Raw genomic sequence first — 56371 nt, 5'->3', positions numbered from 1 at the left:
GGGCATCCCCGGTGGAGATCCCCGGCGCCGCGCTGGCCGAGCGCGCCGTGGCCCTCGCCGATGAGCCCGACGATCCGACCGGAATCGCGTCGAGCGCCCGTAACCGGTTCGTCGGGATCGTCACCCGCGTGCAGATCGACGGCGTCATGGCGCAGGTCGACATGCAGTGCGGCCCGCACCGCGTGGTCTCGCTCATGTCCGCTGAGGCGGCGAAGGAATTGGCGCTCGAGGCGGGCTCGCTCGCGGTGGCGTCAGTGAAGGCGACGGTCGTGACCGTGGAGGCTCCGCGCGGCTGAAGCACGCGAGCCCGCGTATTCCGCGCGGCCGAGTGCGCGTCACGCCCCCCACAGCCGAGACCACGCGACAGGCTTCAGGGCGGCCGTGCCCTCGCGCGTCAGGCCGCGAAGCGCGGGCCGATGGCGTCGGCGGTGAGGTCCCAGAGCCGCCGCGCGTCGGCCGCGTCGCGGAAGGGCTCCCACAGCGCGACAGGGCGTGCGGGCCCGCCGATGAGCCGCGAGGGTCCGAAGAATGCGCCACGGGACGCGGGAGCGGTCGCGGCGAGCACGGCCGGTTCGGCCGCGGACGGCACGGTGCCGGTGATGTGCAGGCGCGAGAGCAGCCGGATGACACGGCGTGTCCCGAGTTCGCGCGACCGGCCGAGTCCGGGTTGTGCCGCGAGCAGGTTGGTGGGTGAGACGCCGGGGTGCGCCAGCGTGCTGGTGATCTGCCACCCGTGGGCGCGGCTGCGGCGTTCGAGCTCTTGCGCGAACAGCCCGTTGGCGATCTTCGACTGCGTGTAGGAGGCGAGTGCGTTGTAGGGGGTGGCGTCGATGGCGTCCTCGCGCAGGCGTCCCCGCCGGGCGGCGATGCTCGTCTGGTGCACCACGCGCGCGTGGCCCTCGCGCAGAAGGGGGAGCAGCCCGAGGGTGAGGGCCGCGTGGCCCAGGTGGTTCGTGCCCCACTGCAGCTCGAAGCCGTCGGCGGTCTGCTGACGGTTCGGCGGGGTCATGACGCCCGCGTTGTTGACGAGCACGTGAATGGGTCTGCCCTCGCCGCGCAGCTCGGTGGCGAGAGCGTGTACCGAGTCCAGGCTCGCGAGGTCGAGCGTGCGCGTCGAGGCAACGGCATCCGGGACCTCTCGACGGACAGCCTCGAGCGCGCGGCGGCCCTTCTCGGGGGAGCGGACGGGCAACACGACCTCGGCGCCGAGAGAGGCGAGGCGCGTCGCGATGACCGTGCCGATGCCGTCGCTGGCGCCGGTGACGACGGCCAGACGGCCGCGGAGGGGGGAGGAGGTGGGGGACATGGTCGGTCCTTTCGCGTCGATGTCTCGATGCTCCCGCCCTCGCTCGGAGCGGGCCAGTGCCCGCTCAGCCGCTGATCGGGGATCCACCCCTCGGCGCCGCGCGTCGTCCGCACGCGCGGGTTCGTCGCCGTGCGGGGCACGCCCGCGGGGTCGTCGCCGTGCGGGGCACGCCCGCGGGGTCGCCGCGGCGCCGCGTCCCAGCGCCGGCTCGCGGTGGGTGCCGGTCTGGCGCTGCGTCAGAGCGGCGGTTCGAGGTGGGTGCCGGCCGCGGCCCCTCAGCCATAAACGCGATCCGTGCGCGTAAACGCTCCGTCGGCGTGTTTCCGCGCACCGATCGTGTTTATGCGTGAGGCGTGCGACTGCACTGGTCGAGCGGGAGGCGTCAGACCGCGTCGAGCGGGAACTGTCAGCGCGGAGCGGTGGAGGGCGCACCGATGACCGCCAGCAGGCGGAGTTTTTCGGCGCTCTCGCTCCCGGGCTGCGCCGTGTAGACGAGCAGGCGGTGGGAGTGGTCGGGGTCGAGCAGTGTCTGGCACGACAGGTCGAGGTGCCCCACCTCGGGGTGGTGGAACCGTTTGATCTCCGGCGGGCGGGCGCCGACCTCGTGCGCGTCCCACAGTGCGGCGAACTCCGCACTGCACTCGCGCAGGTCGCCCGCGAGCGAGGCCGCACGCGAACCCGGGCCGCGCGCGGCCACCAGCTCCCGCAGTCCCGCCGCGTAGAGGCGTGACAGCGCCGCCACCTCGTCGGACGGATAGGCGGCGCGGGCCGTCGGGTCGGTGAACCAGCGGTATCCGACGCTGCGCGCCGGACCCGTGCGCCGGGTGGCGTCGCCGAGCAGGGCGATGCCCAGACGGCTCTGACGCAGCGTCTCGCCGAGCTCGGTGACGATCTCGGCCGGGGTGTCGTCCAGTCGGTCCAGGACACGCAGCATCGCGGGACTGACGTGCTCCGTCCCCGAGTGGCGGTCGGGCGGTTGATGTCCCGCGAGCCGGAAGAGATGGTCGCGCTCCGCAAGGCTCAAGTGAAGGCCCTGCGCGAGGGAGGTCAGCATCTGCTCCGACGGGGTCGGGCCGGTGCCGCGCTCGAGCCGGGCGTAGTAGTCGGTCGACATGTGGCTGAGCAGCGCGACCTCCTCGCGCCGCAGACCCGCCGTGCGCCGCCGCGCACCGCGTCCGAGGCCGACGTCCTCGGGCTGCAGGGCCTCCCGGCGTCGCTGGAGGAAATCGCCCAGCCCCATCAGGTCGGTCATGTCGTCGCTCGCATCCCCCGTTCCTACCGCGCCGATCGGCGTCGTGCCAGGACTCGCCGGTCCACCTTTCAGGACGTGGTGGTGCGTTGGTCGCTGCGGGGGCGTCTCACCGCGGCACGTGGGGGACGTGTCGCCCGGGTAACCGATCATCGCTCGAGCGGATCGATGGCGCCAGGGGTTCCGCAGATGCGGAATACTGGAGCACGAGCGGCCCGCCGGCGTCGCCGAAAGGATGCCATGTCCCGCTCCGTCCGTCTTCTCGCCCTCCTGGGTGCCGCAGCTGTTCTCGCCGGGTGCGCCAGCGCGGCGCCCGCTCCCACGGCATCCGCATCCACCTCGTCCGACGACCTGTCGGGGACCGTCGAGGTCTACGCCGCGGCGTCGCTGCAGCGGTCGTTCGATGAGATCGCGACGGCGTTCGAGAAGGAGCACCCGGGCGTCATGGTGAGCCCCGTCTACGACGGCTCGAGCACCCTCGCCACGCAGATCGGCGAGGGCGCCCCCGCCGACGTCTTCGCCTCGGCCGATGAGAAGAACATGGCCAAGGTGTCGGCTCAGGCGCCCGATCCCCAGATCTTCGCGGGCAACACCCTCGTGATCGCCGTGCCCCGGGGCAACCCGGGCGGCGTCCAGACCCTCGCCGATCTCGCCGGGGTCACCACCGTGCTCTGCGCGCCCGAGGTGCCGTGCGGCGCCGCCTCGCTCACCCTGCTGTCGAACGCGGGCGTGACCGTGAGCCCCGCGAGCTCCGAGCAGAACGTCACCGCGGTGCTCACCAAGGTGGCTGCCGCCGAGGCCGACGCGGGTCTCGTCTACGCCACCGACGTCGTCGGCCGCGACGACGTCGAGGCCATCGTCCCCGACGGCGCCGACGCGGTCGTCAACCGTTACCCGATCGCGGCGCTCACGGATTCGCAGAACCCCGAGGCGGCATCCGCGTTCGTCGCCTTCGTCCTGTCGCAGGAGGGACAGCGGATCCTCGCTGACGCGGGATTCCAGGCACTGTGAGAGCGGCAGGTTTCGTCCCGCGCTGGCTGATCGTGCCGGCGGTGATCGGGCTGCTCTTCCTGCTGGTGCCGCTGACCGCGCTCATCGTGCGGGTCGAGTGGGCGACGCTGTGGACCGACATCACCTCGGATGCCGCGCTCTCGGCCCTCGGCCTGTCGCTGTCGACGGGGGCCCTGGCCACGGCGCTGTGCGCTGTCGTCGGCGTTCCCCTCGCCCTCCTCATCGCGCGGAGCCCCGCCCGCGTCGCGGCGCTGATGCGGGCCCTCGTCACCGTGCCGCTCGTGCTGCCGCCCATGGTCGGGGGCGTCGCGCTGCTCTACCTGTTCGGGCGCAACGGCTGGTTCGGCCCGCTCGGACTGCCCTTCACCACGCCGGCCGTGGTGCTCGCGCAGGTGTTCGTCGCGCTGCCGTTCCTCGTGCTCGCCGTGGAGGGGGCGCTGCGCAGCACGGGGGTCGAGTTCGAGCGGGCGGCGGCGTCGCTCGGCGCATCGCGCGCGACGATCCTGCGGCGCGTGACGCTGCCGCTGGCCGCGCCCGGGATCGTCGCGGGTGTCGTGCTGTGCTTCGCCCGTGCGATCGGCGAGTTCGGGGCGACCGCGCTGTTCGCCGGCAACCGACCGGGCGTGACCCAGACCATGCCGCTCGCCATCTACACGGCGTTCAACGGCGCGGGCGTCTCGCAGGGCACGGCCGTGGCGCTGTCTCTTCTGCTGCTGGTGACCGCGGTCGCGGTGCTGCTGCTCGTGCGCGGGTGGCGGCCGGGGGTGGGGCGATGACGGATCCGGATGCCGCACAGCGTCGACGGGGAGCCGGAGAGACGCCGCAGTCGACGGAGCCCGGGACGGCCGCCTCGGCCCCTGCCGCGAAGGTGGCCCCCGCGCTCCGCGCCCAGGTCGTCGTGCGTCGCCGCGACTTCGACGTCGCCGTAGAGCTCGACGTCGCGAGGGGCGAGACCGTCGCGGTGATGGGCCGCAGCGGTGCGGGGAAATCGACCCTGCTCGATGCTCTCGCGGGGCTCACGCCGCTCGACGGCGGCGAGATCTCGCTCGACGGGCGGGTGCTCGACCGCGCTCCGCGGCTCCGCACCGCCCCGATGCACCGCGGCATCGTGCTGCTCGGCCAGGATGCCCGGCTCTTCCCGCACTTGACCGCGCGCGAGAACGTCGCCTTCGGTCCGCGGGCGGCCGGTGTCTCGGCATCCGTCGCCCGTTCCTCCGCCGACGAATGGTTGGCGCGGGTGGGGCTGCCGGGCGCGGGCGATCGTCGCCCCACGCAGCTGTCGGGCGGGGAGCAGCAACGCGTCGCGGTCGCGCGCGCGCTCGCCGCGCAGCCGCGGGTCGTCCTGCTCGACGAGCCGCTCGTCGCGCTCGACGCGGTGACGGCGTCGGAGATCCGCGCGATGCTGCGCGAACGCCTCGACGGGGTCACGACGATCGCGGTGACCCACGACGCCGTGGATGCCGCGGCGCTGGCGGACCGCCTGGTGATCGTCGAGCGGGGCGCGGTGACGCAGGAGGGCCCCGTGCGCGAGGTGCTCGCGGCGCCCGCGACCGAGGTGGCCGCGAGGATCGCGGGCCTGGAACGCGTCGTCGGCATCGCCCGGGGCGGAGGGTTCGAGCGGGAGGGTCTGCGGCTTTCGTCGACGGATGCCGCGTCACGCGCGCTCGCCGCCGTCGACGGCGTCCCGTTGGCCGCCGTCTTCCGCGCCGCCGACGCACGGCTGGGGGAGGGGGCAGCGGCGACGGTCTCGCACCTGGAGCCCACCCCGACGGGCGTGCGGATCGTCACCGGGCACGGCGCTGCGGAGGTCGCTCCGGGAGATGCGTCGGGGATCCGTCCGGGCGACACCGTGCTCCTCGGCATCGACCCGGACCGCGTGCGGTTCGTCGCGGTGGCCTGACCGGGCGGCGCCGCCCCACCCCCCCGTTGAGTGTCCAGAACACGCCGACGTCCCTCGAAGCGCTCCGCGTGTTCTGGACACTCAACGCGGTGACGGCAGGGACGCCACCACCCGCCCGCCCGCCAGACGGACCTCGCGATCGACCAGCCCCTCGGGCACGTCGACGTGCGAGACCAGCACCACCGCCCGATCGCGACCGACCGCTCCGAGCAGGTCGAGGAGGAGGGCATCGGATGCCGCGGGGTCCACGCCCGCGGTGGGCTCGTCGAGCACGAGCACGGGGAAGCCGCGCAGCAGCGCGCGGGCGAGGGCGAGGCGCTGCGCCTGCCCACCCGAGACGAGCGCACCGCGGTCGCCGACGGGGGTGTCGAGGCCGCCGCGCTCGCGCGCCCAGGAGTCGAGCCCGACGCGGGCAAGAACGTCCCAGAGGTCGGCGTCGGTCGCCGACTCGCGGGCGAACAGCAGGTTCTGCCGCACCGATTCGTCGAACAGGTGCGGGGCCTGCTCGATGAGTCCGACGGTGCGCCGCAGGTCGTCGCCCGAGAGGTCGCGCACCTCGACGCCGCCGATCGTGTACGACCCCTCGTAGTCGAGGAACCGCGCGAGCACGTGCGCGAGCGTCGTCTTCCCCGCGCCGCTGGGGCCCGTGACGAGCACGCGCTCACCGGGGTCGACGGCGAGGTCGACGTCGACCAGCCGCCCCGTGTCACCGTCGGCGTCGCCCCGTGCGGGCCAGTGGGCCCGGATGCCGCGGAGCTTGATCCCCGGGCCCAGCGCGGGGGCTGCGCCCGTCGAGGTCGGTTCGTCCCGGGGGAGACCCTCGGGGATCCGCTCGGGAACCGTCTCGGCGATCCGCTCGGCGGCGGCCCGCACCTGTCGCCACGACGCCAGGGCGAGCGGTACCGGGCCGAACACTTCGAACACCGCCATCGGCAGCAGCACGACGACCGCCGATCCGGGCCCCGAGAGCGTGCCGCCGGTCAGCGCGGGCGCGGCGACGAGCAAGGCCCCGAGCGACGCGATGCCGGCGAGCACCGACACGGTCCCCGAGGTGAGCCCCTGCGCGCCGCCGCGGCGGACGACCGCCCGGCGGAGGGCTGCGTCGGCGGCGCGGACGCGGGCGGTCGCGGCATCCAGAGCTCCGTACGCGGTGAGCACGTCGAGGTTCCCGAGGAGGTCGTGCACGGCGTCGGCGACCGCGGCGCGCAGCGGCGCGATCGATCGCTCGGCGCGTGATCCGGCCGCCCAGCCCACGGCCACCGCGACGGCGAAGGCCACGACGAGGCACCCGAGCAGCACCAGGGCGGCGGCCCATGAGACGAGCGCCATGAAGACGACGGCGGCGAGGGAGGTGACGGCGGCGACCGACAGAGGCAGCACCACGCGCAGCGGGAGGTTCTGCAGTTCCTCCACGTCGTCGACGACGCTCGAGAGGAGACCGCCTCGGCGTGCACGGGCGAGGCCGTCGGGCGCGAGCGGAACGATCTCGCGCACGAGGTCGGCGCGCACTCCGGCGAGCTGATGCAGGGCCGCGTCGTGACCGGTGAGGCGCTCGAGGTAGCGGAACACCCCGCGCGACAGCGCGAACGCCCGGACGCCCACGACCGCCATCGACAGGTACATCACCAGCGGCTGTTCCGCGGCCCGCGCGATCAGCCACGCGCTCGCCGCGAGCAGGGCGATCGCGCTCGCCGCGGTGCCGAAGCCCGACAGCACCGCGGGCGCGAAGCGCCTCGGCGACGGCATCGCGGATCTCAGGATGCCGCGCACCCGGGCGTTCACACCCGGCCCCCGTCCCTCGCGCGTGAGTCGCCAAGGTTCGTCGCTAGGAGGCCGTCAGAAGCGACGAACCTTGGCGACTCGCGCGCGGGGTGCAGGTCGATCACCCGGGTGGCGATCGCGCGGGCGGAGCGCCGGTGCGACACGAGCAGCACGCCGCGACCGGCGTCGGCCTCGCGGCGGAGCGTCGTCCACAGGTGCGCCTCGGTCACGGCATCCAGGGCACTCGAGGGCTCGTCGAGCACGAGCACCTGTGCGCCCACGACCCGGGCCCGGTACAGCGCGCGGGCGACGGCGACGCGCTGCGCCTCACCGCCCGAGAGCCCGGCACCCCCGGCGCCGAGCAGCGTGCCGGGGTCGAGGTCGGCGGCCCCGGCGTCGGCCAGGGCGATCGCCACCGCACCGGGATCGGCGATCGAGCCCACGGCGACGTTCTCGGCGACCGTGCCGGAGATCAGCCCCGGCCGCTGCCCGGCCCAGGCCACCGACGAGCGCGCGTGCGGCACGGCGACCCCGTCGACGCGGATCTCGCCGTCGTGCGCGGCGTAACCGAGCACAGCGGCGATCAGCGACGATTTCCCCACGCCGCTCGGCCCGCTCACGAGGACGACCTCGCCCGGACCGACCGACAGTGACACTCGTGGCAGCGCGATGCCCTCGCGGTCGACCTTCACCTCGTGCAGGCTCAGCGTCGATCCGGGCGCCGGGTCGGCGGCATCCGGGGTCGGGGCCTTCCGCGCGGCATCCAGCGTGTCGAAGATCTCCTCCGTCGCGGCCACCCCCTCGCTCGCCGCATGGAACTGCACGCCGACCTGACGCAGCGGCAGATACGCCTCGGGCGCCAGCAGCAGCACGAAGAGCCCCACGAGCAGGCTCAGATCGCCCGCCAGCAGGCGGAAGCCGATGGTCACGGCGATGATGGCGACCGAGATGGATGCCAGGAACTCCAGCGCGAACCCCGAGAGGAACGACACGCGCAGCACCGTCATCGTCTCGCGCTTGTAGTCCCGCGTGATCTTCTCGATCGAATCCGCCGCCCGGTGCTGCCGGCCGAACGCCTTCAGGGTGCCGAGGCCCGCGACGGTGTCGGCGAAGCGCGCCGCGAGGCGCCCCAGCGTCCGGTACTGCGTCTGCTGAACCCCGCGCGTGGCGAGACCGATGAGCACCATGAACAGCGGGATCAGCGGGATGGTCAGCGCGACGGTGAGACCCGACAGCGGGTCGGCCAGGGCGATCACGCCGATGAGCAAGGGCATGGTGATTGCCGTGGCGACCAGCTGCGGCAGGTAGCGGCCGAAGTACGCGTCGAGCGCCTCGAGACCGTGCCCCGCGGTCACGGAGAGCGAGGCCGTGTTCCGCCGCGCGAGCCATCCGGGACCGAGTCCGCCGACCGCCGAGACCACCGCCGCGCGCAGCTGCAGCGATGCGGCCGCGGCCCCCCGCGCCGACACGCGCTCCGAGGCCGTGATCAGGAGCCCCCGCACGACGACGAGGGATGCCGCGACCCCGACGTGACCCCACAGCTCCTCGACCGGGCGCCCCTCGATCACTCCGACGAGGGCCGCGGTGAGCGTCCACGCGAATCCGACGATGACACCGGTCTGCGCGAGAACGATCGCCGCGGTGACAACGAGGAAGCCGCGGGAGGCGGTGGCGTAACGGAGGAGCCGCGGGTCGACGGGTTTCAATGCGCCACCAGCGCGGCCTTCTCGATGCGGGCGCGGGTGACCCGCTTGCGGAACACCCAGTACGTCCAGCCCTGGTACGCCAGGATCAGCGGGAGGAAGATCAGCGCCGCCCAGCTCATGATGGTCAGCGTGTAGTCGGTGCTCGAGGCGTTGTCGATCGTGAGGCCCGATCCTTCGGCGAGGGTCGAGGGCATGACGTTCGGGAACAGGGCGAAGAACAGCGCGGCGACGGCGGCGACGACCGTCACCGCGCCCAGTGCGAACGCGGTGCCCTCGCGGTCGCGGCTGTTCGCCACCCACGATCCGATCAGCGTCAGCGCGGCGATCCCCGACAGGCCCACGACCCCGAGGAACAGCGGGGCGTCGGCGGCGTTCGCGACGGTCCACGCCAGGAACAGCGCCGCCACGACGATGGTCACCAGTCCCGCGCGACCCGCGAGTCGGCGCGCGTCGGCCCGCACCTGTCCGTCGGTCTTCAACGCGACGAAGTACAGCCCGTGCAGGAAGAAAAGCGTCAGCGTCGTCAGTCCGCCGAGGATGCCGTAGGGGTTCAGCAGCGTCAGCACGGTGCCGACGTACTCGTGGTCGGCATCCAGGGGCACGCCCTGCACGATGTTCGCGAAAGCGACGCCCCAGAGGAACGCCGGTGCCGCCGAACCGAAGAAGATCATGCGGTCGAACGACCGCTTCCACCGGAGCGAGTCGCGCTGGTGCCGGTACTCGAACGACACACCGCGGGCGATGAGCGCCAGAAGGATCACCAGCAGGGGCAGGTAGAAGCCGCTGAAGAGCGTGGCGTACCACTCGGGGAACGAGGCGAACAGCGCCGCCCCCGCGACGATGACCCACGTCTCGTTCAGGTCCCACACGGGGCCGATCGTGTTGATGATCTGTCGGCGGGCGATGTCGTCCTTGCCGAGGAAGGGGATCGACATTCCCACGCCGAAGTCGAAGCCGTCGAGCACGAAGTAGCCGACGAAGAGGAAGGCGACGATCCAGAACCAGAGGTACGCGAGATCCATGGGGTGCTCCTAGTAGACCGTGGTCGGGGTGTTCTCGACGGAGTCGTCGCGCGCGGCATCCGGGTCGGGGAGGGGGTCGGGGCCCTTCTGGGCGTACTTCTTGATGAGTCCGAACTCCACGACGGCGAGGCTGGCGTATACCAGGGTGAAGGCCACGAGCGAGATGAGCACGCTCCAGCCGGGGACGCTGGGTGAGACGCCGTCTTCGGTGAGCATGAGGCCGAACACGATCCAGGGCTGTCGGCCCATCTCGGTGAACACCCATCCGACAAGGCTCGCGAGCATCGGCAGGGGAGCGGCCCAGATGGCCACGCGCCACATCCACGCCGCGACCGGGCGGGTCGCCTTCTTGCGCGTGACCCACAGGCCCGCGACGCACACCAGCGCCGCGACGCCGCCGAGCGCGATCATCCAGCGGAACGCCCAGTAGGTGACCCACAGCACCGGGGCGAAGTTGCCGTCCACCTGATCGGCGAACTGCGGGAACATCTGCTGGCTGTAGAGGGTGTTGAGGTCGTTGATCCCCTCGACGCACCCGTCGAGAGAGTGCGTCGACAGCAGGCTCAGCAGGAACGGCACCCGGATCGAGAACAGTTCGCTGGTGCCGTCGGGGGTTCCGAGCGTGAAGATCGAGAACGAGGCATCCGCTCCGCAGACGGTGTTGAAGGTCGCCTCGGCCGCGGCCATCTTCATCGGCTGGGTGGCCACCATGACGAGGCTCAGCTGGTCGCCGACGATGGCGACGAGCACGAACGACACCACCGTCGACCAGAGGCCGAAGCGCAGGGTCTTCCGCATCATGTCGGTGTTGCGTCCGCGAGACACGTGCCAGGCCGAGATGGCCACGACGATCATGGCGGCGAACATCCAGCCCGCGAAGATCGTGTGCGGGAAGGCGGCGAGGGCGACGGGGTTGGTGAGGAGGGCCCAGAAGTCGACGAGCTCGGCGCGGTGACCCTCGGCGGACATCTGGTAGCCGACCGGGTTCTGCATGAAGGCGTTGGCGGCGATGATGAAGTACGCCGAGAGGGTGGCGCCGATGGACGCCATCCAGATGCTCGCGAGATGGGCGAGTCGGGGGAGTCTGTCCCACCCGAAGATCCACAGGCCGATGAAGGTCGCCTCGAGGAAGAACGCGAGCAGCCCCTCGAAGGCGAGCGGAGCGCCGAAGACGTCGCCGACGAAACGCGAGTACGCCGACCAGTTCATTCCGAACTGGAACTCCTGCACGATCCCCGTGACCACGCCCATGGCGAAGTTGATCAGGAAGATCTTGCCGAAGAAGCGCGTGATGTGCAGCCAGCGCACGTCTCCCGTGCGGTACCAGACGGTCTGGAACACGGCCACGATCAGCGACATCCCCAGCGTCAGGGGCACGAAGAGGAAGTGGTACAGCGTCGTCAACCCGAACTGCCAGCGGGCGAGGGCGAGGGGGTCGAGCCACTCCATCGGGAGCCTCCGATCGAACCGGATTGTGTGGTCAGACCACATGCTACGCCGGGGCTCTCCGGCGCGTCGGGGGATCCCTCGGCGTCGAACGATATACTCGGCAAGTCATTTCCGACCCGCCAGGAGGCGCCCGTGTCCGTCCGTCAGAGCCTGCTCGCGATCCTCGATCGCGGTGCCTGCTACGGCTCGCAGCTACGCGCCGAGTACGAGCGGCGCACGGGCGCGCGGGTGAACGTAGGGCAGGTGTACACCACGCTCGAGCGCCTCGAGCGCGACGGGCTGGTGACCGGTGCCGGCGTCGACGACGAGGCGCGCGTGCTCTGGGAGCCCACTGAGACGGGACGCACCGAGGTGCGCTCGTGGCTGTCCACCGCCTCGCTTGCAGAGGGTCGCGACGACGTGGCACTGAAGATCGCCCTGGCGGTCACGCTGCCGGGTGCCGACATCGGCGGCATCGTGTCGACCCAGCGCGCTGCCGTGAGCGAGGCGCTCACCCAGGCCGAGGCGGAGGCGGCGGAAACGGATGCCGTGCCCGCGGCGATCGTGCGCGCGGCCCGGCGCGCGCGGCTCGAGGCCGACCTGCGCTGGCTCGACGAGGTCGCGGTGATCACCGCCGGGGCGAGACCGTTCCCGCTGTCGGAGGAGCGCCCCCGCCGCGGCCGGCCCGCGCGATCGGGACGATAGGGCCCCATACAATCTGCACCGGTCGGACGCGCAGACCGGTCCCGGCTCAAGCGCGGCCGCCCGCCGGGACGCTAGGCCCCACCGAGTATGCACCGGTCGGACGCGCAGACCGCCCGGCTGACGCGCGGATGTTCCGGCGGGTTGGGCTGGTTGACGCGCGGGTGAATTCGGGCGCCGGCACCCGCGTCTTTCCGCGTCCGCGGCCAACCCTGGAAGAACGCTATGTGCACGATCAGCGTTGCCTGATCCAGGCGACGTCGACCGCCACGCCGGCGGCTTCCGGGGGTGCCCGTGCTGGCTCTTTCTCGTCTCCCGCTCGTCTCGACCGTTGCGGTGCTCGCGCTCCTCGTGGGAGTCGGGGTGCCGATGGATGCCGCGCGCGCGGCGACCCCGCCGGCGGACGTGTCTGTCGTCACCGCCGCGGATTCCCCTGCCCTTCCCTCCGTCGACGAACCGGGCGTCGAGCCGGATCTTCCCGAGGGATCGTTCGACGTTGCGCCGACGGTCGACGCGGCCGTCGATGCCCTGCCGCACGTGGAGCCGGTCTCGCCGCCGGAGAGGACGGCTGCGGTCGCCGAGTGGGAGAAGCGCTCCGTGCCGATGTCGGGCATGGACGTCGTCGCCGAGTCCGAGGACTCCGCTCAGTACCGCATCCCGTCGGGGGGAACGGTCACGCACCTCACGACCGAGCCCACGCGAGTACGCGACGACGGAGGCGAATGGGTCGATGTGAACACGTCGGTGTCCCGCCTCGGTGATGAGTGGACGGTCGCCGATCACCCCCTGGCGCCAGTGTTCCACGGGGGGAGCGACGAGGCTCCCGCGGTGACGGTGTCGCGCGACGGTCACGACGTGTCTTTCTCGCTCGTCGGCGCCGCGCCGGGGGACGTGGCGGCACCGTTCTGGTGGTGGGACGACTGGGAGCAGCTGACCTACCGCGATGTGTCGGCGGGCGCTGACCTCGAGTACCGCGTCGAGGCGGGCGCGGTCAAGGAGTCCCTCGTGCTGGATGCTGCTCCCTCGAGCCGCACGTCGTGGACGTGGCGTATCGATGCGGGGACGTTGACGCCGGCGCTCGGGGAGGCGGACTCCGTCACGTTCACCGACGAGGACGGTGCAGTGATCCTCATGATTCCGACACCCGTCGCGTTCGATTCGAGTGGAGTCGACGGTGAGTCCTCGGACGCGGAGGTGGCGCTGCGGGTGGGGTTGTGGCGGGCGTCGGACGGTTCGTGGCGCTACAGCCTGCGCGCCGATCGGGCCTGGCTGCACGACCCCGCGCGGGTGTATCCGGTGCGGATCGATCCGACGGTCATGAGGCCGAACGGGAGCACGGCGTACAAGTCGGACGGACCGGTGCGCGCCGGGCTGACCTATGTCGGTAATACGCGGGAGGGCAGCGGCAACCGATACTGGCGGTCTGTCGTGACCTACGACTACGGCTCGATCCCGGGCCGCTTCATCGCGGGTGCGCAGATCGGTGTGGGTTACGACGGCTACGGCACGACCTCGCGGCAGACGGGGTGGGTTCAACATGCCAGCGGGTTCGGCTTCAACGGCACGGGCCCCCACCTCGCGAACTACACCATCGATACGGGGTCGGCCGATACGGAAGGCGAGGGCGTCGCCGCCAGACTCGCGAGCCAACTCCGCACCGGCGACCGACCCGCGTTCCTGATCGGTGGGTGGGAAGGGCCCTCTTATTCCTTCAAGCGCGTCGAGACCGACATGTGGATCAAGTCGTGGGACTACCCCTCGGTCTGGGGTGGCATCCCGTCGAACGGCGCGAGAGGCGTGTCGCTGGCGCCACACTTCGCACTGGGGGCTACCAATCCGGGAGGCCGTTCTCAGCTATACGCGATCGAGGTTGCGACCGACGCGAACATGACGAATCTCGTGGCCAAACGAGACTGGAGTAGCAGCGGTCAGTACGACATGCCCACCGGCATCCTCCGAGCGGCCACCACGTACTACTGGCGAGCCTCGCTGGTCGATGACCTCGACACCCTCTGGGGACAGTCGACCTACCGTCAGTCGCCGGTCTACAGCTTCACCACGAATGTCGTCCCGCTTCCGGATGCCGGCACCGCAGCCCCCGGAACTGCCGTGACCGAGACACCCGCCACCGTCACGACGCTGACGCCGACGCTGCAGGTGGGCGCCGTCGCCGACACCGACGGGACCGGCGGCACGATGACGTACAAGTTCAAGATCGCAACGGGGCAGGATGCCCGGTCGGGGGCGGTCGTCACCTCGGGGTGGATCACATCGGTGAACGGCATGGCGTCGTGGACGGTACCCGCGGGCACCTTGCAAGACGGCGGCGTCTACTCCTGGACGGTCACGACCAATGACGGTCAGGATACGAACACCGAGAACGGCTGGGTGCGGCGCCTGCGCACCGACCTTCGTCTCGGGTCATCGGGACCCTCGCCGTACGACACGGCGGGACCGGTGACCACGAACCTGGCCAACGGCAACGTCAACGTGTCCTTCGCTTCGCCGACGGTGACGACGTTGGGCGGGGCGATGGGGATGTCGTTCACCTACAACTCGCAGGAGGTTGCGGGGGCGAACCGCGGGCTGACCGGGGAGTATTTCGATGCTCGCGTCGCGGGGACGGTTCCCACCTCGCCGAGCGGGTACACGTTCGAGAACAAGACGGCGGCGATGGTGCGCACCGATCCGGCCGTGTCGTTCCAGTGGGGGACGGGCGCGCCTGTCGACGCGCTGCCCGCCGACCACTTCCTCGCCCGTTGGTCGGGGTTTCTGACGTTGCCGCCGAGCCTCGTCGGCAAGCCCCTGCGTTTCGGCGCGACCCACGATGACGGGATCCGCGTCACCTACGACGGTCAGAAACTCGTCGAGAAGTGGCAGGGAGGCGGATGGACGACGGCGGCTGCCTCGACGGTCACCGGCTCGGGAGGGGCGAAGCCGATTCAGATCGAATACTACGAAGAGACCGGCGACGCCTACGTGGCGTTGTGGATCGAGTACATCCCTGACGGCGCCTCCGCCCCCACGTGGGTCAACGTCCAGCCGGACTGGCTCTCGAAGAGGGTCTCCGTCCTCCCGCAGGGATGGGGTGCCTCGGTGCCGCTGTCGGGAACGGCCGCGACCTGGGTCTCGGCCCAGGTGACCGACGCGTCGGTCGTCCTCACCGATACCACCGGCAAGGCGCACACGTACACGAAGGTCGCGACCGGCGGTTACTCGGCGCCGAGCGGCGAGTACGGAGTGCTCTCGCTCGACGGCAACGGCTGGGTGGTCTTCACGGACGAGGACGGCACGGTCTATCACTTCACCAGGGAGGGCCGCGTGGCATCCGCGACCCCTCCGGAGGACGTGCGGAAGGCCGCCGCGCCGCAGAGCATTCTGAATGCGAACGGTGTGACGACCGAGGTCGTCGATCCCGTGTCCCGAAGCGCTGACCAGTACACGCGCAAGGTGGTGTTCGGTTACCAGAACGGGGATCGGTCCTCGTGTCCCGAGCGATCGGGTTCGGGCTACACGAAGGCGCCGGTCGACATGCTGTGCCGCATCTCGTACCCCGACGGCTCGGAGTCGCGGTTGTTCTACAACGTCGACGGGCAGCTGGCGGCGATCCTGGATCCGGGGGATGAGCTCACGTTGTTCGGTTATGACAGCGCCGGCGGTCTGCTGAGCCAGATCCGGGATGCCACGGCGAATGACAGCATCCCGATCCCGGTGGTCGACGGCGGTGACGATCCGGCATCCACGCGCATCGTGTACGAAGGAGCGCGCGCGAAGACGATCACTCTCCCGGCGCCCGATGGCGTGACGCGAACCGAACGTCCGTCCCGGACGTACACGTACCTCGACGGCAAAACCACGGTGGCCATCGCGGGACTCGAAGGGGTATCCCAGACCGTCACCTACGACACCGCATGGCGGTCGACATCGTCCACGAGCGCGCTCGGGGTGACGTCGTCGCAGCAGTGGCATCCGACGAAGGATCTCGTGCTGTCAACGACCGACGCGATGGGGCTGAGGTCTACGCGGGTGTACGACGCCCTCGATCGCCCGATTGAAACGTACGCCGCGGCCCCCGCGGGTTGTTTCACATCCGACCGGCGTCCCGTGCGTGACGCGAGTGTGGCGTTCGCCTGTGGCGTGACACCGGCGAAATCGAGCACGGTGTACGACGAGGGCTTCCGCGGGCTCCAGGTCGCCTACTACAGCAAGACGCGCAAGCTCTCGGGCAAGCCCGAGGCGTACGCCTTGGGCGTGGGCGGAGCTGACGGGGCCTTCGAGAAGGACTGGGGAGGGGGGTCGCCCGTTCCCGGTGTCGTCTCCAGCGACGAGTTCTCCCTCCGCGCCACGGGTCTGATCGAGTTCCCCCAGGCGGGCTCGTAACAGTTGCGCACGATGAGTGACGACGGCACCCGGGTGTGGCTCGACGATGTCCTCCTCATCGATCGGTGGGTCGACCAGGGACCCACTCCGGCCGACAGCTACGTGTTCGAGGCGCGCGCCGGGGAGGTGCGACGCCTTCGCATCGAGTACTACGAGAACCTCGGTGGCGCGCGCGTCGATCTGCAATGGAAGACCCCGGGGGCGGGAACCTTCCAGGTCGTCCCCGGTGCCCAGCTGCGGCCCGATTACGGTCTGGTGACCCGTTCCACGGTCGAGGACTCGACCAGGGTCCTGGGAGCTTCAGCCCCTTCGATGGTGTCGGAGAAGACGTACTCAGACCCGATCGTCGGACAGGTGTCGGCGGTGACGGTCGATCCTGGCGGGTTGGCGCTGAAGAGCACGGCGACCTACGAAACGGTCAACGGCGCCGGGTGGCTGCGGCAGAAGTCGAAGGCGCTGCCGGCCGCTGCGGCATCCGGTTCCATCACGGATGCCAAGAGCACCACGCGCGCCTACTACGGCGAGGCGGAGCAACTGGCCGAAGACACGTGTGGAGTGCCGGCCGGCACGCGCCAGTTCGGGATGTTGAAGTCGTCGACGGGACCGACGCCCGACAGTGGACCGGCGATCGTGACCTCCTACGTGTACGACGTGATGGGTCGCGCCGCGGGCACCCGGATCACGGGCGATGAGGGGTGGTCTTGCACGACCGTCGACGCGCGCGGACGAACCGTCAGGGAGGTCTCGGTCGGAGGCGCGGGAGTCGCGACCGACACGGTGACCACCACGTACACGACGACTCCTACGGGACTCTCGGTCACGGTGACCGGGACCCCCGTGCCCGGGTCGCTGACGTCGGCGACGACGACGAAGACCGACCTGCTGGGTCGGGTGGAGTCGTACACCGACGTGTGGGGTGTCGTCACGACGCCGGTTTACGAATCGCTCACCAGTCGAGTCCTGCGGGTGATGACTGCCGGCCCCGGCGTACCGTCGTCGACGACGGCTTTCGCGTACGACCGTGACGGCAAGACGACCACGGTGACGTTCGACGGGCAGGTGTACGCGGCATCGACGTTCGATGCGAAGCAGCGGATCGCCCAGGTGTCGTATCTGGGTGGGTCGGCGTTGGCCGCGACGTGGGACGACCGGCGCGGCACGATCAGTGCGCAGACGTGGTCTTTCCCATCGGCGGCGTCGATCACCGATGAGCTTTCACGATCGGACGCGGGCCGGATCGTGCGCGAGCGCGTCCGGCAGGGTGACCGGTCGTTCGACTCGAGGTACGGGTATGACGCGGCGGGACGCCTCGTCTCGGCGAAGATCCCGGGTCACGAGTTGTCGTACGAGTTCGCGTCGTCGGGTGCATGCGGTCCGAATACGGCGGCCGGAGCATCGGGCAACCGCACGAGATACGTCGATGCGTATACGGCGCCGGATGCGTCCCAGGCGAGTGTCGTGACGGCGGAGTACTGCTATGACTGGGCGGATCGGTTGCTGTCGAACAACGTCTGGGGTGCGGCGCCCGGTGCGTCGCATGTTGCCGATGGCTTCGGCGCCGACGAGATCACGTACGACGTGCGCGGCAACACGACCCGGTTGTCCGACCTGCTGTTCTCCTACGACGCCGACAACCGTCACGTGGGAACGCGGACGTATGCCGGTTCGAAGGTGTCTGTGGTGCGGGATGCGACCGGGCGCGTGGTGTCGCGGTCGGTGGATCCGGCGGGTGATGCTCCGAAGGTGACGACTCGGTACGTGTACGCGGGTGCGGGGGACAGTCCGTGGGCGGTCCTCTCCGGGGACGACGTCATCGTGTTGTTGTCGCTGCCGGGTGGGGTGACGGTGGACATTCCCGCGTCGGGCTCGGCGACGTGGTCGTACCCGTCCTTGCAGGGACACACCCTCACGACGGGCGATGGCTCGTCGTCCTCGGGAGTGCAGCTGTACGACCCGTTCGGTCAGCCGTTGGACATGTCGACGTTGGCGTTGGGGACGGGCGCGGCGAATGAGTCCGGTGCGGTGAACGGCACCACGGGCTGGCACCAGGGGGCGCAGAAGCTGACCGAGGCGTTGGAGTCGGCCCTCGTCATCGAGATGGGCGCCCGTCTGTATGTCCCGGCGTTGGGGCGGTTCCTGCAGGTTGACCCGGTCGAGGGCGGCGTCGACAACGACTACGTCTGGCCCACCGACCCGGTGGGGAGGAGCGACCTCACGGGCAAGTTCGAGGTCGACTGGCTGACGGTGCTGGATGTCGCGTCGATCGCGCTGATGTTTGTTCCCGGAGTCGGTACGGTGGCCGGACTGGGGATACGTGCGGCGACTCTGGGTGTCCGTTTCGGTATTGCTCTCGCTGCGCGCCCCGTCGTCGCAGCCGCCGCCCGGGTAGTTAGTTCTGGGGTAATACGGTCGGTTTCTATGCACGCGACTGAACAGATGGTAATCAGGGGTGTCAGTGCCACGAGAATGCTGAGGACAATCGCGAGCAAGTCTACGATCGTGCAGCGTGGCTCGACCGGGAAATATGGGCTGTCTACCAAGCTCGTCGGACGGACCTCAACGGTGACGGTAGGAAACAGAAGCCGAGCTGTCACGTCTGTCTACGCCACATCCAGGTCGAGATGGTCCCGTTACGCTCGTTGAAGCTCCTCTGATCTTTCGAGTGCAGGAAGGTATCCCATGATGAAGACATCTGCGAATGGGGTCTTTTTGGAGCGATCAGAAGATGTGCACATCGTGAGATTCTCATTTCCTCGACTCCTTCTATTTTGCCTACCCCGTCCGATGGTGTCCCAAGCAGAAATTTTTGCACTTGTCAGCGCGCTGAAAGAAATTAGGGGAAGCTCCTGGTTGTCGCGACGGCGGGCAATTCGTTTGATGCGTCGGCTGGGAAGGGTTTGGAGTGAGGGTGTTGGTGCAGATAGTTGGACGAACGATCTCGCCAGTGCCATCGGGAGATCGAGGGCTATCCTAGCGGAACTGGATTTGGCCGGCGTTGGGCCCCTCGTGCCGGAGATCTGCGACGAGTACGACGATATTATCTTCTCTCTGATGGGTCAGGTCATCGTAGGTGATCAAGGTTCCCTCGAATCCTGGGTTGAGATGGCTTATGAGATTGACTCGACCGTTGATGGCGGCGCGTCAATTCGCATCGCGTTGAGAGCCGTCCAACAGATCCTCCGGAGCGCGCGGTCTCGGTAGCCACTCGCCGTCCGCCATCGGCGGTTGTCGTAGATGACCGGCACGGGACGATGGTTGATGAGACGTGGCGCTGTTCACTATCAACACTTCGGCCAAACCGAAATAAGCAGATGACTGGTCAATTTTGAGTGTTGCCGCCCTGGAGCGGTGGATAGGCGTGTCTCGCATCACGCTGGCTGTCCTCCGTACCGGGTTTGCGGGAGGTTGGGTAAGCGCTCGCCAAGTGATTCAAGTGGAGCTAGCTCGATATATGTGCGGTGAAACAATAGTAGGTATCGAGGAATTACTGGCCTTGCTTCTGTCTGACGAGCTCAAAATTGTTGTCCAAATCCTCGCGCGCAATGATCGGAGTGAATTCGGATCCTCGCCTCTCTAGTTTTGTTCCGAGGTGGGGAATTGAGATCCTTGTGAGACAGACGCCTTACCCCGGGGGAAGATCTTTACGAGATGCTAGAAGCACTAGGCCTCCTCCGTGGGGAGCGTATGAACAGGAAAATATCTTCCGGGAATGACTACGAGGCGTTCTTACGCCGAGTCCGCGGGATGGACAGCAATGATCAGGCGACGTATGTCACAGCCTCTGGAGTCGTTCTGTCGCAGGCTCTTGTTGATGAGCTGTGCACCGCCGAGGGGCTGGCAACAGCGAAGTATCTTCTCGGCGCATACGTGTGGCCTGAACCCGCCGGCGAGTTAGAGGGTCTAGAAATATTTCGGACGGCCGCGACCCTCGGCTCGGTTAGCGCAGTGCGGGCACTCGGTGATGCGCTCAACTGGATGGGATTCGATGAAGAGTCGGTGCCGCTACTCGAGGCGGCGTTGCGAAATGAGCCCGACGACCCTCGCCTTCATGGTCTCCTCGGACTCTCGATGTACGAGTTGAAGCTTGATGAGAGTGCGCAATTTCAGACGACGGCGGGTCCGGGTGCGCCGTCGTCGACGACGGCGTTCGCGTACGACCGTGACGGTAGGACGACCACGGTGACGTTCGGCGGGCAGGTGTATGCGGCGTCGTCGTTTGATGCGAGGCAGCGGATCGCGCAGGTGTCGTATCTGGGTGGGTCGGCGTTGGCGGTGTCGTGGGATGAGCGGCGTGGCACGGTCGGGTCGCAGTCGTGGTCGTTTCCGTCGGCGGCGTCGATCACGGACACGGTGGTGCGGTCGGTGGCGGGGCGGGTGGTGCGGGAGAGTATCGCGCGGGGTGATCGGGTCTTTGATTCGACGTATGGGTATGACGGTGCGGGGCGTTTGGTGTCGGCGAGGATTCCGGGGCATGTGTTGTCGTATGAGTTCGCGTCTTCGGGTGGGTGTGGTCCGAACGCCTCGGGGAATCGGACGCGGTATGTGTATGCGTATACGGCGTCGGGTGCGTCTCAGGCGAGCGTGTTGACGGCGGAGTATTGCTATGACGGGGCGGACCGGTTGTTGTCGAACAATGTGTGGGGTGTGGGTGCGGGGAGATCCCATGTGGCGGATGGGTTTGGTGCGGAGGAGATCGCGTATGACGTGCGGGGGAACACGACCGGCTTGTCGAACTTGTTGTTCTCGTATGACGCGGAGAACCGTCATGTGGGGACGCGGACGTATGCGGGGTCGAGGGTGTCGGTGGTGCGGGATGGGTCGGGGCGGGTGGTGTCGCTGTCGGTGGATCCGGTTGGGGATGCGCCGAGGGTGACGTCCCGGTACGTGTATGCGGGCGCGGGGGATAGTCCGTGGGCGGTGCTGACGGGGGATGCCGCGCCGGTGGTGTTCCTGTCCCTTCCCGGTGGTGTGACGGTCGATGTTCCCGTGGGTGGTTCTGCGTCGTGGTCGTATCCGTCGTTGCAGGTTCACACGCTCACGACGGGCGACGGCTCGTCGTCGTCGGGTGTGCAGCTGTATGACCCGTTCGGTCAGCCGCTCGACCCGGCGTCCCTAGCGTTGGGGACGGGGGCGGCGAATGAGTCCGGGTCGGTGAATGGCACGACGGGTTGGCATCAGGGGGCGCAGAAGCTGACGGAGGCGTTGGAGTCGGCGTTGGTGATCGAGATGGGCGCCCGGTTGTATGTTCCGGCGTTGGGGCGGTTCTTGCAGGTGGACCCGGTCGAGGGCGGGGTGGATAACGACTACGTCTGGCCCACCGACCCCATCGGCAAAAACGACCTCACCGGCAAGATGAGCGCGGATTCGCTGGCCAGATACGCATCGAAGGGATACTTGGTTCTTTCTCCCAGCGTGGTGTTGGCACCGAAGCCTGGTAAGAGGTATGAGCGGCCAGTGAACACTGGCGGTGGGCGGACCAAGACGGTGACCCTCACATATATTGATTCGCGCGATAAGTGGAAGATCAGCTTCTCGTCTCCTGTCAATGTCGTTGGGCGCCAGCGGATGCAGATTCCCACGTATGACCAACTGATTCCGGCCATCTCCCCAGTTTTGGATACGCCGAGTGTTCGCCAACAGTGGGATTGTCACAACATCGGATCAAGTGCTGAGGCAATCTTTGGGAATGGGACTTGGGATCTCGAAACGGGTCGAAGTGACAACGCCGCCTGGATGGTCGCAGGTGCCGAGAAAGTTCTTGCGCATCTTTCGGCTGGCTCTATGTGTGGGTGGGACTGAAGCAATGCGATTCATCTTGTTTGTGTTCTTCGGGTACTGCTGCGGGATATTGGCCGTCGTGGCCGACTTATATTTCGATAATTTGCGGATCTTGTCCGCAGAGTCGAGAGCGCCGGAGCTGATGGTGATGAGACTGCCGGGATTTGCTGCTCAATCGGTGCTTCTTGCCTTCATTGTGTGTGCCCTGCTGATTCTCGTGGACAAACTGAGTCCCGTGTCGTCAGTTGGCGCTTTTTCGGTTGCTGCTGTGTGCTGCGGATTCTTATCTTGGGGACCGTTCTATCTGCAGATTTCATTTATTGCGAGCGAGATCAAGGCGCCGGTTTTCAGTCCGGTGTTCGAGTTCTACGGATCGATCGTGGTGCTGATCTTGCTTATCATCGCCGTCGGATGGATGATATACAGATCTGGTTCCCCAAACGCAGATGTGAGGTCTTAAAACGCTCACGATTGGCCGGAGCGTCTTGTCTGAATCACGATTCTGCAGGAGGCCCTCTTTATCGGGCTGGTTCGGAGGCGACGCGGTACGTGTATGTCGGTGCGGGGGACAGTCCTTGGGCGGTCCTCTCCGGGGACGACGTCACCGTGTTGTTGTCGCTGCCGGGTGGGGTGACCGTGGATGTTCCCGCGTCGGGGGTGGCGTCGTGGTCCTACCCGTCGTTGCAGGGTCACACGGTGACGACGGGCGATGGCTCGTCGTTGTCGGGTGTGCAGGTGTATGACCCGTTTGGTCAGCCGTTGGACATGGCGACGTTGGTGTTGGGGACGGGCGCGGCGAATGAGTCCGGGTCGGTGAATGGCACGACGGGCTGGCATCAAGGCGCGCAGAAGCTGACCGAGGTGTTGGAGTCGGCGTTGGTGATCGAGATGGGCGCCCGGTTGTATGTTCCGGCGTTGGGGCGGTTCTCGCAGGTGGACCCGGATGCGAGACGCAAGACGCGAGATGAAGTTTTCGTTCCGTCCGGGCCTCCGTCCTTTCCCGGTGCGGCCCGTAGTGGACACGAGCCGCGCGTCATCCAGAATGTTCAGAACTCTGATGGCGCATTGTTCTCTATCGATTTATCGCGAGGCGGAGCCATTGAAGGCGGCCTTTCAGCATGTGCGGGAGTTTGTCTTAACGATTCATTCGATCATGACCTGCATGGTCGACTTTCACTCGGGTTTGGACCTGAACTCGGTATCTCAGCGACTGTCGGCGCATCCACTGAAAGCGCGAGCGGATTGTTCGTAGGGGGAAGCTGCACGCTTGCAACTGCATCCGTCGGTGTTTACGGAGAAGCTGGTATTCAGCAGAATGGACCGTTGGGGTACTATGGCGGCGGTGTTTCTCTTGGCGCCAAGGTGGGTTGTAGCGCGCAAGCGGGATGGGGTTGGTAATGCAGTTGCTCTTGATGTCTGTGCAGCGACCGCCAGCCCCGGCGCTGCCCAACCTAGTCTTTGGCATCATGTTTTTCGTCGCTGGTCTGGCCATAATTTGGTACCGTAAGAAGATTTACGAAGCGACAGTACGAGGTGAAAAGAGGTGGTTTGGAAAGGGCTTCGGCGAGCTTCTCGAACGCCTTCAGAATTCTTTTGGGGTCGGAGCCGCGGGCGCGTTCGGTGTCCTTATGGGGTTGGTCATGGTCAGCTATGCAGTCGGAAAGTTTCTGGCGCAACCATAGCTACGGATGTCCCGGATGAGCGCCCGTGCGTTATGAGGCTGTGGTGAGGACTGAGGCTTATCTGCCGGCCATGCAGATGTTCTCTACCGTTTGCTACATCGAACCACCGGGAGTCATGCCCATATTCGCCGTCTATAGGTCGATCGTTATGCTGCTCGTGCTGATCGCCGCGGTTGGACGACTGATATGCGCCTCCGGCGGCAATCGGGGCGGGTGAGAGTTCGCGGGCTGAAGATCATGCACCGGATAGCCTTCCCGAGGCGGGATGTGGGGTTGCGGGCATACGCCCGGCGATCGCATCGGAGAACGGTCGGTCGGCCGCCCCCGCCGCGGCCGGCCCGCCCGATCAGCCGGTTAGCGCACGGCTAACCGCGCGGCGAGGATCCGTCAACCCCGCAACGCTTCTCGGCTCGACGCTCCACTCTGAGAACACCCCGGACGACCGAAGGAGTTCTCGCATGGTCATGGAAGCACCACTCAGCCGCCGGGGCTCGTCGAAGGCGTCGCGTCCGATCGTCTCGGGTCCCGTTCCGACGGGCTCGACCGAGGCGTCGACGGAGATCCCCTGGACGCGCATCGATCTCGACCTGTACGAGGTCAGCCGCGGTGGGTACATCGTCGGCTACGTCGAGGTCGTTGGCGCGGTGTTCGTCGCCCTCGGGGGAGCGCGGTACGACCGTGCGGTCGAGGTGTCGCAGCACGTCACGTTCCACGCCGCGGTCGACGTGCTCGTCCGCCGCGTGCTCTGACGCGGGTTCCTCCGCGGCGTCCGGTGGCACGTCTGCGCCGCACCGGCGGTTACCGGCGTGCGACGCGGCCTCGCCGTGTCGCGAGGGCGTGCGTGCCTCAGCGCGCGAGCGTGTAACCGGCCTCGCCGATGGCGGCCGCGAGGTCGTCGTCGCTAGCCGTCCCCGACGACGCGATGCGCACCACCGAGACGCCTCCGTCGTGCAGCTCGACATCGACGACCTCGACGCCGTCGAGCGCGGTGAGCTCTTCGGTGACCGCGCGCACGCAGTGAGCGCACGTCATGCCCTCGACGCGGAGCTCGCTCGTCGCGGTCTGCGCCGTCGGGCTCTGCGCCGCCGGAGTGGATGCCGCGCGGCCGGCGCCGCATCCGCATCCGTCGCCGCATCCGCCCGACGCGGGAGCCGTGGCGGTCAGGCCGAGGTCGATGCGCTGCTCGGTCATGGGGGTCTCCTTCACGAACGGACCAGCCGGGCGATCGCCTGGTTGGCTTCTTTGAGTTTCTCTTCGGCGACGGGCCCGCCCTGGGCCGCGGCTTCGGCGACGCAGTGCGACAGGTGATCGTCGAGCAACGAGAGGGCGACGTTCTCGAGGGCCTTCGTGACCGCCGACACCTGGGTCAGGATGTCGATGCAGTACTGATCGTCGTCGACCATGCGCGCGATACCGCGCACCTGACCCTCCGCGCGGCGGAGGCGCTTGAGGAGGTCGTCTTTGTGGCCCTCGTACCCGTGCATGGTGGCAATGATACCCCCATGGGGTATGCCTAGCATCGTCACCCATCCTGTCAACCCCCTCGGCTCCCGACCCGCGGCGAGAGATGGTCGAGAGGTCAGGAGGTCGACATGCACAACCGTCGCACCCGGGGTGGTCGGAGATGACCACCGAACCTTTCCCCACCGGGCCCCACCGGCCCGTGCGCATCCCGGCGCTGCCCCCGCTGCGCTCGCAGCGGAGACAATCGAAGGATGACGAGAACGCTGGCGGCACTTCCGGGCGCCGCACGGAGACTGTGTCTGAGCAGGAGAAACGGCGAGATCTGCACGCGTGAAGACGGCCACCGCGGTCTTCACCATCGCACGGGCGGACGCCTGATGTGGAGCGACCTGCAGGCCGACCCACTCGCCTGCGCCGGCGCGGGGGAGCCGGCGGAACCGGCGCCCACCCTCCCCGACGGGTACCCCGGCGGAAGAGCGCTCTGCCCAACTTGCTGGGCGTTCGTCACACCCGTGAACGGCGTGCTCGCCCCGCACGACTCGTGGCGCGGAGACGAGACCCGCGAAGAGGCGGACCGGCGACGCGACTGGTTCAACAGCTTCGGCTGGTGAGGTCCACCGCTCCGGTCTCATACCGAGGCGGCGACGAGACGGGCCCGCCCGTCGACGACCTCCACCGTCTCATCCAGCGTCTGCGCGTGCACGAGGTCGTGCGTCACCAGGAGGGTCGCCGTCCCGCGCTCGCGGGTCAGGCGAGCGATCAACGCCATGATCTCCGCTCCCCGAGCCGTGTCGAGCGCACTCGTCGGCTCGTCGACGAGCAGGACCCGAGGGTCGTGCACGAGCGCGCGGGCGATGGCGACGCGCTGGCGCTGCCCTCCCGACAGCTGCGCGGGCCGACGGTCGCCCTGCGCGTCGAGTCCCACGGCATCCAACAGCTCCTCGACGCGTCCGCGCACCTGGGCGCGGCGCTCACGGCGGCCCCTCCCGCCCAGCTCCGCCATGACGCGCAGCTGCTCGCGGACGGTGAGGGCGGGCAGGAGCTGGGGCTGCTGGAACACGATCCCGATGCGCTCGCGGCGGAGGGCCGTGCGGGCGGCCGCGCTGAGGTCGGTGGCATCCACTCCGTCGACGACGACGCGACCGGAGTCGGGACGCACGAGGGTGGCGGCGAGGGCGAGCAGGCTCGACTTGCCGGAGCCCGAGGGCCCGGTGATCCCGGTGAGGACCCCCGGTCGGCCCTCGAGGGTGACGCGGTCGACCGCGGTGACGCGCGCATCGCCGTCGGGGTAGGTGAGGGTGACGTCGTCGAGAAGGATCATCGTGTGCTCCCGAGGGCTGCGAGGGGATCGGAGGTGGTGACGGTGCGCAGCGATACGGCCGCACCGATCAGGCCCAGCGCGATCATGACCATCGCGGGGGCGAGGGTGGTGAGCGGACTGAGGAGGAACGGCAGTGCTCCGCCCGCGATCGCCCCGAGCGCGGCGGTGAGTCCGATGCCGACCCCGACGCCCAGCACGAGCACGACGAGGGCCTGACCGAGCGCGTCGCGGACGAGCGCAGGGGTGCTCGCTCCGAGGGCTTTCAGCACCGCGATGTCGCCGGCGCGCTGCATGGTCCACACCGTGAAGAACGCACCGACGACCAGCGCCGAGACGCCGAACAGCATCGCGATCATGAGGGCGAGCGACCCGATCTCGGAGCGGAACGTGGGCAGCGCCGTCAGGCTCGAGAGCGGGGTGGATGCCACCGTGCCGGTGTCGGCGGCGACGGTGTCCCACGCGGGTTCCCCCGACACGGCGAGCACGGTCGCGGCGCCCGTACCGCCGAGGCGTTCGTCGAGCGCGCGCCAAGCCGACGGGGTGAGCGAGACGACCGGAGTGTGGCTGTACGACAGGTCGTCGCCGATCGCCGCGACCGCGTACGTCGAGCCCGCGACCGTGACCGTGTCGCCCGAGGTGGCTCCCAGCGTCTGAGCGGCGCCCGCGGAGAGGATGACCTCGTCGTCGTGGGTCGGGGCGGCGAAGCGGGTCCCCGCGTCGAGGCCGAAGAGCGCGACGGCGCCCGCGGCGCCCGGGCCCTCGGCGCGCGTCTGACGGATGCCGACCGCGTCGACGCGCTCGACCCCGGTGGCCCCGCGCCACGCGGTGATCGCGGCGTCGTCGATCGCGGAGTCGGCGAAGGTGGCCGCAGCGTCCCCGGCGGGGTGCAGGACGAGCCGATCGCCGGGCAGCGCCAGCACGGCCGAGACGTTCTGCGCGGCGAGGCCCCCGGTGAGCCCCGAGAGGAAGCCGACGAGCAGGGTGATGAGGGCGACGACCGCCCCGATGAGGGCGAATCGCCCGCGGGCGAACCGCAGATCGCGCCATGCGACGTACACGTCGCCTCCTTCCGCCGGTGGATCTCGCCGGCTTCCCCCAGCCTCGCCAGAAGACGCCGGCGGGTCATCGGCGGCCCGGGCGAACTCCCTCTCCACCTTTCGGATGATCCGCCGAGGCCGTGGCATCCGTACCCTGGACTCCGACATGCCCCACCGCACCCTCGCCCCCGTCTTCGCTGGCCTGCGCGTGGGGCTCCACGTGCTCTTCGCCGGACTGCTCGCGCTGGTCGTGGTGCGAGTGCTGCTGACGGACGCGCCCTTCGGCGCCCTGCTGCTCGCGGGCCTTCTCGGCGTGCTCTACCTCTCGGGCATCGCGCTGTCCCGCACGGGCCGCTCCGGCGCCGGGATCGCGTGGCTCGCGGCGCTCACCGTCGTCTGGGCGGCGCTCGTATGGCTCGTTCCCGAGGCGGCTTATCTCGTCTTCCCGCTGTTCTTCCTCTACCTGCACCTCCTTCCCGGTGTGGCTGGTCCCGCCGCCGTCGTGGCCGCCACCGCTCTGACCATCGCGGCTTTCGCCGTGCACGGCGGGCTGACGGTCGGCGGGGTCGTCGGGCCCGTGGTCGGTGCGGGCGTCGCCCTGCTGATCGGCCTCGGCTACGCCGCGCTCGAGCGCCGCGCGGCCGAGCGCGAGGCTCTCGTGGCCGAACTGATCGCCACGCGCGACCGACTCGCCGCGGCGGAACGCGAGCAGGGGGTGCTCGCCGAACGCGCGCGGCTGGCCCGCGAGATCCACGACACCGTGGCGCAGGGGCTGTCGAGCATCCAGATGCTGCTGTATGCGGCGGAGCGGGCGGATGCCACAGGCCCCGGCATCGGGCATGTGCGCCTCGCGCGGCGCACGGCGGCCGACGGACTCGCCGAGACCCGGCGTTTCATCCGCGAGCTCGCACCTCCGAGCCTCGACAGCGGGCTGGGGGCGGCGCTCGACCGCCTCGCCGAGGGCTGGGGTGCGCGCGAGGGCGTGGCTGTCACCGTCGAGGTGGCGCAGGAGCTGTCGCTCCCCATGGACGCGCAGACGGCTCTGTTGCGCATCGCGCAGGGCGCTCTCGCGAACGTCGCGCAGCACGCCCGCGCCGGTCACGTCGGCATCCGTCTCGACCGGACCGACGACGCGGTGCGCCTCGAGATCACCGACGACGGCGCCGGGTTCGATCCGCGCGTGGCGGAGCGGGCCGCATCCGCGACGGATTCCTTCGGCCTGCGCGCCATGCGGGAGCGCGTCGATCAGCTCGACGGTCGCCTCGACGTGGTCAGCGCCCCCGGCGCCGCAACGACGATCACGGTGACGCTGCCTGCGGGTGCGCCGTGATCCGCGTCGTCATCGCCGACGATCACCCGGTGGTGCGGGCGGGTGTGCGCGCGCTGCTGGACGCCGAGGCCGACATCGACGTGGTGGGTGAGGCCGCCACGCCCGACGAGGCGGTGGCCCTCGCCGGTGAGCTCGCGCCCGAGCTCGTGCTCATGGACCTGCAGTTCGGCGATCGTGCGGCCGGAGCCGATGCCACTCGGCGGGTGCGCGCACTGGCGGCCCCGCCGTACGTGCTCGTCCTGACCAACTACGACACCGACGGCGACATCCTGGGGGCCGTGGAAGCCGGGGCGAGCGGGTACCTGCTCAAGGACGCGCCCCCTCACGAGCTGCTCGCGGGCGTCCGTGCGGCGGCCTCCGGCCAGAGCGCCCTGGCACCGTCGATCGCCGGCCGCCTGCTCGCGCGTCTGCGCGAACCGCGCGTGACCCTGTCGGTGCGCGAGATCGAGGTGCTGCGACTGGTCGCCCGCGGAGCGTCCAACGCCGACGTCGCGCGTCGGCTGCACATCACCGACGCGACCGTGAAGTCGCACCTCGCTCACGTGTTCTCCAAGCTCGGGGTGTCCTCCCGCACCGCGGCGGTGTCGGCGGCGCGGTCGCTCGGCATCCTGCGCTGACCGCGTTCTGCGCGGTACTCGCCCCCTTCCGTCGCGGGTGAGCGCCGTACGATGGGTGGATGATCCGGGTGCGCGTGGTCGGAGTGGCTCTCGACCCGGCCCAGCAGCACGTGATCCTGCTGAAGCCGGTCGACACCGACGCGGACGGCGACCGGGTGCTGCCCGTCTGGATCGGCCCGCAGGAGGCCATGTCGATCCTCGTCGCGATCGAGGGCACACCGTCGCCGCGTCCGCTCGCCCACGACCTCATGACGGCGATGCTGGGCGAGCTGTCGGCGTCCGTCGACCGCGTCGAGGTCACCCACCTCGATGAGGGGACCTTCCACGCCCGCGTGATACTGGACACTCCGGCGGGGCAGCGCACCTTCGACGCCCGCCCCTCGGATGCCATCGCCCTCGGTGCGCGCGTCGACGCCCCGATCTGGGTGTCCGACGACGTGCTCGCCGAGGCGGGCGTGCCCGATGAGGCGGTCGAACTCGACCCGTCGGCCGACGAGGAACGGGTGCAGGAGTTCAGGCGGTTCCTCGACGACGTCGATCCCGACGATTTCCAGGGCTAGCACCGACGCCGCAGCCCCCGGGCGGCTCCTAGACTCGCGAAGGGGCCGCGTGCGGCGGCCGTGATCCACGACGAACGGGGTACGGATGCAACTCGCCATGGTCGGACTCGGACGAATGGGCGCCAACATCGTCCGCAGGCTCATGAAGGACGGTCACGACTGCGTCGTGTTCGACGTGAATCAGGATGCCGTGGCCGCACTCGTCGCGGAGGGCGCCACCGGGGCGACGAGCATCGCCGACCTCGCCTCGAAGCTGCAGAAATCCCGCGCGGTATGGCTGATGATCCCCGCCGGCCTCACCGGGAAGGTGGTCGACCAGGTCGCCGAGGTGCTCGAGCCCGGTGACATCATCATCGACGGCGGCAACTCGAACTACCGCGACGACGTGCGCCGCGCGGCGAAGCTGAACGACAGCGGCATCCACTACGTGGACGTCGGAACCAGCGGCGGCGTCTTCGGTCTGGAACGCGGCTACTGCCTGATGGTCGGCGGCCACGAGGAGGCCGTCACGCACCTCGAGCCCGTGCTGCGCACGATCGCCCCCGGACCCGGCGAGGTCGAGCGCACGCCGGGCCGCACCGGCGAGTTCACGACCGAGGAGCGCGGGTACCTGCACTGCGGCCCATCCGGCGCCGGTCACTTCGTGAAGATGGTGCACAACGGCATCGAGTACGGCATCATGGCCGCGCTCGCCGAGGGGCTGAACGTACTGAACAACGCCGACGCGGGCCTTCACCAGGGGGAGCACTCGGCTGAGGTCGCCCCCCTCGAAGAGCCCGAGTACTACCAGTTCGACATCGACACCGCCCGCGTGACGGAGCTGTGGCGCCGCGGGTCGGTCATCTCGTCGTGGCTGCTCGACCTCACCGCCGCAGCCCTCGCGCAGAACCCCACGCTCGACGGGCTCGCCGGGCGCGTGTCCGACTCGGGCGAGGGGCGCTGGACGGTCAAGGCCGCGGTCGACACGGGGGTTCCCGTTCCGGTGCTGGCCGCGTCACTGTTCGAGCGGTTCGCCTCGCGCGGCGAGGACCACTTCGCCAACCAGGTGCTCTCGGCGATGCGCCTGCAGTTCGGCGGGCACCAAGAGCTCCCCGCCGGCGACGTGCTCGAGGCGGGCCAGAAGAAGGCCGAGAGCGGCCGCGACTGAGCCGGGAGCCTCAGCGCTCCAGCAGGATCTGACACACGAAGAGGCCCTCGCCGTCGCGCCACACCTCGGTGGCGGGGGCCTCGCAGGTGCCGTTCTCGGCGGTGAGCAGGCGCACGCCCGCCTCGTCGTAGATCGCGTAGGGACCGACCGTGCCGCGCACCGGGGTGGTCGCACCTCGCGGCAGCTCGCCGACCGATTGGAGGGCGTCCATCAGCGACGTGCTCGCGTCCTGCGTGTAATACGTCGTGCTCTCGTAATCGCGGCAGTTGGCCGTGCCCCCGGTGCCGACGGGGAACCCGTCACCCAGGCAATAGCCGCCGAACGGCATGTCGGGCAGGGCGCCGTTCGCAGCCCGGTACCTCTCGAACAGCTCCTCCCACTGCACGAGACGCTGCGTGGCCTCGGTGTTCGGGTCGGCCGGCTGGGCCAGGAGCCAGACCAGGAATGCGGCTGCGCCCACGATCACGGCTCCAGCGATCGCGAGGGCGGTGACGGCGGCGGGGTGCAGGCGGGCGCGAGCGGGGGCATCGGGCGACATGACGGCGGTCCTTCTCGACGGGGCGACGGGCGCACGGGCGCGGGAGGGTCACGTTTCCACAGGCGCGGACGCTCGCCGTCGCCCTCCGCCGACCCGGCGGGCGCCGCGGCGGCACATTCACCTCCGACTTCACCTGGCGGGGTGCATCCGGACGAGAGGGGAGACTAGAGGGATGAGTTCGCCCGCGTCCGCACCCCTCACCCCCGCTCCTTCCGACCGCTACGTCGTCGCCACCGACGGAGCCTGCAAGGGCAATCCCGGACCGGCCGGCTGGGCCTGGGTCGGCGAGGACGGGCACTGGGCGGCGGGGTCGATCCCGGCCGGCACGAACAACATCGGCGAGCTCCTGGGCCTGCTGCACGCGATCACCGATCACGCCGACGTGCGCGAGCTCGTCGTGCAGGCCGACTCGAAGTACGCCATCGACACGTACTCCTCGTGGATGGACGGCCACCGCCGTCGCGGGTGGGTCACCAGCGCAAAGAAGCCCGTCGCCAACCAGGGCATCCTCGAGGCCCTCATCGCGGCGCGCGACGCCCGCCGCGCGGCCGGGCTCCCCGACGTCGTGCTCGAGCACGTCCGCGGACACAGCGGCCACGTGCTCAACTCGTGGGCCGACGAGCGTGCCGTGCGGGCCTCGCAGCACGCGGCCAAGGGCGAGGAGCTGATCTGGACGTCGCTGCGGGGCCTGGACCGGCTCGAGGTGGCCTCCGCGCCGCCGCGCTCCGCCGCCGACCGCAACGGACGCTGACCGGCGGTGCCCGTCGGTCTCCCCGTGGTCGTCTGATTTCCCGCCGTCTCGCGGGTCGTCGGGGTGACCGCGTCAGGGCGACGTCGTGCCAGGATCTCCGCCTCCTCGGCGAGCGTGAGACCCGCGCGCCGGGGGCGATCCCACGGACGTCGGACAGCGGGGACGGCTTCACCCGAGGACGAAGTTCTCCACAATTTCGCCCGTATGTCTCCACCAGCATGTTGCGGGCGCTACGTTCTCCGCCACGGAATATATCCCCCGAGGGGGACGAAAGAAGGGTGGGGACCATGTCGGATATCCAGAAGCAACAGGTGCTCGGTCGACCGACCGGAGCGTTCGTCGGAGCGTCCTGGGTGGCTCTCGGACTCGGCGCCTCGGTGTACTTCGTCGGGTTGTACAACGCGCGCATGCTGCTGTCGGAGAAGGGGTTCTTCCTTGCGGTGTTCCTCCTCGGACTGTTCGCCGCGATCAGTGTGCAGAAGGCGGTCCGCGACCGCGCGGAAGACGTTCCCGTGACCGGCGCCTATCTCGGCGTGGCATGGGGGATGCTGCTGGTCTCGCTGACGCTGATGGTGATCGGTCTGTGGAACGCCGAACTCCTGCTGTCGGAGAAGGGCTTCTACGGCATCGGATTCGCGATGAGCCTGTTCGCCGTGGTCGCCGTGCAGAAGAACGTGCGGGACCTCGCCGCGTTCCGCCGGGCGAACCCCGAGGCCACGCCCGTCGCGCGTCCCGCATTCCCCGCCGCTCCCTGAGTCAGGCGGGCACGCGGGTTCCCTGGTGGAAGACGCAACGGGGCAGGGGATCGCAGCGCCACACCGACGACCGCCGGCTCACCCCGTCGCCGGATCGCAGCACGTACGTCAGCAGCACCGTGTCGGGCCCGAGCGTGCGGCTTCGCCTCTCCTCGATCACGGGTGGGCGCGAGGGCGCTGGCTCGGCGGTGAGGGCGGTGATCATGTCGCTGCGGGTCCAGTGCCGCCCAGACTGGCCGATCTCGGTGAAGTCGTCGGCGAGCAGCTCCTCCAGTCGGTCGGCACCGGCTCGCACGGCCGGGTCCAGCAGGCGCTCCTCACCAGCCCAGGCGTCGGCTGCGAGAAGGTCGGCATCGTGCCCGCGCTGCCGGACGACGTCGCGGCGTTCGACGTCGACCGTGGCCGCGCTCCCGGCGCCCGCCTCGGCTCGTCCCGGATTCACGTCGAAGCCACCCGCCCATTCGCGACGCAGGACGGCGTAGGCGACGGATGCCAGGGGCGGGGCACCCACTACCGGCCAACCGTCGCGGAACCAGCCCTCGCGAACCCACCCGCTCTTCTCGAACGTGCGACGCATCGCCATATTGTCCTCGCGGGTGTGGCCCTCGACGCGCACGAGGCCGGCGTGCATGCGGAACGCGTGTTCCACCGCGAGGGGGAGGACCTCCGCGCCCACGCCGTGACCGCGCCACCGCTCCGCGAGACGCAGATCGATCATCGCCGTGGGGTCGTCGAGGTCTTCCAGCCGCACCAGGCCGAGACGCCCCCGTTCGTCATCGTCGATCCAGAACGCCTCGGTGCGGTCGTCGCCCCAGCGTCCGGCGTCGATGTCGGCCGTGACCTGGGCGGCGTCGAGTCGCTCCCGCACGTGGAACGGGAAGACGTTGCCGGTGAGGAACGCGGTCAACGCATCGCGGTCTCGCCCCCCGGCGTCGACGCGGCTCAGAGCGAGGGTCATGCGTCCACCGTAGACAGTCCGTGCTCGGCATCCTGTCTACGCTGGGGAGCGACCCCGTTCGCGAAGGAGCCCGCCATTCCCTCTGTGCCCCGCACCCCCGCCACCCCTGGGCCCGCCGAGCGGTCCACGACTACCCGTTCGCTGCGGACGGCCTCGCTCGCCGTCGCCGGCATCGGGGCGGCGATCACGATGGGCGCGCTCGGTTCGTGGTGGACCCCCGCGATCCTCCTCGTCGCGACGGCCGGTGCGATCTTCGCCATCTGGTGGGTGGCCGGACCCTCGGTCGGCGAGCGCGTCGTGCTGCCGGTGCTCGTCGTCGTGTCGGCACTCACCGTGGTATCCCTGTTGGGGCTCGTCGGGCTCCTGCCGACCGCCTGGACGTGGGCGGCCCTCGGGGCCTATGCCGTGGCGTGGGGCGAATACCTGGTGACGCAGACGATCGCTCGCTCTCGCGCTGCCGCCGGCCTTCGCTGAGGAGGGCGGCTCACGCCGTTTATCCGTCGGACGGGGAAACGTCGGGCCGGGCGTCACGCCCGCCGATGGCGGTGAGTTCGTCGCGGATGGCGCGGCGCACGGTCCAGTACAGGGCGTAGAGCGCGACGGCCGCGAGGGTGACCAGGAGAACGAGCTGCGTCAGGGCGTCCATCCATCCAGGCTGTCACGGCGAGGGCGTCGGCGGCATCCGCGATTCAAGGAAGAACCGGATGCCGCCGACGTGCGCTCACACGGCGGCCGGTGCGTGCGTCGGCACCCAGCCGAGGGCCGGGGCGACGTGCTTCGCGAAGTTCTCGACGAGGCGCAGGTTGAACTCCACGCCCATCTGCGACGGGATCGTCAGCATCAGGGTGTCGGCGCTCATGACCGCTGCGTCGTTCTGCAGCTGTTCGACGAGCCTGTCGGGAGTTGCGGCATACGTCTTGCCGAAGGTCGAGCGCATGCCGTCGATGACGCCGATCTGGTCGTTGCCCGCCGACCCGCCGAAGTACATCTCGTCTTCGGCCGTGACGATCGGGAAGATGCTGCGGCTCACCGAGGTGCGGGGTTCACCCGAGTGGCCGGCCTCGCGCCACGCGGCGCGGAAGGCGTCGAGCTGCTGCGCCTGCAGGAGGTCGAACGGCGTGCCGTCGGCTTCGGTGAGCAGTGTCGACGACATCAGGTTCACCCCGAGACGACCGGCCCACTCGGCGGTGGCCGTCGTGCCGGCGCCCCACCAGATGCGCTGACGGAGCCCGGGGGAGTGCGGCTCGATGCGCTGAAGGCCGGTTCCCCCGCCGAAGGGGCTGTGCGGGTCGCGCTCGGCCAGGCCCTCGCCGTCGATCGCGCGCAGGAAGAGGTCGAAGTGCTCGCGGGCGATGTCGCCGCCGCGCGGGTCGGTCGAACCGGTGTAGCCGAACGCCTCATAGCCGCGCACCACGCTCTCGGGTGAACCACGGCTCACGCCGAGCGCGAGGCGGTTGCCACTGATGAGATCGACGGATGCCGCCTCCTCGGCGAGCATGAGCGGGTTCTCGTACCGCATGTCGATGACGCCTGTGCCCACCTCGATCCGCGAGGTGCGGGCGGCGATCGCGGCGAGCAGGGGCATGGGAGCCGCCTGCTGACGGGCGAAGTGGTGCACGCGGAACGAGATGCCGTTGACACCGAGGTCGTCCATGCCCTGGGCGAGGTCGATCGCCTGCAGCATCGAGTCGCCGGCGGTCAGCTGGTGCCCGCCGCCGAGGGGGCCGTAATGGCCGAAGGAGAGTGTGCCGAAGGAGCGCATACGGGGTGCAACGCGGAGTGCCACGGTCTATTCCCGCGCATGGACCGTTGGATGGCCCCGGACCCTTCCAGGTGTGGAACCATTCAGAGCATGGACGACGACGTACGCCACGAGCTGCGTCGCCTGCGCGCCCGGGCCTACGGCCCCGACGCGGACATCGCGAGCGATCCGGTGGCGTCGGAACGACTGTCGGCCCTCGAAGAACTCGAGCGGCAGGAGCGTTCGTCGCCCCCGCCCCCGCCCCCGCCCCCGCCCCCACCGGCACCGGCACCGGCACTGCACGAGCGCGTTGAGCCCACGGCATCCGGTGTCGATGATGACGCGGAGGGCCCCGGCGGAACCGAGGACGATGACGAGGTTCCCCGCGAACGTCGCCCCCTCGTGCGATCGCGGCGCCAGGTGTGGGCCTGGGCGATCTCGCTCGCGGTCGTCACCGCGCTGGCGAGCGCCGCGACGGCACTCAGCGTGACCTTCCTTCCCGTGTCGAACTCGGTGGGTGCTCCGCAGGTCGGCACTCTTGAAGAGGATCCCGACGCCGACACCCCCTCGATCTTCGGTCAGCGCACGGGCGGCGAGCGCGCCTTCAAAGACTTCTACGGCGTGACCGCTTTCGTCGGATTCGTCCAGGTCGACTCGACCGACAATCGCAGTCCGTGCGTGTACCTCCTCGACTCCTCCGAGGTCGCGGAACGCGGAGTCCGGGGGGTCAGCGGCAACTTCGCGTACGGCGGGTGCGGTGCGGGGATCTTCCCGGCGACCGTGGAGTTCGTCGTGGCGGAAGGGATGCCGGAGCCGTTCGTCGACCGCTTCCCGATCGGCACCAGCGTGCAGTTCGTCTTCGACGGCGAGAACGTCGGCGTCTTCGCCGAAAGAGGCTGACGTTCGCGGCGGGGACCGGTGCCTTCGACAGGCTCCGCGCCCGGTGGTCCCTGAGCCTGTCGAGGGGCACGCTCACCCGGCGGATGAGAGGGTGGGGGAGTGACCCCCCTCCTCGAGCACGTGCCCGCCGGCAGCGATCCGGATGCCGTGTACCTCGGCTTCGTCGAGTGGGCGAGCTCTCGTGGTCTGACGCTGTATCCCGCGCAGGACGAGGCGGTCATCGAGATCGTGTCGGGGGCGAACGTCGTGCTGTCGACCCCGACCGGCACGGGCAAGTCGCTCGTCGCGGTCGCCGCGCACGCGGCATCCCTCTCTCGAGGGGGTCGGAGTTACTACACGGCGCCGATCAAGGCGCTCGTGAGCGAGAAGTTCTTCGCGCTCGTCGACATCTTCGGCGCCGAGAACGTCGGCATGGTCACCGGCGACTCCTCCGTCAACGCCGACGCGCCGATCGTGTGCTGTACGGCCGAGATCCTGGCGAACCTCGCGCTGCGCCAGGGCGCCGACGCGAACGTCGACCAGGTGGTCATGGACGAGTTCCATTACTACGGCGAGGCCGATCGGGGGTGGGCATGGCAGGTGCCCCTGCTGCTGCTGACGCGTGCGCAGTTCATCCTCATGTCGGCGACCCTCGGAGACGTCACCGACATCGCCGACGACCTCGCACGCCGCACCGGCCGCCCCACCGCGCGCGTCACCGGGGTCGAACGCCCCGTGCCCCTGCACTTCGAGTACGCCCGCACTCCCGTGCACGAGACGGTGCAGGAGCTGCTGGACACCAAGCAGGCGCCGATCTATGTCGTGCACTTCTCTCAGGCCGCGGCCATGGAGCGCGCCCAGGCGCTGTCGTCGATCCGCATCATCGGCCGTGAACAGCGCGACGAGATCGCCGAGGCGATCGGCGGCTTCCGCTTCACCACCGGCTTCGGAAAGACGCTGTCGCGGTACGTCCGCGCCGGCATCGGCGTTCACCACGCTGGCATGCTGCCGCGCTACCGGCGCCTGGTCGAGACGCTCGCGCAGCGGGGTCTCCTCCGTGTCATCTGCGGCACCGACACCCTCGGCGTGGGCATCAACGTGCCGATCCGCACGGTGCTCATGACGGCGCTGACCAAGTACGACGGCACGCGCATGCGCCAGCTGTCGGCGCGCGAGTTCCACCAGATCGCCGGTCGCGCGGGCCGCGCGGGCTACGACACCGCCGGAACCGTCGTCATCATGGCGCCCGATCACGAGATCGAGAACGCCGCGCAGATCCTCAAGGCCGGCGACGACCTCAAGAAACAGAAGAAGATCGTGCGCAAGAAGGCGCCGCAGGGCTTCGTCAACTGGACCGAGCAGAGCTACGACCGTCTCGTGGCGGCCGAGCCCGAACCGCTGCAGCCGCAGATGAAGCTGAGCGCCGCCATGCTCATCAACGTCATCGCGCGCGGCGGCGACGTGTTCGCCAACGTCCGCTCGCTCGTCTTCGACAACCACGAGCCACGCGCTCGTCAGTACGAGCTCGCCCGCCGAGCCATCGCGATCTTCCGCACCCTCGTGCAGGCAGGTGTCGTGGAGGTCGTCCCCGCGTCCCCCGCCCCCGCCGCGCGTGAGTCGCCAGGATCTGTCGCTTCGACGGGGTCCGAAGCGACAGATCTTGGCGACTCACGCATCCGGCTCACCGTCGACCTGCAGCCGAACTTCGCCCTCAACCAGCCGCTGTCGCCGTTCGCGCTCGCCGCGATCGAGATGCTCGACCCCGAGGTCGAGCTCGGGAGGGGGCCGGATGCCGTGCCGGCGGCGTCGTCGGTGGGCACCGGGCACTACGCGCTCGACGTCGTCAGCGTGATCGAGTCGACGCTCGACGACCCGCGCCCGATCCTGTCGCAGCAGCAGTTCCGCGCGCGCGGCGAAGCGGTGGCGGCGATGAAGCGCGAGGGCATCGAATACGACGAGCGCATGGAGCTGCTCGAGGAGATCACCTGGCCGAAGCCGCTCGACGACCTGCTTGCCCAGGCGTACGAGGTGTTCGCCTCGAGCCAGCCGTGGATCCGCGACTTCGAGCTGTCGCCGAAGTCGGTCGTGCGCGACATGTACGAGCGCGCGTGCTCGTTCGGCGAGTACGTCTCGCTGTATCAACTGGCCCGCAGCGAGGGGCTGGTTCTGCGCTACCTCAGCGACGCGTTTCGCGCGATCCGTCAGACCGTGCCGGTCGATGCCCAGACCCCCGACCTGCTTGATCTCATCGCCTGGCTGGGCGAAGTCGTCCGTCAGGTCGACTCGAGCCTGGTCGACGAGTGGGAGCAGCTCATCAACCCGGCCGACGACCCCTCCGCCCCCGTCGTGCCGCCGGCGCCGCCGTCGATCCTCACCAACCGTCGCGCGTTCGTGGTGCTCGTGCGCAACGAGATGTTCCGCCGCGTGCAGCTGGCGGCGCTGCAGCGCGACGACGAGCTCGTGGAGCTGGACCCCGAGGTTGATTGGCCGGGCGCGCTCGACGGATACTTCGATGAGCACGACACGATCGGCACGGGCGGTGCGTCGCGCTCTTCGGCCCTCGTCGAGATCGACGAGTCCTCGGCCGCCGAGGGGGTCTGGCGGGTCGAGCAGACCATCGACGATCCCGCGGGCGATCACGACTGGCGCATCCGAGCAGAGGTCGACCTCGCCGCGTCCGAAGAGGAGGGCACCGCGATCGTGCGGGTCACCGAGGTGCTGCGGCTCTGACGGTTCCTGCACACGCGGGGTCCGGGTGAAGTTTCCCTCGGATCGCATGTGCACATGGGTCACGGTCGTGGGCGTGACGTACATTGGACGCGTTCCCCGAGCAGGAAGGGTCGCCCGTGAATCTCGATACCGTCGAGGCGTTCGTCGCCCTCGCCGCGTTCTTCCTCACCTTCGCCGTCGCCATCCTCGGCGGGATGAAGTGGATGCTGGCCCGGATGGAGCAGCGTACGGACGAGCGTTTCGATCGCGTGGATCGACGCTTCGACCAACGCTTCGACCGTCTCGAGGCGAGCACGGACGAGCGATTCGCGCGGGTCGACCGCCAATTCGGGGACGTCGACCGACGATTCGCGGAGGTCGACCGACGATTCGCGGAAATCGACGGACGATTCGCCGAGGTCGGCGCGACGCTCACCGACATCAAGATCGCACTGGCCCGGATCGAAGGCCCGCACCCGCCGTTCCTCATCGCACGCGGATGACGCAGCGAGTCCTCCGCTGACGCGGTCGCGGGCCACCCCGCTCGTCAGGGACGGCGCGCCGGTGCGGTCGCTCGCGGCGAGGGCGCGGCGACCGTGGCGGGAACGACGGATGCCGAGGCCCTGAGGCCCCGGCATCCGGTGTCTGCGGTCGCGGTCAGGACTTGCGGGCGACCCGGTTCTCGGCGCTGACCATCCACGAGAGCTGCTCGAGTCGCTCGAGCACGCCGTGCAGGATGTCGGCGCTGGTGGGGTCTTCGTCGTCGACGCCGTCGTGCACCTCGCGGACGGTGCCCACCGTGGCGTCGAGGCGCTCGGTGATGAGGTCGATGACCTCGGCCGTGTCGACTTCTCCCTGGGGGAACTCCGGCAGGGTGGTGGTCTCGGCGACCGTGTCGCTGCGGCCGTCGGGCAGGGCGTGCAGGGCACGCATGCGCTCAGCGACCTCGTCGCCGAATTCACGGGCGGCGTCGATGATCTCGTCGAGCTGCAGGTGGGTGTCGCGGAAGTTCTTGCCGACGACGTTCCAGTGCGCCTGCTTGCCCTGGACCGACAGCTCGATGAGGTCGACGAGCACGGCCTGAAGGGCGTCGGTCAGCTGCTCCGACGCCTGGAAGCCCTTCTCGGCGTTCTGCTCTTCCGTCGTCTCGGGACCGCTGCCTCCGCGCGCGGGGCGACGACGGTTCTTGGTGGGGGCGTCCTTGGTGGTGGTGGACATGCGCGTTCCTTTCACTCACGGTCACCCACGACGCTAGGTCGCCCTCCGGCGGTGGTGACGGGGGTTGCGGGGGCGTGCACGGCGAGGTAACCGGAGACCGCCCCGTGGGAAGCGCCTGCGCCGGGGTGCGCCGCCGTAGCCGCTCGGCATCCCCTCGGCAACCCCGGCCCCACCTCGACGCGGCCTTCCTAGCGTGAATGCGTGCCCCTCGATCCCCCTGCGCCGTCCCGTCCGTTGCGCGACTACGCGGCGATCGGCGACGGTCGCACGGTCGCCCTCATCGGTCTCGACGGGTCGGTCGACTGGCTGCCGCTCCCGAACATCCACTCGCGCCCCGTCTTCGCGCGGCTCGTCGACGAATCGTCCGGTGGCTGCATCCAGCTCGCCCCGGTGGGGGAGTACACCGTCACCCGCCGCTACATCCCCCGTACGAATGTGCTCGAGACCACGTTCACGACCGAGACCGGGGTCGCGAAGGTCACCGACGCGATGGTGACCGGGATCGCCGGACGCCTGCCGTGGGCGGAGCTCGCACGCCGTGTCGACGGGGTGAAGGGCGAGGTCGAGTTCGCCTGGTGCGTACAGCCGGGGACCATGCTGCGATCGGCGTCTCCCTGGACCGAGCGCATCGACGGCTTCTCCATCATGCGGATCGGTCACGTCTCGCTCGCCGTGGTCGGCCATGAGCACGGCCTGCACGGCGAACCGGACTCGGGCGACGAGAGCATCGACGGCGGGTTCACCACATCGAAGGGCTCGCGTCACCTGCTCGTCATCGCCGCCACCGAGGGAGAGCCGCTGCGCGTGCCCGACGCGAAGAACGTCGACCGCGGGATCGACCGCACGGTCGACGGGTGGACGATGTGGTCGGACGAATTCTCGTACGAGGGCCCCTGGGCCGATGACGTCCAGCGCAGCGCCCTCGCCCTGAAGCTGCTGCTGTTCAGCCCGACCGGGGCGATCGCCGCCGCGGCGACGACGTCGCTGCCCGAGAACCCCCGCGGCGGTAAGAACTGGGACTACCGCTACGCCTGGGTGCGCGACCTCGCGTACACCGCGCACGCGTGGGTGGGCTTCGGCCTGCGCGAGGAGACGCACGCGGCGATCTCGTGGTTGCTGCGCACCATCCGCAAGAACGGCCCAGAGGTGCAGGTGATGTACACGCTCGACGGTGAAGCCGAGATCGGGCTCGAGAAGCACCAGGTGCCCGGGTGGAACGGCAACCAGCCCGTCGTCACCGGTAACCCCGCGCAGGGACAGCTGCAGCTCGGCGTCTACGGCGACCTCATCGCCCTCTGCCGCACCTACGTCGAGGCCGGCAACCGCCTCGACACGCAGACCGGTCGTCTGCTCGCCGACGTCGCCGACCGCACCTGCGATCTGTGGCGCCTCGAAGACTCCGGCATGTGGGAACTCCCCGAGCTGCGCCATTACACCTCGTCGAAGATGGGCTGCTGGAAGGCCCTCGACGACGCGCAGTGGCTCGCGGGCGGCGGACACATCCCCGACAACGGCGAACGCTGGCGCGCCGAGCGCGACCGCATCCACGCGTGGGTCGACGAGCGGTGCTGGTCGGAGGAGCTTCAGACGTACACGCTCGCGCCCGGCAGTCAGGATCTCGACGCGTCGATCCTGCTGCACGCCCCCACCGGCTTCGACCGCGGGGAGCGCATGTCCAAGACTCTGGATGCCATCACCGAACGCCTGACCACCGATGACCACCTCGTCTACCGGTACACCGGCATGGACCAGGAGGAGCAGACGTTCGTCGCGTGCGCCTTCTGGCGCGCGACCGCCCTGGCCTGCGTCGGCCGACACGACGAGGCGATCGAGGCCATGGACGCCCTCGTCGCGCAGGCGAACGACGTCGGCATCTACTCCGAGATGATCGCGGAAGCCGACGGCGCCTTCTGGGGGAACCTCCCGCAGGCCCTCAGCCACCTGGCCCTCATCAACGCCGCCCTCGTCATCCGCGATCTCGTGGACGACGAGGACCTCGCCGGCCATTGACTCCCCGCCGTGGCCTCACGCCACGGCATCCCTCACCCTGAAAGGACTCGCCATGAGCACGCAGTACACGTTCACCGACCCGACCAAGCTGTACGCCGACATCGACCCGCAGTCGCAGGACCAGAAGGAGCCCGGTCTCGACGCCGAGCTCACGCCCAAGGCCGCCCTCGGCGAGGACACCTACGTCGGCAGCGAGCGCTTGAAGGGCCGGAAGGCCCTCATCACCGGCGCCGACTCGGGCATCGGGGCCGCCACCGCGATCGCCTTCGCCCGCGAGGGCGCGTCGGTCGCGATGTCGTACCTGCCCGAGGAGAAGGTGGATGCCGACCGCATCGCCGGCATCCTGCGCGAGGCCGGCGCGACCGTCGTGCAGATCCCCGGCGACTTGCGCGAGCGCGAGTACGCCCGCACGCTGGTGAAGGACGCCGTCGAGGGCCTCGGCGGACTCGACATCGTCGTCAACAACGGCGGCAAGCAGATCTTCAACGAAGACGTCACGACGCTGAGCGACGAGCAGTTCGACGACACGTTCAAGACCAACGTCTACGCGATGTTCTGGATCTGCAAAGAGGCGGTGCCCCACCTCGCACCGGGCTCCACCATCATCAACACCACGTCGATCCAGGCGTACTCGCCGGCGCCGATCCTCGTCGACTACGCCTCGACGAAGTCGACCATCAACACCTTCACCAAGGCGCTCGGCCAGCAGCTCGCGCCGAAGGGCATCCGCGTGAACGCGGTCGCGCCGGGACCGATCTGGACGCCGCTGCAGGTCACCGACGGCCAGCCCGACGAGAAGGTCGACGAGTTCGGCGAGGAGACCCCGCTCGGACGCATGGGTCAGCCCGCCGAGCTCGCGCCGGCGTACGTCTACCTGGCCTCGGCGGAGTCGAGCTACGTCATCGGCGAGACGCTGAACGTCAACGGCGGGATGCCGACGCCGTAAGCGATGCGAGGGGAGGGGCCGTCGTCCGGGTACGGGCGGCGGCCCCTTCGGCATCCGGGGGGGGTATCGGTCCCTCCGACGGGCTCAGGGACCCGGGTGCGGCGGCTGGAGCCGGGGTGGCTGAGCTCGACGGAGCCACCGGGTGTGCTGCGGGTCCGGTCCCGTCGACAGGCTCGGGCACCCGGGTGCGGCGGCTGGGGCCGCGGGTGGCTGAGCCTGTCGAAGCCAACGGGGTCGTCAGAGCAGGTTCTTGCGGTAGAAGATCTCGCCGTCGGCCGTCTCCTCGGTGCGGTGGTACCCCTCGCGCTCGTACAGACGCTGGTTCGCCTCGCTCAGACCGCCGGTGAAGAGTTCGGCCTCGGTCGCCCCCGCCGCACGGCCCCGCTGCTCGACCGCGTCGAGGAGGAGCGTGCCGAGGCCCTCACCCTGCTGGTCGGGCGCGATCGCCAGACGTCCGATGAGCAGGAGCTCGCCATCGAGGCGCGCGCGCACCGCCCCCACGATGCGCTGCCCCGTCACGGCGACGCAGCCGAGGTTCTCGACGAGCTCGGCCCGGAGTTCCTCGAGGGTCTGGGTGAGCGGCGGCATGTCGGGGTCGCCGTAGATGAGCGCCTCGCTCGCGAAGGCGGCGCGCTGCACGGTGAGCACCTCCCCGGCATCGTCGGGCGACACGGGGCGGATGAGGGGCGAGTTCGACACGGGGTTCCTCCGGGCGGGCTGGATCACGTCAGGTTAACTATCATGGGCATCAGATCACCGTTTTCTCGCCGGTGGACCGATCTCCCCATGAACGACTTCTTCGATACGAGCGTCCGCACCTCCGACGTCGCCGCCACGCACGCCTGGCTGCGGTCGCAGTACGGGCACGTCGACGTGCAGGCGGAGCGGGCCTCGATCGCCGAGCACGCGGTCGGCGACGCGACGTTCGCGCTGCGGCGGCTGACGTGGGCCTGCAGTGCCCAGGTGACCTACGAGGCGGATCGCTTCTACTTCGCGACCTCGACACCGGGGTACGCGTGGACCGTGGGGTCGCGCGCGGGGGATTACAGCGTCGACCCTGGCCTGGTCCAACCCGGTGAAGAGCTCGTGGGGCGTGCGCGAGACACCACCGTGAAGCTCGTCGCCTTCGACGTGGACTGGCTCACCGAGTCGGCGCGCGCGATCTACGGCGACGAGTCGCTCGACGTGCGTTTCGCCGGAGCCGAGCCGGTGTCGCGCCGCATGCGCGACTACTGGCTCGCCACCGTCCGCTGGGCGCAGACCCAGCTCCCGGTCATGGCCGAGCCCCTCGCCCGCGCGCACGTGCGACGCTCGCTGATGGCGGCGACCCTGGAAGCCTTCCCCCTCTCCGGCGACCCCCGGGAACGGCGTGCCTCGGCGCTGGAGCAGGCGTCGATCTACACGTCCGCGATGGCGTGGATCGACGACCACGCGTCGCTGGCCATCACGGTCGACGACGCCGCCCGGGCCGTCGGTACGTCGACGCTGGGCCTGCGCCGCGCCTTCGCCGCCAACGGTCAGCTCGCCGACAATCCCGAGGAGTACCTTGCGGCCGCCCGCGTGAGCGCGGCGCATGCCGACCTCATCGACGCGGATCCGACCTGCGTCACGGTCGAGGAGGTCGCCACGCGATGGGGGTTCCTCGATCGCGCCGCCTTCGTCGCCGCGTACCGCGCCGCCTACGGCTCAGCGCCCGAGACGACGCTCGACCGCTGAGCGGTCACCGGTCGCGGTCGGTGTATTCGCCGGGATCGTCGACGTCTTCACGCGACTCGTCGCCGCCCGGCAGCTGCACGTCGGTGTAGGCGCCGGCCTCGTCGGACCGGGGTCGCTCCTGGGTGCCGTCGACGTTCTCACGGTCGACGTACTCGCCCGGCAGATCGGCGCTCCCGCGATCCGTCGTCCCGTCCGGCAGCTGCAGATCGGTGTACTCGCCCTCGTCGGGTCCCGTGCCGTGTCCGTTGACATCGCGCTCAGTCATTGCCGCCTCCTGGATCGTGGTGGCTCGACGCTAGACCCGCGCGAACGCCGTCGCAGCGGTCTTGACAGGCGCGCTGTCGCGCACGTGCCGGGGTGTCAAGGCCATGGGAGGGAGCTCCACGGCGGCGCAAGGTGGAGTCATGCCTGCTCTCGCCATCGTCCTCGTCATCGTCGGTCTCGTGCTCCTGTTCCTCGGCGTCTTCGTCGAGGCCGTGAAGTTCCTGCTGTGGATCGGCCTCATCATCCTGATCGTGGGGGCCGTCATGGCGGTCCTGCGCTTCATCCGCCGGCAGGTCTGACTCCCCTCGGACGCCGGAGACGCCGCCCCCCAACCCCTTCCGGGGAAGGTGGCGGCGTTCGGCGTTTCAGGCCGAGAACAAGTCGCGCGCCCGTGGCGCATGCGCGGCGGCGACCGCCTCGAGCGCCGGACCGAGCTCGGGGTAGCCGAACGAGAAGCCCGCCTCGGTCAGCACGCGCGGCACCGCCCAGCGGCTCTTGAGCACGAGTTCCGGTTCGTTGCGCAGAAACGCCATGGCGGGATCGAGCATCCACCGGAAGGCCGGGAGGCCGAGCGGCATCCGGGCCACCCGCCGGATCTCCCGCATCAGGGTGCGGTTGTCGCTGACGCCGGGGGCCGCGAGGTTGACCGGACCCGAGACGTCGTCGCGATCGCGGAGGAAGCGGACGGATGCCACGACGTCGTCGATGTGGATCCAGCTGAAGCGCTGTCGTCCCGACGTGCGGTGCCAGCTCGACCACACCGCGCCGGTGGGGTGCGCGCCGATGCCGCGGTACCGGCGATGCGGGAACCACCAGCTGTCGAGCTGCGGCCCGCCGAGCCCCAGGCGCCCGAGGGCGAAGAGCATGCGCGTCGCGGGTCCGTCCCCGAGCACGATCGCCATCCGCAGCGCCACCCGCCGGGTCGCGGGCAGGTCGCCGGCGAAGAACGCGCGCTCCCAGCTCGTGGCCACGTCGACCGAGAAGCCGTCGCCGACGACCCCGTCGATCTCGTCGTTTCCACGCTCGGTCTCGTGCCGGTAGACGGTGGCGGTGGAGGCGTTCATCCACACCCGCGGCGCATGAGCGGCCGCGGCGACGGCCGCGTGCAGTTCACGGGTGGTGTCGACGCGCGAGCGCAGGATCTCGTCGCGATTCGCGTCGGTGTACCGACACGACACGATCCTGCCCGCGAGGTTCACGAGCACGTCGGCGCCGTCGACGAGCCGTGCGATGGCGGCGGCGTCCCCCCAGACGGCGGTACCCGTGCGACCCACCGTGACCACGTCGTAGCCGTCCTCGGCGAAAGCGGCGGCCAGCGCCCGTCCGACGAAGCCGCTGGCCCCGGCGATCACGACGCGGGGAGTGGCGGGTGGTCGGGTCACGGCATCCTCCGGGGGTCGGTGGTTTCAGCCTAGGCCCGCGTGGTGCGCGCCCCGGATACCGTCGACCCGGCTGACACAATGGATGCCATGCGACGACACGACCGGGGAGCGCGCGTCGGGCGCGGTGCCGTCGCCGCCTCCCTCGCCACCTTCGTCGCGCTCGTGTCGCACGTGTCGGCGGGGGGAGTGATCCCCGGCCCGGTCGGCGTCCTGGTGCCTCTCCTGCTGTCGTTCGTCGTCAGCGTGGCGCTCGCCGGCCGACGGCTGTCGGTGTGGCGGCTGGGGCTGTCCGTCGTCGTCAGCCAAGCGCTGTTCCACACGCTGTTCGTGCTCGGCAGCTACGACCTCGGTGCCGGTGCCGGTGCCGGTGCCCATGCGCATGGCGACGCCGTTCCCGTCGCGGCGGGGGGTTCGTCGAGCCCTGTGCTCACCGTGGACGCCGACATGGCGGCCGGGCACCTCGTCGCCGTCGTCGTCACGACACTGGCCCTCCACCGCGGCGAACGCACCCTGGCGGGGCTGCGGGCGCTGGCGCGCGCGTGCGTCGCGTGGGTGCGGGCGCGCGTCCGCGTCAGCGTTTTCATCCCGGCCTCGGTGCGACGCGTACGCGCCGCGGTCGTCGCCACCGTTCCGCCCGTCTCGACCATGGTCGTGCGGGCGAGCGCGCGACGCGGACCGCCGGTCGCGGCATCCTGAGTCCCGCCCCACGCGTCTGAGCGGTGGGGCGGCCGGCCGCCGCGCCGGGTGCCGCCGTGCACCCGCGGGGGCTGCTTCGCGTCTTCCTCCGACGCGTGTCGACCCATGAGAGCCCGCCGTCCGCATCGACCAGCGTGTCAACGCTCCGGGCGGCGCGGTCCCGGTGCTGCCCTCGTGGCCGCCGGATGACGGGTGCCCTGCACCTGGAAAGCGATCTCGCAGATGTCTGCTCTTCTCCTCGTTCGGGTGGTCCTCGTATGACCGCCACCGATTCCCTGTCCACGGGTGCCGCCCCGCCCGACCGCATGCGCCGGCCGGGGTGGTTCCTTCCACTCCTGCGCAGGGTGCACTTCTTCGCCGGGCTCCTCGTCGGGCCGTTCATCCTCGTCGCCGCGCTCAGCGGGGCGCTGTACGCCCTCACGCCGACGCTCGAGAAGGCGATGTACGCGCACGAACTCACCGCGTCGACGACGCGGACCGGTACGCCTCTGGCCGATCAGATATCCGCCGCCGAAGCGTACGTCGGCGGCGGGACCCCCGTGGCCGTGCGCCCGGCGCCCGCACCGGGCGACACCACCCGGGTGATGTTCGCCGACGACTCCCTGCCCGAGAGCACGACGCGGGCGGTCTTCGTCGATCCCGCGACCACCGAGATCCGCGGCGACCTGCCCGCGTACGGCACGAGTGGCGCGCTGCCGCTGCGGCACTGGATCAGCGACCTGCACCGCTCGCTTCACCTGGGCGACGTCGGCCGCTGGTACAGCGAGCTCGCGGCATCCTGGCTGGGGATCGTCGCCCTCGCCGGGCTCGGCCTGTGGGTCGCGCGCGTGGCCGTGCAGCGTCGGCACCGACGTCGCGCCGCCCGCCCGGCCAGGGGCTACCGGCGTCTGTCGGGCTGGCACTCGGGACTCGGGGTGGGGGTCGTGATCGGGGCGCTGTTCCTCTCGGCCACCGGCATCACGTGGTCGACGTACGCGGGGGCTCACGTGGCGGACCTCCGCGCAGTCGTCGGCGGGGCGACACCGGCTCTAATGACGAGCATCGACGGCTCGTCCGGTGGTGACGATCACGCCCACCACGGCGGGGCGCACGAAGCCCCGACGACGGCGGACACCTCGGGTTTCGACGACGTGCTGGCCCTCGCGCGCACGGCGGACGTCGACTCCCGAGACGTCGAGATCCGTCCGCCTGCGGGGGACGGAATGGCGTGGGTGGTGCAAGAGGTCCACCGGAGTTTTCCGACCGAAGTGGATGCCGTGGCGATCGACGCCGAGACGATGAGGGTGAGCGACCGAGTCGACTTCGACGACTACCCCCTGCTCGCCAAACTCTCGCGCTGGGGGGTCGACCTGCACATGGGGACGATGTTCGGCCTGGCGAACCAGATCGTGCTGTTCGTGCTCGCCATCGGCATCGCGGCGCTCGTCGTGCTCGGCTACGCCATGTGGTGGAAGCGGCGCCCGACGCGCGGACTCGCGACCGCTCCGGCGCGGGGCGTTCTGCGACACGCGCCCTGGTGGGGGACCGCGGCGGTGCTCGCCGCTGCGGTGGCGATCGGGCTGATGCTGCCCCTGGTCGGCTTCACCCTCGCAGCGTTCGTCGTGGTCGACGTGCTGCTCGGGTGGCGGGCGCGGCGGTCCGCGACGGCGGCGCGCGGTGAGGTCGATGCTCGCTGACGGGTCGAGAGAGTGATCCCGCTGCGGCATCGGCGAGACCCCGCCTCCTGCGGGGCGTAACCGGCGCCGCCCCCGGGTCAGGCGTCGTCGGGGTGGGGGAGGTTCTGCGCGATGCGGCTGGAGGCGGCGGAGTCGCGGCCGACGCCCGGCTGGAATTTCGCGATCGGGTCGTCCTCGTCGACGTGGGGCTCGCCGCCGTCGGTCACCGGGGGAGACGCGGGGGTGCGGTCGTCGGTCTCGACGGCCGCGTCGTGCTCGGGACGGCCGGTGTCCTCGGTGTGGCGGGAAGTGGAGCCGCCGTCGCCGTCGGTGTCGCGTTCGGTGAGGCCGTCGGCGGCGCGCGTCCCGACGCCCGGCAGGTCGTTCTGGCTCGAGATGTTCTGAATTTGCGCTTCGTCGTCGGCGTCGATCTCGGCGGCGCTGACGGCACCCGTGTCGGCTCCCGCGGCGCCCGCGGGAACGTCGGCGGCGAGTCCCTCGGATTCGGGGATGATGTTCTCTTCGTCGGCTCCGGGGAGTCGGTCGGCGGGAGTGGCCATGGTGATCCTCCTGATCGGTGTGGCGGCCACGCTAGGCGCCGGGAATGCGGGGCGGGCCGGGGTTGCGCTCGCCGGGTCCCGGCATCCGTCGCCCGGAGAGCCCGGTGTCGGAACGGCTGGCTAGGCTCGAGGAACGCTTCGAAAGGAAACCGCAATGCAGCAGCGCCCTCTCTCCCGAACCGGTCGCACGGTCTCCGCCGTCGGCCTCGGCACCTGGCAGCTCGGCGCCGACTGGGGCGATGTCAGCGAAGACGACGCGCGCGCCGTCCTGTCGGCCTCGGCCGACGCCGGCGTCACGCTCTTCGACACGGCGGACGTCTACGGCGACGGCCGCTCGGAGGAGATCATCGGGAAATTCCTGAAGAGCCGGGATGCCGACGGCATCACCGTGGCGACGAAGATGGGCCGGCGAGAAGACCAGGTGCCCGAGAACTACGTCATGGAGAATTTCCGGGGGTGGCTCGATCGCTCTCGGCGCCTACTCGACACCGAGACGCTCGATCTCGTACAGCTGCACTGCCCGCCGTCGGCCGTCATCGATGACGACGCCACGTGGGACGCCCTCGACCGGCTCGTGTCGGAGGGCGTCATCGCCGCGTACGGCGTCTCGGTCGAGACGATGGATCAGGCGCTGTCGGCGCTGCGGCGCCCCCACCTCACCAACCTGCAGATCATCTTCAACCCGTTCCGCCTGAAACCCCTCGACGAGGTGCTCCCGCTGGCGTCCGAGAAGAACGTCGCGGTGTTCGCGCGCGTGCCGTTGGCCAGCGGCCTGCTGTCGGGCAAGTACACCCGTTCGACGACGTTCGACGAGAACGACCACCGCACCTACAACCGCAACGGCGAGGCCTTCGACAAGGGCGAGACGTTCTCGGGCGTCCCCTTCGGCGAGGGCGTGGCCGCGGCCGACGAGCTCAAGGCGTCCCTGCCCGACGGCGTGACGCTGCCGGCTGCGACGCTGGCGTGGATCGCGTCGCGCGTGGGCGTCACCTCGGTCATCCCGGGGGCACGTTCCACGGCGCAGGCCGCGGCGAACGCCGGCGCCGCCGAGCTGCTCGAGGGCGGGTTCGACCTCGCGGCGTTCGACGCCCTGGTGCACGACGTCTACGACCGGCGGCTGCGGGCCGAGATCCACCCGCAGTGGTGACCGGCGCGGGCGGGGTGTCTGCGTCATCTTGATCGCGGGATCTTGATCGCGGAAGCTTGTCCGCGGCATCCGGACCGCGGCATCTTGACCGCGGCATCCGGTCCGCGGCATCCGGTCCGCGGAATCCGGTCCGCGGCATCCGGACGACGAGACGGCATCTCGCCGACGAGTCGTTCGCAGGGCGCGTCCGCCGTGTCAGTGCGATGCGGTCTCGGCGCGAGAGCCGCGGATCGGCGACGGCAGCCCGCGGTGAACGCCGACCGCCCGGAACGATAGAAGCCGGGCCCATCCATCGAGGACGGGCCCGGCTTCTATCGTGGTGATGACGTCAGCTGACGTCGCCGCGCCAGGCGCCGGACTCGGCACCGCGCGACTCGATGTACTTCTTGAAGTTGTCGAGGTCCTTCTTGACCGAGTGGTCGTCGGCGCCGAAGACGGCGCCCAGCTTCTCGAGGACGCCGGTGGGCTCCCAGTCGATCTGCACGGTGACGCGGGTTTCGTCATCCGAGAGGCGGTGGAAGGTGACGACGCCGGCGTGGTTCTCGTCGCCGCCCACGCTGTTCCAGGCGACGCGCTCGTCGGGGTGCTGCTCGGTGATCTCGGCGTCGAACTCGCGCTCGGCTCCCGCGATCTTGACCTTCCAGTGGGTGAGCGTCTCGGTCTTCTGCGTGATCGACTCGACGAAGCTCATGAAGTGGGGGAATTCCTCGAACTGCGTCCACTGGTTGTAAGCGACGCGGACGGGAACGTTGACGTCGATGGTTTCGATGACCTGTGCCATGGTGTCCTCTTTCGTTTGGATTCCGGGGCTGAGCCCAGTCTTTGCGTGATGCGAGGGACGCGCCCCCGGGGTTGAGGGATCGGCGTTCGTGCCCTATAGGCGCTGCGGCCCGCGGGAACGGTGGTGCTGGCGTGACGGCACGCATAAACACGATCTGTGCGCATAAACGCGGTGGGAGCGTGTTTATGGACACGGATCGTGTTTATGCGTGGCTGGGGCGGGGCGCTTAGGGCGTGGGTGGGGCTGCGGGGTGCCGTGGACGTCGGCGCGACGGCGGGTGCGGGGAGCAGCGGTGCTGGCGTGACGGCACGCATAAACACGATCTGTGCGCATAAACACGGTGGGAGCGTGTTTATGGACACGAATCGTGTTTATGCGTGGCTGGGGCGGGGCGCTTAGGGCGTGGGTGGGGCTGCGGGATGCCGTGGACGTCGGCGCGACGGCGGGTGCGGGGAGCAGCGATGCCGGCGTGACGGCACGCATAAACACGATCTGTGCGCATAAACACGGTGGGAGCGTGTTTATGGACACGAATCGTGTTTATGCGTGGCTGGGGCGGGGCGGGCAATGCGTAGCCGGGCCGGGGCGCGCAGGGCGCAGGCAGGGCGGGGCGGGCAATGCGTGGCGGGGGCGGGGCCCCGCCGGCGCGAGCGCGGGAGCGCGTGGGGGAGAGCCGCGTCAGGCGAGGCCGCGCAGGATCAGGTGCCAGTACACCCACGGAAGGACGCGCCGGTCGGCGATCCACGACAGCCGGCGCTCGCGATACAGCGACCGCCAGAACGGGACGGTCGGCTGCAGGCGCCCGCGCCGGTCGAACTCCGCGAACACGACCGTGCCGCGCGACACCGTGAAAGGCACCACGCTGTAGCCGTTGTACGTCGCAGTGGGCGGGCGGCCCTCGAGGGCCGCCTTCATGTTCTTCACCAGCGCTTTCGCCTGCTGGCGGATCGCCCCGCCCGAGCGACGTGTCGCGCTCGCCGCGGCATCTCCCACCGACCAGATCTCGGGATGACGGACGTGCTGGAACGTCTCGGGGTCGACGTCGACGAAGCCGTGCGCATCGCCGGATGCCGCCAAGCCGCTCCCGGCGATCCACTCCGGTGCCCGCTGCGGCGGCACCGCGTGCAGCACGTCGTACGACAGCGTCTCGGACGCCGCGCCGTGGCCGATCACGAGCGTGCGCGTCGCGGCATCCACGGATCGGAGCTGCCGGCTGTAGCGCACCTCGATGCCGTACTCGTCGAGCTTGCGCTGCAGTTCGCGGTCGATGGCGGGGATGCCGAAGGGCACGGGGTCGGGGCACACGAACACGACGCGGATGTCGTCGCGCACACCGATCGCGCGCCACCAGTCGCACGCGAGGTACATCGGCTTCTGCGCCGCGGCTCCGCACGACGCCGGCTCCGGCGGCTGGGTGAACACGACGGTGCCCGCACGCAGGTCGCGGAGCACCGGCGATGCCTTCGCGGCGAGGTCGAAGTCGTAGTTCGAGATGCCCGTCGGAGCGGTCATCGCCTCGGGAAGCCCGGGCACCTGCTCCCAGGCCATGCGCATGCCGGCGCAGACGACGAGCTGGTCGTAGTCGAGGTGCTCTCCCGAGACGAGGTGCACGCGCCGGGTCTCGGCATCCACGGTGAAGACCTCGTCGCGCAGCCACCGCACACCCGAGGGGATGACGTCGGCCTGACGGCGAACGGCCTCGGAGGCCCGAGCGGCACCGCCGGCGATGTGGGACTGCAGCGGCGCGAACACGTGCGTCTCGCGCGGTTCGATCACGATGATCTCACCGACGCGGGCGCGGTGCAGGCGACCCGCCACCGACAGTCCGGCGTTCCCTCCGCCGATGACGACGATGCGCGCGGGCGCGGTGGAGCGGGAGTGGTTCATGGGGGATCCTCTCGTCTCCCTCACGCTCGCCCGCCCGGGCTGATGGCGCCAGCGCCTTGACACCGCGCGCGACCCGGCACAGGCCGCCGCGGGGCTCAGGCGAACGACTCGGGCGACACGGTGTCCTCCGACGGCTCGGGCACCACGTACAGGCCGGTCGGGGAGTTGGCGGTGGACATGAGCGCCTCCAGCCACGCGCGGTTCAGCGCCGGAGGGCGCCCGCCGCTGAATTTGAAGACGAGGTTGGCGCGCGGGTGCATCCAGACGGACGTGCGACCGCCTCCCGTGCTCAGGTCGTCCTTCCAGACGAAGTAGAACGGCTCACCCCGGCGCAGCTTGTTGCCGACGACCACCTGCAGGTGCGCGAGGAGACGGTCTTCGAAGTCGTTCCGGATGCCGCTCTCGTAAATGAACTTGCCCACGTGTTCCTCCCACGGGCTCCCTGCCCGCTCTTCTCACTGTGCAAGCGCCTTCGGTCGACGACGGGGCGAAGGTACCGATGGCGCATCGGTGACACGGAAGACGCCGCGGCTCAGAACGCGCGGATCACCTGGGCCGGGTTCTGCCCATAGTGTTCACGGTGGTACCGGGCGAAGCGCGATGCGCTCGAGAACCCCCACCGTCGCGCGACGTCGGCAACCGATTCGGCCGTGCCGGCGCGCAACTCCTCGTGCGCGCCGCTCAGCCTCACCCGCCGGAGGTACTCGGAGGGTGTGGTGTCCAGCTCGCGGCGGAAGGCGTGCTGCAGCCCGCGGGACGAGATTCCGGATGCCGCGGCGATGTCCTCGAGGGTCAACGGCTTCTGCGCGTTCGCCTCGATGTGGGCGATCGCGCGGCGCACCGTCCGTGGTGCGGCGACGCGTTGGCGGGCACGCTCCATGGCGTCGACATACGGGGTCGAGAAGGCCGAGAGTGTCGTCATGAGCGCATGCCGACGCATCTCCTCGGCGAGGATCTCGTCATCGTGCACGACTTCCAGCGAGGCCGACACGTGAGCGAAGCTGCGCTCCCATTGGGTGGCGGCGTCGCGACCGCGCGGAACCGGATCAAGACGCCGCAGCACGAGGCGGTCATCGCCCGAGGCGATGCGCGCGACCCGCTCCGCCTGGCTGCGGTCGAAGACCAGGGCGCGCACGCGGGCGGCGCCCGTCCACTGCGCCTCGGTGGTGCCGTCAGAGGCGACCCAGGGACGACGCGGGTCGAGCGGGCGCCCCTCGGCCTCGATGCGCACGTCATCGCCGATCATCCGACAGGCCATGATCTGCGCATCCATCACGACGGACGACTGCACCGACGCGGCGAGCTCGTACGAGACGACCGAGAAGCCCGCCAGTTCGACGGACTTCCACGTGAACGACACCCGGCGCGGGTCGACCCGGTCGAGACGGGATCCGGGCACGAAGCGCCTCCACAGCCGGTCGACATCGTCGACCCCCCGCGAACGGACCGTCATAACTTCCCCCATGGTGTTCCTTCCGCCGCGGCGAGGTGCGGCCTGCATCGTGCTGTCGTTCTGTGGTCGGCATCCGCTGCCGTTCGGTGCGGCCTACGGACCGGCCGCGATGCCTGTCAAGGGGCGCTGCGACGATGGGTGCGGCGTGTGGGATGAGAGCACCGCTGATCCCGGCGGTGACCCGCGTCCGACGGAAGGACCCCCCATGAGCGACGCTTCGATCGACCCGACCACCGCCGCGACGACCCCCGCCGCCGACGTCGGCATCGCGGGCGTGCAGCCCTTGCGCGACGGTGACACGTCCATCGAGCCCGACCCCGCGCTCGACCCCGCGCAGGCCGAGTGGGACGCGACCACCGCCCTCGACGAGGGTGTCGACCCCGCCGACATCAACCCGGCCACCGCCACCGGCGCCGACCCGGCCGAGATCCCGGCCGATGACAGCGACATCCCGCTGGAGGACATCCACCCTCTCGCCACCGGCACCGACTCGCAGGGTGAGGACCCCGGCGTCGTCGAGCTCGGCGAAGAGGGCCAGGGCGACCTCGCCCCCGAAGACCTCTGAGCCCCATCCGACGCCTCGGGCACCCCCACCGGTGCCCGGGGCGTCGGGTCGTCCGGCGCGACGTCCTCGCCACGCCGCGACCAACCGGCGGCGTTCGCCTCGCGCGCGGTTCCGACGACGTCGGAACGGGTCGCGCCGGTCGGGACGCGGGGGAGCACTCGGAGCACCTCGGAACCATGCGGTGCGGCCGCGCGGACGCCCAGACCCTTGACAACCCCGTGACGAGCGACGAGGGAGCGGCCCTCGCCAGGACCGCTCCCTCGTCTCGTGTCGCGTTACTGCTCGATGAGCTGCGGCGTGCTCTCGTGGGCCTCGATGACCCCGTCGTGCTCGTCGGTCGAGACGGTGATGCGTCGCGG

General features: G+C 69.9%; 54 protein-coding genes (2 of these 54 cut by a window edge). 30 read left to right on the top strand and 24 right to left on the bottom strand.

Annotated features, from left to right (window positions below; all coding sequences use genetic code 11):
• Nucleotides 1-296, top strand: partial view of a TOBE domain-containing protein gene (locus tag QRO03_RS03705; protein ID WP_285136173.1) — the 3' portion only. It extends 100 nt beyond the left edge of the window; the window shows 296 of its 396 coding nt (coding positions 101-396); its start codon lies beyond the left edge, outside the window; it ends in the stop codon at nt 294-296.
• A gap of 98 nt (nt 297-394) precedes the next feature.
• On the opposite strand, the gene QRO03_RS03700 is transcribed toward QRO03_RS03705, so the two are convergent.
• Both QRO03_RS03700 and QRO03_RS03695 read right to left on the bottom strand, forming a co-directional pair.
• A complete protein-coding gene (locus QRO03_RS03700; RefSeq protein WP_285136172.1) occupies nt 395-1306 on the bottom strand; it encodes an SDR family oxidoreductase in 912 nt (303 codons plus the stop codon).
• 406 nt (nt 1307-1712) lie between these two features.
• Nucleotides 1713-2558 (bottom strand): helix-turn-helix transcriptional regulator, encoded by an 846-nt coding sequence (locus QRO03_RS03695; RefSeq protein ID WP_285136171.1) that lies wholly within the window; start codon nt 2556-2558, stop codon nt 1713-1715.
• Between the two features lie 237 nt (nt 2559-2795).
• Here QRO03_RS03695 and modA point away from each other — a divergent pair, with 237 nt between their 5' ends.
• Genes modA through QRO03_RS03680 form a run of 3 tightly spaced genes read left to right on the top strand, consistent with a single transcriptional unit; the run spans nt 2796 to nt 5466 of the window.
• Nucleotides 2796-3566 carry a molybdate ABC transporter substrate-binding protein gene (gene modA, locus QRO03_RS03690; RefSeq protein ID WP_285136170.1) on the top strand — a complete coding sequence of 257 codons (771 nt, stop codon included), beginning with the start codon at nt 2796-2798 and terminating at the stop codon, nt 3564-3566.
• Nucleotides 3563-4342 (top strand): molybdate ABC transporter permease subunit, encoded by a 780-nt coding sequence (modB, locus tag QRO03_RS03685; RefSeq protein WP_285136169.1) that lies wholly within the window; start codon nt 3563-3565, stop codon nt 4340-4342. Before modA ends, modB begins: the two co-directional genes overlap by 4 nt.
• On the top strand, nt 4339-5466 hold the full coding sequence (locus tag QRO03_RS03680) for a sulfate/molybdate ABC transporter ATP-binding protein (RefSeq protein ID WP_285136168.1): 1128 nt from the start codon (nt 4339-4341) through the stop codon (nt 5464-5466). Before modB ends, QRO03_RS03680 begins: the two co-directional genes overlap by 4 nt.
• Before the next feature lie 81 nt (nt 5467-5547).
• On the opposite strand, the gene cydC is transcribed toward QRO03_RS03680, so the two are convergent.
• The 4 genes from cydC to QRO03_RS03660 are packed head-to-tail and all read right to left on the bottom strand — an operon-like array spanning nt 5548 to nt 11404.
• Complete coding sequence (gene cydC, locus QRO03_RS03675; RefSeq protein ID WP_285136167.1) at nt 5548-7248, bottom strand: thiol reductant ABC exporter subunit CydC; 1701 nt, start codon at nt 7246-7248, stop codon at nt 5548-5550.
• Nucleotides 7245-8933, bottom strand: coding sequence for a thiol reductant ABC exporter subunit CydD (cydD, locus tag QRO03_RS03670; RefSeq protein WP_285136166.1), 1689 nt, complete (start codon nt 8931-8933; stop codon nt 7245-7247). The genes cydC and cydD overlap by 4 nt, the downstream gene beginning before the upstream one ends.
• Complete coding sequence (cydB, locus tag QRO03_RS03665; protein WP_285136165.1) at nt 8930-9955, bottom strand: cytochrome d ubiquinol oxidase subunit II; 1026 nt, start codon at nt 9953-9955, stop codon at nt 8930-8932. Before cydB ends, cydD begins: the two co-directional genes overlap by 4 nt.
• Before the next feature lie 9 nt (nt 9956-9964).
• On the bottom strand, nt 9965-11404 hold the full coding sequence (locus tag QRO03_RS03660) for a cytochrome ubiquinol oxidase subunit I (protein ID WP_285136164.1): 1440 nt from the start codon (nt 11402-11404) through the stop codon (nt 9965-9967).
• A 132-nt stretch (nt 11405-11536) separates the two neighbouring features.
• Here QRO03_RS03660 and QRO03_RS03655 point away from each other — a divergent pair, with 132 nt between their 5' ends.
• The 7 genes from QRO03_RS03655 to QRO03_RS03625 all read left to right on the top strand — a co-directional run bounded on the left by QRO03_RS03655 (nt 11537) and on the right by QRO03_RS03625 (nt 24674).
• Nucleotides 11537-12088, top strand: coding sequence for a PadR family transcriptional regulator (locus tag QRO03_RS03655; RefSeq protein WP_285136163.1), 552 nt, complete (start codon nt 11537-11539; stop codon nt 12086-12088).
• Nucleotides 12089-12379: 291 nt separating this feature from the next.
• Nucleotides 12380-16465, top strand: coding sequence for a PA14 domain-containing protein (locus QRO03_RS03650; RefSeq protein WP_285136161.1), 4086 nt, complete (start codon nt 12380-12382; stop codon nt 16463-16465).
• Nucleotides 16466-16477: 12 nt separating this feature from the next.
• The gene (locus QRO03_RS03645) at nt 16478-19108 is read left to right on the top strand and encodes a PA14 domain-containing protein (RefSeq protein ID WP_285136160.1); all 2631 of its coding nucleotides are present in this window, start codon (nt 16478-16480) and stop codon (nt 19106-19108) included.
• 1101 nt (nt 19109-20209) lie between these two features.
• Nucleotides 20210-22264: a hypothetical protein gene (locus tag QRO03_RS03640; protein WP_285136159.1), complete on the top strand. Its 2055-nt coding sequence runs from the start codon at nt 20210-20212 to the stop codon at nt 22262-22264.
• 58 nt (nt 22265-22322) lie between these two features.
• On the top strand, nt 22323-22703 hold the full coding sequence (locus tag QRO03_RS03635) for a hypothetical protein (RefSeq protein WP_285136158.1): 381 nt from the start codon (nt 22323-22325) through the stop codon (nt 22701-22703).
• Between the two features lie 146 nt (nt 22704-22849).
• Nucleotides 22850-23641, top strand: coding sequence for a hypothetical protein (locus tag QRO03_RS03630; protein WP_285136157.1), 792 nt, complete (start codon nt 22850-22852; stop codon nt 23639-23641).
• A gap of 742 nt (nt 23642-24383) precedes the next feature.
• Nucleotides 24384-24674 carry a hypothetical protein gene (locus QRO03_RS03625; RefSeq protein WP_285136156.1) on the top strand — a complete coding sequence of 97 codons (291 nt, stop codon included), beginning with the start codon at nt 24384-24386 and terminating at the stop codon, nt 24672-24674.
• Nucleotides 24675-24771: 97 nt separating this feature from the next.
• Here QRO03_RS03625 and QRO03_RS03620 read toward each other — a convergent pair whose 3' ends face one another.
• Together QRO03_RS03620 and QRO03_RS03615 are read right to left on the bottom strand one after the other, a co-directional pair.
• The gene (locus tag QRO03_RS03620; protein ID WP_285136155.1) at nt 24772-25116 is read right to left on the bottom strand and encodes a heavy-metal-associated domain-containing protein; all 345 of its coding nucleotides are present in this window, start codon (nt 25114-25116) and stop codon (nt 24772-24774) included.
• Nucleotides 25117-25127: 11 nt separating this feature from the next.
• Nucleotides 25128-25409, bottom strand: a complete 282-nt coding sequence (locus QRO03_RS03615; protein ID WP_056230224.1) for a metal-sensitive transcriptional regulator — start codon at nt 25407-25409, stop codon at nt 25128-25130.
• A 231-nt stretch (nt 25410-25640) separates the two neighbouring features.
• Between QRO03_RS03615 and QRO03_RS03610 the strand changes: the two genes are divergently transcribed.
• Complete coding sequence (locus QRO03_RS03610; RefSeq protein WP_285136154.1) at nt 25641-26000, top strand: hypothetical protein; 360 nt, start codon at nt 25641-25643, stop codon at nt 25998-26000.
• A 17-nt stretch (nt 26001-26017) separates the two neighbouring features.
• On the opposite strand, the gene QRO03_RS03605 is transcribed toward QRO03_RS03610, so the two are convergent.
• Both QRO03_RS03605 and QRO03_RS03600 read right to left on the bottom strand, forming a co-directional pair.
• Nucleotides 26018-26710: an ABC transporter ATP-binding protein gene (locus QRO03_RS03605; RefSeq protein WP_285136153.1), complete on the bottom strand. Its 693-nt coding sequence runs from the start codon at nt 26708-26710 to the stop codon at nt 26018-26020.
• Complete coding sequence (locus QRO03_RS03600; protein WP_285136152.1) at nt 26707-27768, bottom strand: FtsX-like permease family protein; 1062 nt, start codon at nt 27766-27768, stop codon at nt 26707-26709. The genes QRO03_RS03605 and QRO03_RS03600 overlap by 4 nt, the downstream gene beginning before the upstream one ends.
• 145 nt (nt 27769-27913) lie before the next feature.
• Here QRO03_RS03600 and QRO03_RS03595 point away from each other — a divergent pair, with 145 nt between their 5' ends.
• The 4 genes from QRO03_RS03595 (at nt 27914) to gnd (ending at nt 31401) form a co-directional block, all read left to right on the top strand.
• The gene (locus QRO03_RS03595; protein ID WP_285136151.1) at nt 27914-29077 is read left to right on the top strand and encodes a sensor histidine kinase; all 1164 of its coding nucleotides are present in this window, start codon (nt 27914-27916) and stop codon (nt 29075-29077) included.
• Nucleotides 29074-29694, top strand: coding sequence for a response regulator (locus QRO03_RS03590; protein ID WP_285136150.1), 621 nt, complete (start codon nt 29074-29076; stop codon nt 29692-29694). Before QRO03_RS03595 ends, QRO03_RS03590 begins: the two co-directional genes overlap by 4 nt.
• A gap of 59 nt (nt 29695-29753) precedes the next feature.
• On the top strand, nt 29754-30254 hold the full coding sequence (locus QRO03_RS03585) for a bifunctional nuclease family protein (RefSeq protein WP_285136149.1): 501 nt from the start codon (nt 29754-29756) through the stop codon (nt 30252-30254).
• A gap of 85 nt (nt 30255-30339) precedes the next feature.
• A complete protein-coding gene (gene gnd, locus QRO03_RS03580) occupies nt 30340-31401 on the top strand; it encodes a phosphogluconate dehydrogenase (NAD(+)-dependent, decarboxylating) (RefSeq protein WP_285136148.1) in 1062 nt (353 codons plus the stop codon).
• A gap of 10 nt (nt 31402-31411) precedes the next feature.
• Here the strand turns inward: gnd and QRO03_RS03575 are convergent, their stop codons facing one another.
• Nucleotides 31412-31939, bottom strand: coding sequence for a hypothetical protein (locus QRO03_RS03575; protein WP_285136147.1), 528 nt, complete (start codon nt 31937-31939; stop codon nt 31412-31414).
• Nucleotides 31940-32111: 172 nt separating this feature from the next.
• Here QRO03_RS03575 and QRO03_RS03570 point away from each other — a divergent pair, with 172 nt between their 5' ends.
• Nucleotides 32112-32690, top strand: coding sequence for a ribonuclease H family protein (locus QRO03_RS03570; RefSeq protein ID WP_285136146.1), 579 nt, complete (start codon nt 32112-32114; stop codon nt 32688-32690).
• A 287-nt stretch (nt 32691-32977) separates the two neighbouring features.
• Nucleotides 32978-33445 carry an inner membrane protein YiaA gene (gene yiaA, locus QRO03_RS03565; protein ID WP_285136145.1) on the top strand — a complete coding sequence of 156 codons (468 nt, stop codon included), beginning with the start codon at nt 32978-32980 and terminating at the stop codon, nt 33443-33445.
• A 1-nt stretch (nt 33446) separates the two neighbouring features.
• Here yiaA and QRO03_RS03560 read toward each other — a convergent pair whose 3' ends face one another.
• On the bottom strand, nt 33447-34403 hold the full coding sequence (locus tag QRO03_RS03560; protein ID WP_285136144.1) for a GNAT family N-acetyltransferase: 957 nt from the start codon (nt 34401-34403) through the stop codon (nt 33447-33449).
• 84 nt (nt 34404-34487) lie between these two features.
• Between QRO03_RS03560 and QRO03_RS03555 the strand changes: the two genes are divergently transcribed.
• Nucleotides 34488-34877 (top strand): hypothetical protein, encoded by a 390-nt coding sequence (locus QRO03_RS03555; protein WP_285136143.1) that lies wholly within the window; start codon nt 34488-34490, stop codon nt 34875-34877.
• Nucleotides 34878-34896: 19 nt separating this feature from the next.
• Here QRO03_RS03555 and QRO03_RS03550 read toward each other — a convergent pair whose 3' ends face one another.
• Together QRO03_RS03550 and QRO03_RS03545 are read right to left on the bottom strand one after the other, a co-directional pair.
• A complete protein-coding gene (locus QRO03_RS03550) occupies nt 34897-35049 on the bottom strand; it encodes a hypothetical protein (protein WP_285136142.1) in 153 nt (50 codons plus the stop codon).
• A gap of 75 nt (nt 35050-35124) precedes the next feature.
• Nucleotides 35125-36165: an LLM class flavin-dependent oxidoreductase gene (locus tag QRO03_RS03545; RefSeq protein WP_285136442.1), complete on the bottom strand. Its 1041-nt coding sequence runs from the start codon at nt 36163-36165 to the stop codon at nt 35125-35127.
• 90 nt (nt 36166-36255) lie between these two features.
• Here QRO03_RS03545 and QRO03_RS03540 point away from each other — a divergent pair, with 90 nt between their 5' ends.
• From QRO03_RS03540 to QRO03_RS03530, 3 genes are all read left to right on the top strand, one after another.
• A complete protein-coding gene (locus tag QRO03_RS03540; protein ID WP_285136141.1) occupies nt 36256-37044 on the top strand; it encodes a hypothetical protein in 789 nt (262 codons plus the stop codon).
• A 99-nt stretch (nt 37045-37143) separates the two neighbouring features.
• Nucleotides 37144-39753, top strand: coding sequence for a DEAD/DEAH box helicase (locus QRO03_RS03535; protein ID WP_285136139.1), 2610 nt, complete (start codon nt 37144-37146; stop codon nt 39751-39753).
• 116 nt (nt 39754-39869) lie between these two features.
• Complete coding sequence (locus QRO03_RS03530) at nt 39870-40235, top strand: hypothetical protein (protein WP_285136138.1); 366 nt, start codon at nt 39870-39872, stop codon at nt 40233-40235.
• A 154-nt stretch (nt 40236-40389) separates the two neighbouring features.
• Here the strand turns inward: QRO03_RS03530 and QRO03_RS03525 are convergent, their stop codons facing one another.
• Nucleotides 40390-40950: a Dps family protein gene (locus QRO03_RS03525; protein ID WP_285136137.1), complete on the bottom strand. Its 561-nt coding sequence runs from the start codon at nt 40948-40950 to the stop codon at nt 40390-40392.
• 201 nt (nt 40951-41151) lie between these two features.
• Here QRO03_RS03525 and QRO03_RS03520 point away from each other — a divergent pair, with 201 nt between their 5' ends.
• Nucleotides 41152-42960, top strand: a complete 1809-nt coding sequence (locus QRO03_RS03520; protein WP_285136136.1) for a glycoside hydrolase family 15 protein — start codon at nt 41152-41154, stop codon at nt 42958-42960.
• 52 nt (nt 42961-43012) lie between these two features.
• Complete coding sequence (locus QRO03_RS03515) at nt 43013-43906, top strand: SDR family oxidoreductase (RefSeq protein ID WP_285136135.1); 894 nt, start codon at nt 43013-43015, stop codon at nt 43904-43906.
• 237 nt (nt 43907-44143) lie between these two features.
• On the opposite strand, the gene QRO03_RS03510 is transcribed toward QRO03_RS03515, so the two are convergent.
• Nucleotides 44144-44605, bottom strand: coding sequence for a GNAT family N-acetyltransferase (locus QRO03_RS03510; RefSeq protein ID WP_285136134.1), 462 nt, complete (start codon nt 44603-44605; stop codon nt 44144-44146).
• Nucleotides 44606-44692: 87 nt separating this feature from the next.
• On the opposite strand from QRO03_RS03510, the gene QRO03_RS03505 reads away from it, so the two are divergent.
• A complete protein-coding gene (locus QRO03_RS03505; protein WP_285136133.1) occupies nt 44693-45622 on the top strand; it encodes a helix-turn-helix domain-containing protein in 930 nt (309 codons plus the stop codon).
• A 4-nt stretch (nt 45623-45626) separates the two neighbouring features.
• On the opposite strand, the gene QRO03_RS03500 is transcribed toward QRO03_RS03505, so the two are convergent.
• Nucleotides 45627-45887 (bottom strand): hypothetical protein, encoded by a 261-nt coding sequence (locus QRO03_RS03500; protein WP_285136132.1) that lies wholly within the window; start codon nt 45885-45887, stop codon nt 45627-45629.
• A gap of 139 nt (nt 45888-46026) precedes the next feature.
• On the opposite strand from QRO03_RS03500, the gene QRO03_RS03495 reads away from it, so the two are divergent.
• Nucleotides 46027-46185, top strand: a complete 159-nt coding sequence (locus QRO03_RS03495; protein ID WP_285136131.1) for a hypothetical protein — start codon at nt 46027-46029, stop codon at nt 46183-46185.
• 66 nt (nt 46186-46251) lie between these two features.
• On the opposite strand, the gene QRO03_RS03490 is transcribed toward QRO03_RS03495, so the two are convergent.
• Entirely contained in the window at nt 46252-47268 is a 1017-nt protein-coding gene (locus QRO03_RS03490) for an epimerase (RefSeq protein ID WP_285136130.1), read from the bottom strand.
• Between the two features lie 87 nt (nt 47269-47355).
• Between QRO03_RS03490 and QRO03_RS03485 the strand changes: the two genes are divergently transcribed.
• Nucleotides 47356-47964 (top strand): hypothetical protein, encoded by a 609-nt coding sequence (locus QRO03_RS03485; protein WP_285136129.1) that lies wholly within the window; start codon nt 47356-47358, stop codon nt 47962-47964.
• 257 nt (nt 47965-48221) lie between these two features.
• A complete protein-coding gene (locus QRO03_RS03480; RefSeq protein ID WP_285136128.1) occupies nt 48222-49640 on the top strand; it encodes a PepSY-associated TM helix domain-containing protein in 1419 nt (472 codons plus the stop codon).
• Nucleotides 49641-49717: 77 nt separating this feature from the next.
• Here QRO03_RS03480 and QRO03_RS03475 read toward each other — a convergent pair whose 3' ends face one another.
• A complete protein-coding gene (locus QRO03_RS03475; protein ID WP_285136127.1) occupies nt 49718-50179 on the bottom strand; it encodes a hypothetical protein in 462 nt (153 codons plus the stop codon).
• Between the two features lie 154 nt (nt 50180-50333).
• Between QRO03_RS03475 and QRO03_RS03470 the strand changes: the two genes are divergently transcribed.
• On the top strand, nt 50334-51326 hold the full coding sequence (locus tag QRO03_RS03470; protein WP_285136126.1) for an aldo/keto reductase: 993 nt from the start codon (nt 50334-50336) through the stop codon (nt 51324-51326).
• Nucleotides 51327-51654: 328 nt separating this feature from the next.
• On the opposite strand, the gene QRO03_RS03465 is transcribed toward QRO03_RS03470, so the two are convergent.
• The 4 genes from QRO03_RS03465 to QRO03_RS03450 form a co-directional block, all read right to left on the bottom strand.
• The gene (locus tag QRO03_RS03465; protein ID WP_285136125.1) at nt 51655-52107 is read right to left on the bottom strand and encodes an SRPBCC family protein; all 453 of its coding nucleotides are present in this window, start codon (nt 52105-52107) and stop codon (nt 51655-51657) included.
• 678 nt (nt 52108-52785) lie between these two features.
• The gene (locus QRO03_RS03460) at nt 52786-53994 is read right to left on the bottom strand and encodes an NAD(P)/FAD-dependent oxidoreductase (RefSeq protein WP_285136124.1); all 1209 of its coding nucleotides are present in this window, start codon (nt 53992-53994) and stop codon (nt 52786-52788) included.
• A 95-nt stretch (nt 53995-54089) separates the two neighbouring features.
• Entirely contained in the window at nt 54090-54416 is a 327-nt protein-coding gene (locus tag QRO03_RS03455; protein WP_285136123.1) for a DUF7882 family protein, read from the bottom strand.
• Between the two features lie 110 nt (nt 54417-54526).
• A complete protein-coding gene (locus tag QRO03_RS03450) occupies nt 54527-55393 on the bottom strand; it encodes a helix-turn-helix transcriptional regulator (protein ID WP_285136122.1) in 867 nt (288 codons plus the stop codon).
• A 259-nt stretch (nt 55394-55652) separates the two neighbouring features.
• Here QRO03_RS03450 and QRO03_RS03445 point away from each other — a divergent pair, with 259 nt between their 5' ends.
• Complete coding sequence (locus QRO03_RS03445; RefSeq protein WP_285136121.1) at nt 55653-56012, top strand: sugar ABC transporter ATPase; 360 nt, start codon at nt 55653-55655, stop codon at nt 56010-56012.
• A gap of 275 nt (nt 56013-56287) precedes the next feature.
• On the opposite strand, the gene QRO03_RS03440 is transcribed toward QRO03_RS03445, so the two are convergent.
• A protein-coding gene (locus QRO03_RS03440; RefSeq protein WP_285136120.1) for an Hsp20/alpha crystallin family protein crosses the window boundary here: on the bottom strand, nt 56288-56371 show its final stretch. It continues 372 nt past the right edge of the window; the window shows 84 of its 456 coding nt (coding positions 373-456); its start codon lies off the right edge, out of view; its stop codon occupies nt 56288-56290.

Source organism: Microbacterium sp. lyk4-40-TSB-66, from assembly GCF_030209475.1.
Taxonomy (GTDB): Bacteria; Actinomycetota; Actinomycetes; order Actinomycetales; family Microbacteriaceae; genus Microbacterium.
Note: the sequence above shows the minus strand (reverse complement) of the source record. Positions and strands in the feature narration are given on the sequence as shown.

Excerpts from the sequence above, each read along its gene's own strand:
- QRO03_RS03550 (WP_285136142.1), bottom strand. The coding sequence starts at position 35,049 with ATGGACGCCCTGACGCAGCTCGTTCTCCTGGTCACCCTCGCGGCCGTC.
- cydB (WP_285136165.1), bottom strand. The coding sequence starts at position 9,955 with ATGGATCTCGCGTACCTCTGGTTCTGGATCGTCGCCTTCCTCTTCGTC.
- QRO03_RS03610 (WP_285136154.1), top strand. The coding sequence starts at position 25,641 with ATGACGAGAACGCTGGCGGCACTTCCGGGCGCCGCACGGAGACTGTGT.
- QRO03_RS03470 (WP_285136126.1), top strand. The coding sequence starts at position 50,334 with ATGCAGCAGCGCCCTCTCTCCCGAACCGGTCGCACGGTCTCCGCCGTC.
- QRO03_RS03525 (WP_285136137.1), bottom strand. The coding sequence starts at position 40,950 with ATGTCCACCACCACCAAGGACGCCCCCACCAAGAACCGTCGTCGCCCC.
- QRO03_RS03605 (WP_285136153.1), bottom strand. The coding sequence starts at position 26,710 with ATGATCCTTCTCGACGACGTCACCCTCACCTACCCCGACGGCGATGCG.
- QRO03_RS03620 (WP_285136155.1), bottom strand. The coding sequence starts at position 25,116 with ATGACCGAGCAGCGCATCGACCTCGGCCTGACCGCCACGGCTCCCGCG.
- QRO03_RS03515 (WP_285136135.1), top strand. The coding sequence starts at position 43,013 with ATGAGCACGCAGTACACGTTCACCGACCCGACCAAGCTGTACGCCGAC.
- QRO03_RS03445 (WP_285136121.1), top strand. The coding sequence starts at position 55,653 with ATGAGCGACGCTTCGATCGACCCGACCACCGCCGCGACGACCCCCGCC.
- yiaA (WP_285136145.1), top strand. The coding sequence starts at position 32,978 with ATGTCGGATATCCAGAAGCAACAGGTGCTCGGTCGACCGACCGGAGCG.
- QRO03_RS03640 (WP_285136159.1), top strand. The coding sequence starts at position 20,210 with ATGGACAGCAATGATCAGGCGACGTATGTCACAGCCTCTGGAGTCGTT.
- gnd (WP_285136148.1), top strand. The coding sequence starts at position 30,340 with ATGCAACTCGCCATGGTCGGACTCGGACGAATGGGCGCCAACATCGTC.
- QRO03_RS03680 (WP_285136168.1), top strand. The coding sequence starts at position 4,339 with ATGACGGATCCGGATGCCGCACAGCGTCGACGGGGAGCCGGAGAGACG.
- QRO03_RS03570 (WP_285136146.1), top strand. The coding sequence starts at position 32,112 with ATGAGTTCGCCCGCGTCCGCACCCCTCACCCCCGCTCCTTCCGACCGC.
- QRO03_RS03625 (WP_285136156.1), top strand. The coding sequence starts at position 24,384 with ATGGTCATGGAAGCACCACTCAGCCGCCGGGGCTCGTCGAAGGCGTCG.
- QRO03_RS03540 (WP_285136141.1), top strand. The coding sequence starts at position 36,256 with ATGGACGACGACGTACGCCACGAGCTGCGTCGCCTGCGCGCCCGGGCC.
- QRO03_RS03695 (WP_285136171.1), bottom strand. The coding sequence starts at position 2,558 with ATGACCGACCTGATGGGGCTGGGCGATTTCCTCCAGCGACGCCGGGAG.
- QRO03_RS03545 (WP_285136442.1), bottom strand. The coding sequence starts at position 36,165 with ATGCGCTCCTTCGGCACACTCTCCTTCGGCCATTACGGCCCCCTCGGC.
- QRO03_RS03645 (WP_285136160.1), top strand. The coding sequence starts at position 16,478 with ATGAGTGACGACGGCACCCGGGTGTGGCTCGACGATGTCCTCCTCATC.
- QRO03_RS03585 (WP_285136149.1), top strand. The coding sequence starts at position 29,754 with ATGATCCGGGTGCGCGTGGTCGGAGTGGCTCTCGACCCGGCCCAGCAG.
- QRO03_RS03560 (WP_285136144.1), bottom strand. The coding sequence starts at position 34,403 with ATGACCCTCGCTCTGAGCCGCGTCGACGCCGGGGGGCGAGACCGCGAT.
- QRO03_RS03595 (WP_285136151.1), top strand. The coding sequence starts at position 27,914 with ATGCCCCACCGCACCCTCGCCCCCGTCTTCGCTGGCCTGCGCGTGGGG.
- QRO03_RS03660 (WP_285136164.1), bottom strand. The coding sequence starts at position 11,404 with ATGGAGTGGCTCGACCCCCTCGCCCTCGCCCGCTGGCAGTTCGGGTTG.
- QRO03_RS03480 (WP_285136128.1), top strand. The coding sequence starts at position 48,222 with ATGACCGCCACCGATTCCCTGTCCACGGGTGCCGCCCCGCCCGACCGC.
- QRO03_RS03495 (WP_285136131.1), top strand. The coding sequence starts at position 46,027 with ATGCCTGCTCTCGCCATCGTCCTCGTCATCGTCGGTCTCGTGCTCCTG.
- QRO03_RS03575 (WP_285136147.1), bottom strand. The coding sequence starts at position 31,939 with ATGTCGCCCGATGCCCCCGCTCGCGCCCGCCTGCACCCCGCCGCCGTC.
- QRO03_RS03700 (WP_285136172.1), bottom strand. The coding sequence starts at position 1,306 with ATGTCCCCCACCTCCTCCCCCCTCCGCGGCCGTCTGGCCGTCGTCACC.
- QRO03_RS03500 (WP_285136132.1), bottom strand. The coding sequence starts at position 45,887 with ATGACTGAGCGCGATGTCAACGGACACGGCACGGGACCCGACGAGGGC.
- QRO03_RS03485 (WP_285136129.1), top strand. The coding sequence starts at position 47,356 with ATGCGACGACACGACCGGGGAGCGCGCGTCGGGCGCGGTGCCGTCGCC.
- QRO03_RS03475 (WP_285136127.1), bottom strand. The coding sequence starts at position 50,179 with ATGGCCACTCCCGCCGACCGACTCCCCGGAGCCGACGAAGAGAACATC.
- QRO03_RS03505 (WP_285136133.1), top strand. The coding sequence starts at position 44,693 with ATGAACGACTTCTTCGATACGAGCGTCCGCACCTCCGACGTCGCCGCC.
- QRO03_RS03615 (WP_056230224.1), bottom strand. The coding sequence starts at position 25,409 with ATGCACGGGTACGAGGGCCACAAAGACGACCTCCTCAAGCGCCTCCGC.
- QRO03_RS03465 (WP_285136125.1), bottom strand. The coding sequence starts at position 52,107 with ATGGCACAGGTCATCGAAACCATCGACGTCAACGTTCCCGTCCGCGTC.
- modA (WP_285136170.1), top strand. The coding sequence starts at position 2,796 with ATGTCCCGCTCCGTCCGTCTTCTCGCCCTCCTGGGTGCCGCAGCTGTT.
- QRO03_RS03460 (WP_285136124.1), bottom strand. The coding sequence starts at position 53,994 with ATGAACCACTCCCGCTCCACCGCGCCCGCGCGCATCGTCGTCATCGGC.